48 protein-coding genes and 2 pseudogenes are annotated in these 54,690 nt (G+C 42.6%); 26 read left to right on the top strand and 24 right to left on the bottom strand.

What is annotated here, in order from left to right:
- Positions 1-300: 300 nt before the first annotated feature.
- Both IEY48_RS14145 and bcp read left to right on the top strand, forming a co-directional pair.
- Complete coding sequence (locus tag IEY48_RS14145) at positions 301-837, top strand: glycine cleavage system transcriptional repressor (protein ID WP_188921394.1); 537 nt, start codon at positions 301-303, stop codon at positions 835-837.
- A 77-nt stretch (positions 838-914) separates the two neighbouring features.
- Positions 915-1,382 carry a thioredoxin-dependent thiol peroxidase gene (gene bcp, locus IEY48_RS14140; RefSeq protein ID WP_188921392.1) on the top strand — a complete coding sequence of 156 codons (468 nt, stop codon included), beginning with the start codon at positions 915-917 and terminating at the stop codon, positions 1,380-1,382.
- Positions 1,383-1,467: 85 nt separating this feature from the next.
- On the opposite strand, the gene IEY48_RS14135 is transcribed toward bcp, so the two are convergent.
- The 6 genes from IEY48_RS14135 to IEY48_RS14110 all read right to left on the bottom strand — a co-directional run bounded on the left by IEY48_RS14135 (position 1,468) and on the right by IEY48_RS14110 (position 10,796).
- The gene (locus tag IEY48_RS14135) at positions 1,468-3,648 is read right to left on the bottom strand and encodes a sodium:proton antiporter (protein ID WP_188921390.1); all 2,181 of its coding nucleotides are present in this window, start codon (positions 3,646-3,648) and stop codon (positions 1,468-1,470) included.
- A gap of 432 nt (positions 3,649-4,080) precedes the next feature.
- Positions 4,081-5,250 carry a 2-methylaconitate cis-trans isomerase PrpF gene (gene prpF / locus IEY48_RS14130; protein WP_188921388.1) on the bottom strand — a complete coding sequence of 390 codons (1,170 nt, stop codon included), beginning with the start codon at positions 5,248-5,250 and terminating at the stop codon, positions 4,081-4,083.
- Between the two features lie 75 nt (positions 5,251-5,325).
- Positions 5,326-7,920: a Fe/S-dependent 2-methylisocitrate dehydratase AcnD gene (gene acnD, locus IEY48_RS14125; RefSeq protein ID WP_188921386.1), complete on the bottom strand. Its 2,595-nt coding sequence runs from the start codon at positions 7,918-7,920 to the stop codon at positions 5,326-5,328.
- Between the two features lie 80 nt (positions 7,921-8,000).
- Positions 8,001-9,125 carry a bifunctional 2-methylcitrate synthase/citrate synthase gene (prpC, locus tag IEY48_RS14120; protein ID WP_188921384.1) on the bottom strand — a complete coding sequence of 375 codons (1,125 nt, stop codon included), beginning with the start codon at positions 9,123-9,125 and terminating at the stop codon, positions 8,001-8,003.
- Positions 9,126-9,218: 93 nt separating this feature from the next.
- The gene (gene prpB, locus IEY48_RS14115) at positions 9,219-10,097 is read right to left on the bottom strand and encodes a methylisocitrate lyase (RefSeq protein WP_188921382.1); all 879 of its coding nucleotides are present in this window, start codon (positions 10,095-10,097) and stop codon (positions 9,219-9,221) included.
- A gap of 54 nt (positions 10,098-10,151) precedes the next feature.
- Positions 10,152-10,796, bottom strand: coding sequence for a GntR family transcriptional regulator (locus tag IEY48_RS14110; protein ID WP_188921380.1), 645 nt, complete (start codon positions 10,794-10,796; stop codon positions 10,152-10,154).
- Positions 10,797-11,028: 232 nt separating this feature from the next.
- Between IEY48_RS14110 and IEY48_RS14105 the strand changes: the two genes are divergently transcribed.
- Entirely contained in the window at positions 11,029-11,928 is a 900-nt protein-coding gene (locus IEY48_RS14105) for a LysR family transcriptional regulator (RefSeq protein WP_188921378.1), read from the top strand.
- A gap of 129 nt (positions 11,929-12,057) precedes the next feature.
- Here the strand turns inward: IEY48_RS14105 and IEY48_RS14100 are convergent, their stop codons facing one another.
- The 6 genes from IEY48_RS14100 to IEY48_RS14075 form a co-directional block, all read right to left on the bottom strand.
- Positions 12,058-12,621, bottom strand: a complete 564-nt coding sequence (locus tag IEY48_RS14100) for a LutC/YkgG family protein (protein ID WP_188921377.1) — start codon at positions 12,619-12,621, stop codon at positions 12,058-12,060.
- Between the two features lies 1 nt (position 12,622).
- Positions 12,623-14,011, bottom strand: coding sequence for a lactate utilization protein B (locus IEY48_RS14095; protein ID WP_188921375.1), 1,389 nt, complete (start codon positions 14,009-14,011; stop codon positions 12,623-12,625).
- Between the two features lie 8 nt (positions 14,012-14,019).
- Positions 14,020-14,766, bottom strand: a complete 747-nt coding sequence (locus IEY48_RS14090) for a (Fe-S)-binding protein (RefSeq protein WP_160052393.1) — start codon at positions 14,764-14,766, stop codon at positions 14,020-14,022.
- 646 nt (positions 14,767-15,412) lie between these two features.
- A complete protein-coding gene (locus tag IEY48_RS14085; RefSeq protein ID WP_188921373.1) occupies positions 15,413-16,291 on the bottom strand; it encodes a DUF3307 domain-containing protein in 879 nt (292 codons plus the stop codon).
- Entirely contained in the window at positions 16,284-16,934 is a 651-nt protein-coding gene (locus tag IEY48_RS14080; RefSeq protein ID WP_188921371.1) for a hypothetical protein, read from the bottom strand. The genes IEY48_RS14085 and IEY48_RS14080 overlap by 8 nt, the downstream gene beginning before the upstream one ends.
- A gap of 251 nt (positions 16,935-17,185) precedes the next feature.
- Positions 17,186-18,937 carry a protein adenylyltransferase SelO gene (locus IEY48_RS14075; RefSeq protein ID WP_188921369.1) on the bottom strand — a complete coding sequence of 584 codons (1,752 nt, stop codon included), beginning with the start codon at positions 18,935-18,937 and terminating at the stop codon, positions 17,186-17,188.
- A gap of 2,126 nt (positions 18,938-21,063) precedes the next feature.
- Between IEY48_RS14075 and IEY48_RS14070 the strand changes: the two genes are divergently transcribed.
- From IEY48_RS14070 to IEY48_RS14040, 7 genes are all read left to right on the top strand, one after another.
- Positions 21,064-21,534, top strand: coding sequence for a hypothetical protein (locus tag IEY48_RS14070; RefSeq protein ID WP_188921367.1), 471 nt, complete (start codon positions 21,064-21,066; stop codon positions 21,532-21,534).
- A 287-nt stretch (positions 21,535-21,821) separates the two neighbouring features.
- A complete protein-coding gene (locus IEY48_RS14065; protein ID WP_188921366.1) occupies positions 21,822-23,609 on the top strand; it encodes an NACHT domain-containing protein in 1,788 nt (595 codons plus the stop codon).
- Between the two features lie 541 nt (positions 23,610-24,150).
- Positions 24,151-24,684 (top strand): hypothetical protein, encoded by a 534-nt coding sequence (locus IEY48_RS14060; RefSeq protein ID WP_188921364.1) that lies wholly within the window; start codon positions 24,151-24,153, stop codon positions 24,682-24,684.
- Positions 24,685-24,977: 293 nt separating this feature from the next.
- Positions 24,978-25,247, top strand: coding sequence for a hypothetical protein (locus IEY48_RS14055; protein ID WP_188921362.1), 270 nt, complete (start codon positions 24,978-24,980; stop codon positions 25,245-25,247).
- A gap of 113 nt (positions 25,248-25,360) precedes the next feature.
- Complete coding sequence (locus tag IEY48_RS14050) at positions 25,361-25,801, top strand: hypothetical protein (protein ID WP_188921360.1); 441 nt, start codon at positions 25,361-25,363, stop codon at positions 25,799-25,801.
- 1,241 nt (positions 25,802-27,042) lie between these two features.
- Entirely contained in the window at positions 27,043-28,017 is a 975-nt protein-coding gene (locus tag IEY48_RS14045; protein ID WP_188921358.1) for a DUF1852 domain-containing protein, read from the top strand.
- Positions 28,018-28,073: 56 nt separating this feature from the next.
- A complete protein-coding gene (locus IEY48_RS14040) occupies positions 28,074-29,126 on the top strand; it encodes a methionine synthase (RefSeq protein WP_188921356.1) in 1,053 nt (350 codons plus the stop codon).
- A 137-nt stretch (positions 29,127-29,263) separates the two neighbouring features.
- Here the strand turns inward: IEY48_RS14040 and IEY48_RS14035 are convergent, their stop codons facing one another.
- On the bottom strand, positions 29,264-29,815 hold the full coding sequence (locus IEY48_RS14035) for a response regulator transcription factor (RefSeq protein WP_188921354.1): 552 nt from the start codon (positions 29,813-29,815) through the stop codon (positions 29,264-29,266).
- Between the two features lie 31 nt (positions 29,816-29,846).
- Positions 29,847-31,247, bottom strand: a complete 1,401-nt coding sequence (locus IEY48_RS14030; protein ID WP_188921352.1) for a sensor histidine kinase — start codon at positions 31,245-31,247, stop codon at positions 29,847-29,849.
- A gap of 401 nt (positions 31,248-31,648) precedes the next feature.
- Here IEY48_RS14030 and IEY48_RS14025 point away from each other — a divergent pair, with 401 nt between their 5' ends.
- Both IEY48_RS14025 and IEY48_RS14020 read left to right on the top strand, forming a co-directional pair.
- Positions 31,649-33,055: an alanine/glycine:cation symporter family protein gene (locus IEY48_RS14025; protein ID WP_188921350.1), complete on the top strand. Its 1,407-nt coding sequence runs from the start codon at positions 31,649-31,651 to the stop codon at positions 33,053-33,055.
- A 187-nt stretch (positions 33,056-33,242) separates the two neighbouring features.
- Entirely contained in the window at positions 33,243-33,830 is a 588-nt protein-coding gene (locus IEY48_RS14020; protein WP_188921348.1) for a TetR/AcrR family transcriptional regulator, read from the top strand.
- Positions 33,831-33,877: 47 nt separating this feature from the next.
- Here the strand turns inward: IEY48_RS14020 and IEY48_RS14015 are convergent, their stop codons facing one another.
- The 4 genes from IEY48_RS14015 to IEY48_RS14000 all read right to left on the bottom strand — a co-directional run bounded on the left by IEY48_RS14015 (position 33,878) and on the right by IEY48_RS14000 (position 36,379).
- A complete protein-coding gene (locus IEY48_RS14015; RefSeq protein WP_188921346.1) occupies positions 33,878-34,648 on the bottom strand; it encodes a fumarylacetoacetate hydrolase family protein in 771 nt (256 codons plus the stop codon).
- 135 nt (positions 34,649-34,783) lie between these two features.
- Positions 34,784-35,254, bottom strand: coding sequence for a Dps family protein (locus IEY48_RS14010; RefSeq protein WP_188921344.1), 471 nt, complete (start codon positions 35,252-35,254; stop codon positions 34,784-34,786).
- Positions 35,255-35,431: 177 nt separating this feature from the next.
- Positions 35,432-35,839, bottom strand: coding sequence for a phospholipase A2 family protein (locus IEY48_RS14005; RefSeq protein WP_188921398.1), 408 nt, complete (start codon positions 35,837-35,839; stop codon positions 35,432-35,434).
- Between the two features lie 108 nt (positions 35,840-35,947).
- Positions 35,948-36,379 carry a PACE efflux transporter gene (locus IEY48_RS14000; protein WP_188921342.1) on the bottom strand — a complete coding sequence of 144 codons (432 nt, stop codon included), beginning with the start codon at positions 36,377-36,379 and terminating at the stop codon, positions 35,948-35,950.
- Positions 36,380-36,464: 85 nt separating this feature from the next.
- Here IEY48_RS14000 and IEY48_RS13995 point away from each other — a divergent pair, with 85 nt between their 5' ends.
- Positions 36,465-37,346: a LysR family transcriptional regulator gene (locus tag IEY48_RS13995; protein ID WP_188921340.1), complete on the top strand. Its 882-nt coding sequence runs from the start codon at positions 36,465-36,467 to the stop codon at positions 37,344-37,346.
- 75 nt (positions 37,347-37,421) lie between these two features.
- On the opposite strand, the gene IEY48_RS13990 is transcribed toward IEY48_RS13995, so the two are convergent.
- Positions 37,422-38,315, bottom strand: a complete 894-nt coding sequence (locus IEY48_RS13990) for a nuclear transport factor 2 family protein (RefSeq protein WP_188921338.1) — start codon at positions 38,313-38,315, stop codon at positions 37,422-37,424.
- 96 nt (positions 38,316-38,411) lie between these two features.
- Complete coding sequence (locus IEY48_RS13985) at positions 38,412-39,281, bottom strand: AraC family transcriptional regulator (protein WP_188921336.1); 870 nt, start codon at positions 39,279-39,281, stop codon at positions 38,412-38,414.
- Positions 39,282-39,526: 245 nt separating this feature from the next.
- On the opposite strand from IEY48_RS13985, the gene IEY48_RS13980 reads away from it, so the two are divergent.
- Positions 39,527-40,534, top strand: a complete 1,008-nt coding sequence (locus IEY48_RS13980) for a zinc-binding alcohol dehydrogenase family protein (RefSeq protein WP_188921335.1) — start codon at positions 39,527-39,529, stop codon at positions 40,532-40,534.
- Positions 40,535-40,596: 62 nt separating this feature from the next.
- Complete coding sequence (locus IEY48_RS13975) at positions 40,597-41,220, top strand: putative quinol monooxygenase (protein WP_188921333.1); 624 nt, start codon at positions 40,597-40,599, stop codon at positions 41,218-41,220.
- Here IEY48_RS13975 and IEY48_RS13970 read toward each other — a convergent pair.
- Positions 41,217-42,179 (bottom strand): LysR family transcriptional regulator, encoded by a 963-nt coding sequence (locus IEY48_RS13970; RefSeq protein WP_188921331.1) that lies wholly within the window; start codon positions 42,177-42,179, stop codon positions 41,217-41,219. The two genes, IEY48_RS13975 and IEY48_RS13970, sit on opposite strands and share 4 nt — an antisense overlap.
- A gap of 38 nt (positions 42,180-42,217) precedes the next feature.
- Positions 42,218-43,120 (bottom strand): LysR family transcriptional regulator, encoded by a 903-nt coding sequence (locus IEY48_RS13965; protein ID WP_188921329.1) that lies wholly within the window; start codon positions 43,118-43,120, stop codon positions 42,218-42,220.
- 127 nt (positions 43,121-43,247) lie between these two features.
- Between IEY48_RS13965 and IEY48_RS13960 the strand changes: the two genes are divergently transcribed.
- Together IEY48_RS13960 and IEY48_RS13955 are read left to right on the top strand one after the other, a co-directional pair.
- Entirely contained in the window at positions 43,248-44,030 is a 783-nt protein-coding gene (locus IEY48_RS13960) for a DODA-type extradiol aromatic ring-opening family dioxygenase (protein ID WP_188921327.1), read from the top strand.
- A gap of 365 nt (positions 44,031-44,395) precedes the next feature.
- Positions 44,396-45,613 (top strand): cyclic di-GMP phosphodiesterase, encoded by a 1,218-nt coding sequence (locus IEY48_RS13955; protein ID WP_188921325.1) that lies wholly within the window; start codon positions 44,396-44,398, stop codon positions 45,611-45,613.
- Between the two features lie 21 nt (positions 45,614-45,634).
- Here the strand turns inward: IEY48_RS13955 and IEY48_RS13950 are convergent, their stop codons facing one another.
- Both IEY48_RS13950 and IEY48_RS13945 read right to left on the bottom strand, forming a co-directional pair.
- Positions 45,635-46,759, bottom strand: coding sequence for an acyltransferase family protein (locus IEY48_RS13950; RefSeq protein WP_188921323.1), 1,125 nt, complete (start codon positions 46,757-46,759; stop codon positions 45,635-45,637).
- 119 nt (positions 46,760-46,878) lie between these two features.
- Positions 46,879-47,787 (bottom strand): LysR family transcriptional regulator, encoded by a 909-nt coding sequence (locus tag IEY48_RS13945; protein ID WP_188921321.1) that lies wholly within the window; start codon positions 47,785-47,787, stop codon positions 46,879-46,881.
- A gap of 130 nt (positions 47,788-47,917) precedes the next feature.
- Here IEY48_RS13945 and IEY48_RS13940 point away from each other — a divergent pair, with 130 nt between their 5' ends.
- The 9 genes and pseudogenes from IEY48_RS13940 to IEY48_RS13905 form a co-directional block, all read left to right on the top strand.
- Complete coding sequence (locus tag IEY48_RS13940) at positions 47,918-48,568, top strand: peroxiredoxin-like family protein (protein ID WP_188921319.1); 651 nt, start codon at positions 47,918-47,920, stop codon at positions 48,566-48,568.
- A gap of 124 nt (positions 48,569-48,692) precedes the next feature.
- Entirely contained in the window at positions 48,693-49,844 is a 1,152-nt protein-coding gene (locus IEY48_RS13935) for an MFS transporter (RefSeq protein WP_188921318.1), read from the top strand.
- Positions 49,845-50,188: 344 nt separating this feature from the next.
- Positions 50,189-50,566: an amidohydrolase family protein gene (locus IEY48_RS13930; protein ID WP_188921316.1), complete on the top strand. Its 378-nt coding sequence runs from the start codon at positions 50,189-50,191 to the stop codon at positions 50,564-50,566.
- 276 nt (positions 50,567-50,842) lie between these two features.
- Positions 50,843-51,022: pseudogene (locus IEY48_RS20460) on the top strand (amidohydrolase family protein); the annotation flags it as partial.
- Between the two features lie 52 nt (positions 51,023-51,074).
- The gene (locus tag IEY48_RS20455; protein WP_229786476.1) at positions 51,075-51,266 is read left to right on the top strand and encodes an amidohydrolase family protein; all 192 of its coding nucleotides are present in this window, start codon (positions 51,075-51,077) and stop codon (positions 51,264-51,266) included.
- Between the two features lie 271 nt (positions 51,267-51,537).
- Positions 51,538-52,077 (top strand): annotated as a pseudogene (locus IEY48_RS13920) (amidohydrolase family protein); the annotation flags it as partial.
- Between the two features lie 117 nt (positions 52,078-52,194).
- Positions 52,195-53,232, top strand: coding sequence for an NAD(P)H-hydrate dehydratase (locus IEY48_RS13915; protein ID WP_188921314.1), 1,038 nt, complete (start codon positions 52,195-52,197; stop codon positions 53,230-53,232).
- A gap of 297 nt (positions 53,233-53,529) precedes the next feature.
- On the top strand, positions 53,530-54,327 hold the full coding sequence (locus IEY48_RS13910) for a polyphosphate polymerase domain-containing protein (RefSeq protein ID WP_188921312.1): 798 nt from the start codon (positions 53,530-53,532) through the stop codon (positions 54,325-54,327).
- 198 nt (positions 54,328-54,525) lie between these two features.
- A partial coding sequence (locus IEY48_RS13905) for a transposase family protein (RefSeq protein ID WP_188921310.1) occupies positions 54,526-54,690 on the top strand: 165 nt, incomplete at its 3' end.

The following is a 54,690-nucleotide window of genomic DNA, read 5'->3' as shown; positions in this document are numbered from 1 at the left end:
TTTTTACTGCGTTATCGACTTTTTATGTAGAATAACTACACCTCGAAGTCTCTGCCGCGCAGTTGTAAATGTGAATAATGGTCAACAATTCGCTGCAAAAACAACCTTGAAAGATCAACAGGCCCTGTATAACCTAGCATTTTTCAAGCTGTTCCAGTAAAAAATAATCGTATTAATGTGACCGATATGAGTTAGTATCTTGAGGTGTTTTGCGGTTAAATGTTAGCATTAGCTCCCGCATATAAACGCAGAGCTTAAGTAGGCGTTTTCGCAACAAGATATCGACAGTGAGGAAAATCCATGACCAACTACCTGGTCGTTACGGCAATGGGCGCTGACCGTCCTGGTTTAGTGAGTCGTTTAGCGCGTTTAGCTAGTGAGTGTGAGTGCGATATCGTCGACAGTCGTATGGCGTTATTTGGTAATGAATTTACCTTAATTATGATGATATCTGGCTCATGGACAGCCATCACTAAAATTGAAAGTTTATTACCGAGTTTAAGTGTTGAACTTGAACTCATGACAGTAATGAAGCGCACCTCTAAACACACGCCTAAAAACTTTATTTCGCGAATAGAAGTTATCTTTAACGGTGAAGACCAACGTGGGTCGATGAAAATCATTACCCAATTCTTAGCCGATAAAGGCTTAGATCTCGCCGCTGTTCGCTCGCATGCCGACGATAACGACAATCTCAAAACGCAATCCATTTTGTTGGCAATCAATATTCCAGACAAAGTCGACTTACTCACACTTGAAAATAGTATCCATGAGCTGGCTGAGTCAATGTCTTTAGAGTGCACCATTAAACGAATGCAAGGCATTGCAGCGCCTTAGCAGTCAGGTTCACCTTGAATTGAACCTCACTCGCCATTGCATCGTATTATCTGCAAATGACCTGATAAGGAAAAATCATGAACACCCTAAACGTGGGCGACATCGCTCCTAATTTTAGTTTGCAAAACCAAGCGGGTGAAACCGTATCATTACAACAAGCATTAACCAACGGACCTGTACTGGTGTATTTTTACCCCAAAGCCTCTACCCCAGGCTGTACAGTACAAGCTCAAGGCTTACGTGACATCAAAGCTCAACTTGATAGGTTAAATGTGACCGTGTTTGGCATTAGTCCAGATCCAGTGGCAAAATTGGCCAGGTTTGCTGACAAACAAGCGCTCAACTTCACCTTACTCAGTGATGAAGACCATGCTGTTGCTGATGGCTTTGGCGTATGGGGCCCAAAACAATTCATGGGTAAACACTATGATGGAATACATCGCCTAAGCTTTATCGTGGGCATTGATGGTAAAATTAGCCATGTGCTGAATAAATTTAAAACCAAAAACCATCACGAAGTCGTGCTTACAACGTTAGCTGAATAGTTATCTGTACAAACTTATAATCGTACAATACCCAATAAAAAAGGCTTAGCAATGACTGCTAAGCCTTTTTGTTACTCGTTAACGGTTAAACCGTTTTAGGGTCAGTTGATTGTGCTGGTTTATCTTCCTCTATAGATGACTCAACCTGGGTTGATTCATCAGCACTTTCAGATGTTGCTTGGGCTTGTGCGGCCACTTTTTTCGCTTTTTCTTCTGTGGCCAGTTCTTTGGCTAATTCAGCCGCTTCTTTTTTGACTAGTGCAGCTTGTTCTTCAGCAAGCAGTCGCGCTTTTTCTTGCTCTTCAAACTGTGCTAACTCTTCTTCTTTGCGACGTGCTTTTTCAATTGCACGTTGCTCAGCCTCTTCCGCTTCGCGAATCGCGCGGGCTTCTGCAGCGGCTTTCGCTTCGGCTTCGGCTAATGCTTTTGCTTTACGGTCGGCTTCGTCATCTAATGCGCGCTGAATAACCGCTTGGTCTTGGGCTTCTTGTGGTAACAAGCTTATCAACTCAATCCCAACAGGATAGTCAAATGGCCCTACACCAGACAAGACTTTCACTTTACCCTCTTTAGTTAAATAAACTAAAGGCATCGCCGTTTCGCCATAGCGCTTTTTAAAGTGTTCATAGGTAAAGTTTTCAGTAATGTTGGTGACTTTTAACACTGCGCCTTTAGCCATTAAGCTGGCAATTTTGGCATACGAAATGTTTTCGCCAAACAAACACAAGCGCTTTAAATACGACTCTGACAACTGGTGACGGGCACTGCCGCTGTCGGCGTTGTTTAAACCATACACCTTTTCAACCCCAAGTAAGTCCTGGAAATAGAAGGTTACTAATGGGTTTAACTGGCGGTAAGGCGACATCACTAACACGCGGCCTACACCACTTAAGTCCATGTAGGTTTCAGCATGTTCAGATGCTGGATTACCGAAATACACCGGAATGTTATCCATACGCGCCTGGCGAATGCTGTCCCAGTTATTGTCAGCTAACACCACTTTGATGTTTTTAGAAATTAACACTTTGGCCAGTTCACGTGAAAAGTTAGACGCACCAAAAATTAATAACCCCTGGTTTGAACCTTCTTTTACGCCCAAATATTTTGCCCAACGTCCAGCCGTTAAACTTTGAATAACAACCGTACCAATAATAATTAAAAACACTAATGGTACGATTGAACTGGCGCCTTCTAAGCCGACTTCTTCTAGCTTAATCGCAAATAATGATGAAATCGCTGCAGCCACAATACCGCGTGGTGCAACCCAGCTTAAAAACCATTTTTCTTTTGACGATAAATTAGTCCCAAGGCCCGATATCCAAATGCTTAATGGCCTAGCGACAAACATCACCACTAATAACACAGCAAAACCGCCAAAACCTAGCTCGAGCATGGCGCCAGAATCTAATCGCGCCGCCAGTAAAATAAACAGTGCCGAGATCAGCAGTACGGTAAGGGTTTCTTTAAATTCTAAAATATCGGCAATATCTACGCCGCGCATGTTAGCCAGTAAAATACCCATCACGGTTACTGTCAATAAACCTGACTCATGCTGTACTAAATTAGAACCAACAAACACCCCTAGCATAATGGTTAATACTGCGGTATTGAGTAAGTAATGTGGGAATAAGTTTTTACGGATAGCCAAACCCGTTAAATACCCTGCAATAGCACCTAAACCAAAACCAATGACTAAGGTTAAGCCAAGGGCATGCAATACATGGGTCGTCGGATCGTTCGATACCGCAATATACTCAAACACCAAAACCGCCATTAGGGCACCAATGGGGTCAATCACAATACCTTCCCAACGCAGAATACTGGCAAGGTTAGATTTGGGTTGAACAGTACGTAGCATAGGCACAATTACAGTGGGGCCAGTGACCACCACTAGGGCGCCAAATAATGCGGCAATACTCCAATCAAAGCCCATTAAAAAATGCGCAGCAGGCACAATCACGAGCCAGGTGATTAATGCACCGATACTCACTAGGTTGGTGACCATGCGGCCATGATCTTTAATTTCTTTAAAGTTTAGTGTGAGTGCACCTTCAAAAAGGATGACCGCAACCCCTAAGGAAATTATCGGAAACAGCAAATCACCGAAAATCTCATCGGGATCTAAAATGCCTAGGCCCGGGCCTAACAGTAAACCACACAGTAATAGCGGTAAAATAGCTGGTAATCGTAACTTCCAACCCACCCATTGACACAAAAGCGACAGCACACCGATTAATGCCAGCATGCCTGTGATGTGTTCAACCATATTTGATTCCTTTTTTTAATAACACTGCAATAAGTAGCCACAGTTGCAATGTGCTTCACGATAATACGTGAACTGTTTTCTCTTATCTGGCTTGATGTTTTATTACCTGAGCCAATCAAGGTAAATGTCATATCGTCGACAATCGCTTTTGTCAGCTGCATTGATTATTTTTTATTAAATGTCACCCTTAAAATCCAAAAATGCGTGATGGGCTATAAGAATTTCAGCATATAACATACTAATTTTACTACATGATCAAGTGTTTTTTGACGGTTATCACATTTGTTATAAATCACAAATTCAGCCAATAAGCGTATAATTAAATTATTATATTTTTATGTACATGACACTTTTATTTTGAGTTAACTCAATAAAAAAACCTTGGTAATACCAAGGCTTTTTATTGATTTACATCGCTTTATTTTCTCAAGCTTACTGCGGCACGCGCACCTTACCTTCCATTAATACCCTAGCACTTCGACTCATAATGGCTTTTTTCACCTGCCATTGGCCGTCGATAAGTTGCGCTTCAGCGCCCACACGTAATGTGCCCGACGGATGACCAAAGCGCACAGCACTGCGCTCACCACCGCCTGCAGCTAAATTTACTAAGGTGCCAGGAATAGCGGCTGCTGTGCCAATAGCCACGGCTGCTGTACCCATCATCGCATGATGCAATTTGCCCATCGACAATGCACGTACCACTAAGTCGATGTCGGCAGTGGTTACGGCTTTACCACTTGATGATACATACTCAGTAGCGGGGGCGACAAAAGCCACTTTTGGCGTATGTTGACGCGCGGCGGCTTCATCAATGTGCTTAATGAGTCCCATTTTAACCGCACCATAGGCGCGAATGGTTTCAAACATGGTTAACGCTTTATCATCATTATTAATGTCATCTTGCAGCTCTGTACCAACATAATTGATGTCTGCTGCATTAATAAAAATGGTCGGAATGCCTGCATTAATCATGGTGGCGTTAAAGCTGCCAATACCAGGCACTTCAAGTACATCAACCACGTTACCCGTTGGGAACATTGCGCCTTCACCGTCTGCAGGGTCTAAAAACTCCACTTGCACTTCAGCGGCAGGAAAGGTCACGCCATCCAGTTCAAAGTCGCCGGTTTCTTGCACTTCACCGTCAGTGATCGGCACATGGGCAATAATGGTTTTTTGGATATTGGCTTGCCAAATCCGCACAACTGCGATGCCATTGTGCGGCACACGGTTTGGGTCAATCAAGCCGTTGCTGATGGCGAACGATCCCACTGCAGCGGTTAAATTACCGCAGTTGCCGCTCCAATCAACAAAGGGTTTATCAATGGCAACCTGGCCAAACAGATAATCAACATCGTGATCGGCTTGAGTGCTTTTTGATAAAATTACGGTTTTGCTGGTACTCGAGGTTGCCCCGCCCATGCCATCGGTGTGCTTGGCATAAGGGTCTGGGCTACCAATGACGCGCAATAACAAGGCATCACGTTCAGGGCCAGCAACCTGAGCGGCTGGAGGTAAATCGGTTAAACTGAAAAATACCCCTTTACTGGTGCCACCGCGCATATAAGTGGCGGGTATTCTAATTTGTGGTAAATGAGCCATGACAACATCCTACAATCAAATGAGAAAATCGGCAGCCTGATCACACACTGCCGATATAACGAGATGCTACGTTAACTAGCTAGCCGCTTCGTTGGCTAAAAAGTCTTGAGCAAAGCGTTGCAGTACGCCGCCCGCCTTATAAATTGAGCACTCTTCAGCGGTATCTAAACGGCATTTAACCGGAATCGTCACTTGCTCACCATCAAGACGTGTCATCACAACAGACAACATCGCTCCCGGTTTGGGCGTACCAACCACATCATAGGTTTCTGTGCCGTTAATCTCATAGGTATGACGGTTCTCACCTTTGATAAATTCAAGCGGTAACACGCCCATGCCCACTAAGTTGGTGCGATGGATACGCTCAAAGCCTTCGGCGACAATGACTTCAACACCGGCAAGGCGTACGCCTTTAGCTGCCCAGTCACGTGATGAACCCTGGCCGTAATCAGCACCCGCAATAATAATCAGTGGCTGTTTACGCGCCATGTAGGTTTCAATGGCTTCCCACATGCGGGTAACCTGACCTTCTGGCTCAATACGGGCTAACGAGCCCTGACGTACATTGCCATCTTCCTGCACCATTTCGTTATACAGCTTAGGGTTAGCAAACGTAGCACGCTGCGCCGTTAAATGGTCACCGCGGTGAGTGGCATACGAGTTAAAGTCTTCTTCTGGCAAGCCCATTTTATGCAAATAGGCACCTGCGGCGCTGTCGAGCATAATCGCGTTCGATGGCGATAAATGGTCGGTGGTAATGTTGTCGCCTAATACCGCTAACGGACGCATGCCTTTCATGGTGCGCTCGCCTGCTAATGCGCCTTCCCAATAAGGTGGGCGACGAATATAGGTACTCTGTGGACGCCAGTCGTATTGCGGATTCACGTGGCTGCCATACTCAACTTTAATGTCGAACATCGGCTCGTACACTTTACGGAACTGCTCTGGCTTAACGCTGGTTTTAATGACGGTATCGATTTCTTCATCGGTTGGCCAAATATCTTTTAAGGTAACGGCGTTGCCGTCTTTATCGATACCGAGAATATCTTTTTCAATATCAAAACGAATGGTACCGGCAATGGCATAGGCAATAACTAATGGCGGTGAAGCTAAGAATGCTTGTTTCGCATACGGGTGAATACGGCCGTCAAAGTTACGGTTACCCGACAAAACTGCGGTGGCGTATAAATCACGGTCTATCACTTCTTGTTGAATCACAGGGTCCAGTGCGCCGCTCATGCCGTTACAGGTGGTACAGGCAAAACCAACAATACCAAAACCTAAGTTTTCAAGCTCGGGTAACAACCCTGCTTCTTCTAAATACAATTGCACGGCTTTTGAGCCAGGCGCAAGAGACGATTTAACCCAGGGCTTACGCAATAAACCGCGGGCATTGGCATTACGGGCTAACAAACCGGCGGCAATCATGTTGCGCGGATTACTGGTATTAGTACAACTGGTAATAGCAGCAATAATCACCGCGCCGTCTGGCATTTTACCTGGTTCGTTTTCAACCACGCCACTGATACCGCGAGCAGCAAGCTCAGATGTTGGTACGCGGTTGTGCGGATTTGATGGTCCGGCAATGTTACGCCCAACGGTAGAAAGGTCGAAATGCAACACACGCTCATAGTCAACTTCCGATAAGGTATCAGCCCATAACCCTGCTTGTTTAGCATAAGTCTCAACCAATTTAACTTGTTCGTCATCGCGACCGGTCAGCGTCAAGTAATCGATAGTTTGTTGATCGATATAGAACATCGCAGCTGTGGCGCCGTATTCTGGGGTCATGTTGGTAATGGTTGCACGGTCACCCAGGGTTAAATGCGGAGTCCCTTCGCCAAAAAACTCTAAATATGACGACACTACTTTTTGCGCGCGCAAGTATTCTGTTAACGCGAGTACAATGTCGGTCGCGGTAATACCCGGTTGTGGTTTGCCGGTAATTTCAACGCCCACAATGTCTGGCAAACGCATATACGATGCGCGCCCAAGCATCACGCTTTCGGCTTCTAGCCCACCGACACCAATAGCGATAACCCCTAATGCATCAACATGCGGAGTGTGGCTGTCGGTGCCGACTAAAGTGTCTGGAAATGCCACACCATCAAGGGCATGAACCACTGGCGACATTTTCTCTAGGTTAATTTGATGCATAATGCCGTTACCCGGCTGGATAACATCAACATTTTTAAATGCCGTTTTGGTCCAGTTAATAAAATGGAAACGGTCATCATTACGGCGGTCTTCAATGGCGCGGTTTTTTTCAAACGCGTCTTTTTCAAAACCGGCATGCTCAACCGCTAATGAGTGGTCGACAATTAATTGTGTTGGCACAACTGGGTTTACTTTTGACGGGTCACCGCCTTTTTCAGCAATGGCATCACGAAGGCCAGCTAAGTCAACCAACGCGGTTTGACCTAAAATATCGTGACACACTACACGCGCAGGAAACCACGGAAAATCTAAATCGCGTTTACGTTCAATTAACTGCTTTAGCGAGTCAACGAGCATATCAGGCGAACAACGACGCACTAAGTTCTCGGCAAACACACGTGAACAATAAGGCAGTTTGGCATAAGCGCCAGGCTCAATGGCGTTAACCGCTTCTTGAGTATCAAAATAATCGAGCTTGGTGCCGGGTAAAGATTTACGGTATTGAGTATTCATAACAAGATCCACAGTTAATACAGTTTGGGTGATCGACTATCAAAATCGAAAAAGCCGAACCGTTAGGCTCGGCCAGTGGATTAACGTTGGCTAATTGGCACAACTTTACGAGGCTCGCTACCGACATAATCAGCACTTGGGCGAATAATGCGGTTATTTGAGCGCTGCTCCATCACGTGTGCCGCCCAACCGGTTAAGCGTGAACACACAAAGATTGGGGTGAACAGTTTTGTTGGAATGCCCATAAAGTGATAAGCCGAGGCATGGAAAAAGTCAGCGTTACAAAATAGCTTTTTGGTGTCCCACATAAACTCTTCACAGGCGACTGAGATGTCGTATAAAGAAGTATCACCGTTTTCATGTGCCAGCTTTTCAGACCAAGCTTTAATAATTACATTACGTGGATCAGACACGCTGTAAATAGCATGACCAAAGCCCATGATTTTTTCTTTACGTTCTAACATGCCTGCCATTTGCGCTTTGGCATCGGCCGGTGAACTGAACTTTTGGATCATGTCCATGGCCGCTTCGTTGGCGCCGCCGTGTAATGGGCCACGTAAAGTACCAATCGCGCCAGTCACACATGAATACATATCAGACAAGGTTGATGCACATACTCGAGCAGTAAAGGTTGAGGCGTTAAATTCATGCTCTGCATACAAAATCAACGACACGTCCATGACTTTACGGTGCTGTGCTGACGGGGTTTCACCGCGCAACAGTTTAAGAAAATGTCCACCCAGAGATTCTTCATCTGTGGTGCAATCAATTTCTACACCGTCATGGCTGTAGCGATACCAGTAACACATAATGGCTGGAAAGGCGGCAAGCAAACGATTGGCAGCTTTGTGTTGCTGAGTAAAATCAACTTCTGGTTCAAGGTTACCTAAAAACGAGCAACCAGTACGCATCACATCCATTGGGTGAGCGTCAGCTGGAATAAGCTTTAGTACCGCTTTTAACGCATCGGGTAAGTCACGCAGCGCGGTAAGTTCGGCTTTATATTCGCTTAATTGTGCTTGAGTCGGTAATTCGCCATTAAATAATAAGTAGGCGACTTCTTCAAAGGTGGCGTTATCCGCTAGGTCTGACACATCGTAACCACAATAAGTCAGGCCAGAACCTGATTTACCTACGGTACATAATTTTGTTTCGCCAGCACTTTGACCACGTAATCCTGCACCTGATAATTTCTTGTCTACCATGATATATCTTCCTTCTTATGCTTGCTGTGTGCCCCCATCAAGGACACACATATGTAGGGTTTTGAGTCTTGTTGTTTATCTTTATTTATACGCTTATTTGTTTTTGCCTTCGGCAAATAAACTGTCTAATTTTTGTTCATAGTCGTGGTAACCCAGGTAGTCATAAAGCTCCATGCGTGTTTGCATGCTGTCGACTACTGCTTTTTGATCGCCATCGGTTAATATGGCGCTGTAGACCATTTCAGCCGCTTTGTTCATGGCTCTAAATGCGCTTAATGGGTATAACACCATTGCTGCGCCCCACTCGCCTAACTGCTGTTTATTCCATAATTCGGTTTGGCCAAACTCGGTAATGTTAGCCAAAATAGGCACATCTAATGCCTCTGCAAAAGCGCGGTAGTGCTCTTCTGTTTTAATGGCTTCAGCAAAAATACCGTCTGCACCGGCTGCTACATAGGCTTTAGCACGTTCAATCGCGGCTGCTAGCCCTTCTTGAGCAAATGAGTCAGTACGCGCCATAATGAAAAAGTCTGGATCGGTGCGCGCATCAACCGCCGCTTTAATGCGGTCGACCATTTCTTCTACTGGCACTATTTCTTTATTAGGACGGTGACCACAACGCTTTTGCGCCACTTGATCTTCCATGTGCACTGCGGCTGCACCGGCTTTTTCCATATCGCGTACGGTTTTAGCAATGTTAAACGCCCCGCCCCAACCCGTATCAATATCGACCAATAAAGGTAAGTCACAGGCTGAGGTAATACGTTGTACATCCACCAGCACATCATTAAGTGATGTCATGCCTAAATCTGGTAAACCGTATGATGCATTGGCCACACCGCCGCCTGACAAGTAAATGGCTTGATGACCAATTTGTTTAGCCATCATTGCTGAGTAGGCATTAATGGTGCCCACAATTTGCAATGGTTTGTTATTAACTAAGGCTTGACGAAATTTTTTCCCTGCGCTCATGCTATTCCCCTTTATACAATGTCGTGAGTGACGTTTTACGTCACATGTCAGCGATTACGATAATTTATGTTCGATACTGTTTTTAGAATATAAAATGTGGCGACGCATCAGCATTTCAGCTAATTCAGCGTCACGATTTAAAATGGCCTGAACAATGTGCTTGTGTTCATCATAAGCGGTGGTCACACGCGGCCCCGCCATGCCAAGTTGTACGCGATACATGCGCACTAAATGATAAATGCCATCAAACAGCATAGAAATTAGGTGCTTGTTTTTACTGCCTAAAATAATCCGATAATGAAAGTCCACATCACCGGCTTCTTGATAATATGACTCGCCGCCTTTAACCTCATCAAAATGAGATTGTAATAACGCGCCTAAGTCAGCAATTTCTTCATCGGTCATATTGGTTGCCGCTAACCGCGCGGCCATGCCTTCTAGCGATTCGCGCACTTGATACAGTTCAATTAAGCCTTGCGGCGACAACGCCACCACCCGAGCGCCTACATTGGCTTTACGCTCAACAATGTGGCATGACTCTAAGCGATTAATGGCCTCACGGATCACCGCACGACTGACGGCAAACTTTGTCGACAATTCAGTCTCGCTTAACTTTGAACCGGCTTCAATACGACCTTCGACGATATCGTCGCGTAGTGCTATATAGGTCTTATCTGCAGCGGTTATCGGTTGGTTCATAGTGATACCTTGAACATATAAATAGAATAATTAACACCAAGTTGTCGACAATATAGCAAGTTTAGAACATAAAACAACCATAAAAGCCCACTTATTGTCGACAAAGTGTATTTAATGATGAGATTAACGCTTAACAGGTGTTTGGCTCGCATCTCTAATGAGTAATGCATGCTAAGATGATGACCAATATCCTGCCTAACAGATCAACCTAGCTACACGACAAGGAATGCGTATGACCCAGCCATCAGGCCCACAATTAGAGCTGATTCATTTATTCATTCATGTGGTTAATGCCGGTGGTTTTTCGCCTGCTGCAACTGCATTACAATTACCCGTCGCGACCGTTAGCCGAAAGATCAGCAAATTAGAACGTAATCTGAATACTCAGCTGATCATGCGCAGCACACGCAAATTACGCTTAACAGAAGAAGGCGGCGCGCTGTTTGACCGTTATCATCAACTCGTTGCGCAATTTGACCAGTTATCTGCAAATCATATTAATGAGCAACAGTCGACTTTACGGATCTGTACGCCAATCTCGATTACGTCGATGATCCTGATTGATGCAATAAACGATTTTTCTAAGTTACATCCACATATACAGCTGCATGTGACGCAAAATAACAGCACTATTGATTTGATTGATGAAGGTGTTGATGTGGCCATTGTCGGTGGTGCTCAACCCGACTCCTCCTGGGTGTCGACATCGCTAGGTGTGCTGGATTATGGCTTATACGCCTCTGCCAATTTTGCCGAACAGTTGACCGAGTTACGTCATCCACAGCAATTAATTCAGTTCCCTTTGATTAAAGTGTGGCCACTGTTTAATTGGAGCCTTACACATAAAAATGGTCAAGAATTTTACTATGACGGCCCAGCGAAACTGACCTTAGGCGATATCCATGCCGCGGTTAAAGCCACGGTGGCAGATGGTGGGATTTTGTATGGGCCCGCGTTGTTTGTTAAGCCGCAGCTTGAGCAAGGCGAACTGGTTAGAGTATTACCAGATTGGGCTGGAGAGCATCGCAGGATCAGTATTTTATATCATCAACGCCGCCAACAACCGTTAAAAGTAAAACTGTTTATTGAGTTTATTCAACAGCGTTGTGTCAGTATTTTTGATTTATTTTAACACTCTGGCACAAACAGACATATGGGTGTAAAAGTGGTGCAAAAGTGGTGCAAAGCACTTATTGTGAGTGGCTGATGTTAGTCACCCAACATCAGTCTGCCTTGCACCGATTTATTTACCCGGATAACACTAATACAAATACACCTGCAGGCTGCATGCGCCATGTGCGCCCACGACCAGTGCTTGTTCAATATCAGCCGTTTTAGATGGGCCAGCCACAAACACGCCGAGCGCCCCTTGCGCCAAAGACACCTGGTTAACCGCTTGATGCATATTGGCCACCAGAGCCTTTTCAGGCAGGGCTAAAATCAAATTCTCGCAAATAAAAGGGGTCACCCGGTGCTGCGTTTGGCTCACCCAAATTGCGCCGTTTTCAGCAACACCTAACTCCCCCGCTAAAATGGCATAATCAATATCAGCCAGTTCATGAGCAGTATTTGGCACTTGTCGATTACCACTCACCCCTTCAACTAACGACAACACTTGTAATTTTTGCGCCATTAATTCATCGACTTTGGCTTGTAATGCCGCCAAACCACCGTGTTGATGTAACTCACCTGCTACCGTAACCAGGCTTGCTGCAAAGGTTTCAACTAATGGCTGAGGTGTCACTTCCACCTCAATGTTGGGCATTGGATGAGCGGTTAATGCTGATTGTGATAACGCTGATAAAATACTGTTTTTACTCGACATATTAACGGCTCCGATTTTTAGCATACCAAGTGGCAAAGCTTGACTCTGGTGCAACAGGCAATTCGCGATATTTACCCCAGGCACCACTGAATGGTTTAAGCAAGCTACCGGGTAACACACGCAAAGCCAGTCTTGCCGCAGACATTGATGTATTCATCATGGTGTCACTGGCCATAAAACGGCCCACCAAAGGCATGTAGCCACTTTTGCCATACGGTAAGGTTTTACTTTCGGCTTTAAGACGACGGTGATGGGCAATAATCTTATCTAACGGCACTTTGGTTGGGCACACATAAGTGCAACTGCCACATAAGGTGCAGGCCCACGGGATTGAATGGGTTGAATCCTCTTTTGCCCCCACCGCAATACCAATAGGCCCTGGGATGGTGTAGTTATAACTGTAACCACCAGAGCGGCGATAAACCGGACATGTATTTAAACAACCACCGCAGCGGATACATTTTAATGATTCGGCTAATATCTTATCCTTCATCATTTCTGTGCGACCATTATCAACAATAATCACGTGCATCTCGCCGTCTTGTTGCGGACCACGGTAAAATGATGAATAGGTGGTAATCGGTTGCCCTGTCGCATTACGCGCTAAGGTACGCAGCAATACTCCTGCGGCATCCATATTTGGCACCACTTTGTCGATACCCATTGAATGCAGTTGCAATTTAGGCAAGTTGGCACCCATATCGGCATTGCCTTCGTTAGTGCACACCACAACCGCGCCTTGGTCTGCAATGGCCATATTCACGCCTGTCATCGCCGCATCGGCCGTTAAAAACTTCTCTCTTAAATGAGCTCGTGCAGCCCGGGTTAAATACAATGGGTCTGACTCACCCTTTTTAGTGCCCAATTGTTGATGAAACAAATCGCCCACTTCTTGTTTTTTCATGTGAATGGCAGGCACCACAATGTGCGATGGCGGCATGTTAGCTAACTGGATAATCCGTTCACCCAAATCGGTATCCACCACTTCAATACCGTGTTGTTCTAAAAACGGGTTCATGTGGCATTCTTCGGTGAGCATCGACTTAGATTTAACTAAACGCTTAACCTGATGTGTTGCCAAAATATTCAATACAATTTGGTTATGCTCTTGGCCATCTTTGGCCCAATGCACCACAATGCCATTGGCTTGGCATTGTTGTTCAAACTGCTGCAGGTAATCTGTTAGGTGAGTTAAGGTATGCAGCTTAAGCTCTGAGCCAAGTTGTCTTAATTGTTCCCATTCAGGAATACTCGCCGCTGCACGGTCACGCTTTTCACGCAATAGCCATAAGGCTTTTGAGTGCCAATCGACGCGGGTTTCATCACGGCAAAATATATCCGCTTTATGTGCATGCACCTTTGAGCCAGATGCAGAATATAATTCAGTCATGGTATCTCCTACAGGGCATCGTTAATGATTTGAGCAATATGGCGGGTTTCAATAGGCAGTAATTGGCGGCGGATCATGCCGTCTAAATGCAGTAAACATGAGGGATCAAAACCCACAGCATATTGGGCCCCGGTTGCGGCGTGAGCCTGAGCTTTATCTTTACCCATTTTGGCCGACACGGCGCCCTCATCAACCGCAAATGTTCCGCCAAAGCCGCAACATTCATCAATACGTGCCGGATAAACAATCTCGAGCCCTGCAATCTTGCCTAATACAGCCTCGACTTTATTAAAGCGTTGTTTACCCATTTCTTCTGTTGGCGTGGCTAAGTTGAGCATACGGATGCCGTGACAGCTCATTTGCAGACTGATTTTTTTGGTTATTGGTCGTGCAAAATGGTCAATTGGCGCAACATCATGCAGAAACTCGGTTAACTCATAGAGTTTATTAATTACCTCTTGAGCCTCTTTACTGCTGTCAAACTCATGAAAGTTTTCTTTGGCTGCCACAAGGCAACTCGCAGCAGGACACACAATGGCGTCACACTCGACACCTTTAAAGGCATTAAGCAATTTAAGCGTGGTTTTTTTGGCTTCATCAAAACAACCAGAATTGGTCATTGGCTGGCCACAACAGGTTTGCCCTTGCGGAAAAATGACCTGGTGCCCCAGTTTTTCTAACAAGTTCAAAGTGGCTATCGCAACATCAGGCATCATCTGATTGACTAAGCACGGAATAAATAGAGCTATTTTCATAAGGTAGTATGTTCCCCAAACGCGTTATTACTCATTAACGAGGCAAACAGTTTTCACTCAAGTTAATGGCTAACGACTTATCATCGAACCAACAATGTATGCTTATACCCTTATAAAATGTAGTGCTTATTTAGCAAATATCGCGACAGACTTTTTCATTTTTATGGTGAATAGATCGACAATAATGACATTATCGTGCAATTTTCGACCTCTACTTTATGCGGTCCTGCGACACAATGTCGCAGATAGTGCTTTTATGATTGTGACTTTTACATAGTTTTTGCAAAATTGATCTAATGATGACGTCAGTGACTTCCCCCTTTTACAATATTGCTAAATGGACTTATTCACACTGATGTTAATCTAGCGGGTACAACGCTTTGGCATTGTTTGCTTGTATTTATGGCTGAATTTAATTTTGATTAAAAATGACTTGATTGAAATGACATTAAGCTTAATTAAATATAATCAACTGTCTACACAATGCTTGGTGACTATACTCAGCGTCTATCTGTTATGGGAATGGGGATAAACGCTGATTATAGGTATCGCTTTTAATCTGCATAAGATTATCGGGCCTCTATAGATTTAGAGGCTTTTTTTTGCGGTTTTTTCTGCTGTGGTAGTAACACCGTGATCAGGTTATTTATTTCAGTTTTATCCCTAAACCCAATGAAACTACTGCCCCGATCAGAGTGGTGATCACCACCGACAATAACGAACCAATCAATACATACTCTGTCATGCTGCGGTTAGCTGATTGATTTAATTCACCAAACCTGAATATCGACTTGGCGGCTAATACAAAGCCCACTGCGGCATAGCTGCCCACCAGCGTAAACGTCAGTATTAATAATCGTTCTAGGTAACCAATCAACTCGCCACCGGCAACCAGACCACTGACATTTGTCGCCTCAGCGTTAACAGGGCTAGCGGTTGTCACTTTAGCAACCGCAGCAACCGGATCAGCTGCAGCATCGTTAGCTTCCATGGTGTCGACATTTACTGAAGTATTTACATTTACACCAGTATCTTCCACTGAGTTAACGATAGGATATTTACTCAATACAGCACCTATCACAATTGAGGTTGGCTTTAGGATAAGCAAGTAAGCAAACATCACTAACACCCCATCTGAAAAGTGCTTATGCGTTAACACGGCCTCAATCGATGCACCATTTGCCACATGAAACGCAATCGCTACCAGTACCAACACATGCAAAGCCTGATCAATCACAAAGTAGGCTAACTTATCACCCTTGGGTGTGGTCACTTTCCATAAATCGATAACAAAATGCGTCACGGCAACAATCACAACTAAGCAAACCGTTGAACGCCAATCTATGCCCAGGGTTAATGCTGGCAGTATTAAACCTACTCCATGTAAAAGTGAGTGATAGTAAAGCTCAGGTGAACGGTAAGTGTGTGCTTTTTTAGCCTCAACCCAGCGATCGGGTTGAAGATAAAAGTCACAAATGATGTGAATAAATAAAAATGGAATGAGCACGCCGAAAAAATCAAACATACTTGAGCCCCGCAACTTTCTCCATAAACCGATGGTTTAGCTCGTTGATCAATGGCCAACCTGACGCTTTAAGTGACTTACTGGCAGTGGCCGTCGCCACATCAAGCTGTTCTGCTAATTCACTGATCGACAATCCTTGATTGGTGCGAAGCATGGGCAACATGACTTCGCATTGGCGCGCGGTTAACTCGGTCAGTTGTTTATCAAGGTATTTAAACAGTAAATCAAAGTACTCAGTGAGCGTGATCCTATCAGAGCTGAACAATAACTGGTCATTTTTAAGGCTACTGAGCCCTCGGCCAGAAAGCACAAATGCAGGCCCCATCGACTCAGACACCGACTCACGTAAATCGGCATTGGCGGCAATGGCAAAACTAATCCGACTATCAAAGGCTTTACCCAGCGCTTTAATGCCAATGCGGTAGATAATGGTATATCTCAAGGCATTTTCAATATCATGCACCACAGACTGAAACTCATCTCCGCGCTCAATACTGTGCGCATTGGCGCTATGCCCTTCGCTGATCCATGTCTGTATTATTTTAATGCGTTCAAGTAGTTGCTCAAATTGGGCTGATGTAAGCTTGGTTGAGTCAACAACATCGCCAACAATCACCGCTATCGGTTTATAAGTAGACTCCACACAAGGCTCCTTTGTTTGCAGACTGATACCAATTTAGCCACTTTCGGCTAATAATGCAAATTTAGCCTTTTTTGGCTAATAGCGATTAAGAGCACAAGCCTTACCGATAGATTTAGCCGTTAATGGCTAAATATTAACATTTAGCCATTTTAAGCTAATGGCAATCACACTACAGAGCTTCAATTAGCTTGAGAAGAACCCAAAAGTGCATTGAGTATCACAGCTGTTAAATCCGACAAGTTAACTCAGCGTTATGACGAGCAGCTCAAGTGCGACAAGCCACCGATAGCAAAATATTCAGATGCCTTAAGGCGATAAAAGGTGTCCTCTACTTCTTGAGATTGCTCGGCATAAGGATCGGTCATCACAGCCTGCAGCTCACGCAGCAAGGTATAATCACCCTGGCTCGCTTGTTGGTAAGCTGGCACCAATAACCATTCACGCAAACTGTACTTAGGGTTAACCTGTTTCATCTGCTTGGCGATATCGTCACGGCTACGAGTCAATACGCTAATGTCATCACTATTAGCCTCACTGGTTAGCAGCGAATGCCATTGAGCTAACCATGCAACCCAGCGTTGCTCTAACCCCTGCGGCCCTTGCGACCCTTGCGATACATCTCGGTAAAAGCTTTTTGTCAGTGGCCCAATATCATCAGGCAACGATGAAAGTTCACGGAAAAACATTGTGTAATCAACAGAGGTTTGCTGCATCAGGGTGCTAAGCTCAGTAAATAGCGCCGCGTTAAAGCGGTTAAGCCCCAATTTAGTCGCCCACATCTGCTCCATTTTTGTTTGCATCTCGGTAGAAAAATCATTAACCAATTGCTGAAGCCCATCTATACCATCAGCTTCATTTGCCAGTAATGGACTTAATGCGGTGCAAAACATCAAGTAGTTACGCTCAGCGGCTGCGTCTTGATTTAAAAACGCAAAGTGCTGGCCGCCGCCGGTCCACGGTTGATATTGAGGGTTAAACACATCGCAAAAACCAAATGGGCCGTAATCCAGAGTAAAGCCACCGGCAGCGCAGTTATCGCTGTTAAAGTTACCCTGGCAGTAACCCACACGCACCCAGTTAGCCACCAATGACGTTAAACGGCTACGGAACTCACTTGCGAGCTTGAGCACTTTATCGCGCAAGGAGAGGTTAGGGTCGATAACATCGGCGTATTCACGATCAATTAAGTGCAGCACCAGCTGTTCAAGCTCTGCCATCGCTTGCGGGTGTTCATGTTTGCGGGCGCGGCGGCCAAAAAGCTCAAGCTGCCCTACCCGAATAAATGACGGTGCCACACGTGTTGAAATCGCCACGGCTTCGGTGATCATTCGATCGGGGTCTTGCTCACGCGAGCCTTCGGAGTACCAAGGGCGCTGCACTGTTTCGGTTTTCGAAACATATAAACTCAGCGAGCGAGACGTAGGTACACCCAGCGCATGCATGTGCTCCTGGGCTAAAAACTCACGTACACTTGAGCGCAATACCGCGCGGCCATCTGCACCGCGGCAATATGGCGTACGTCCGCCCCCTTTAAGTTGCATCTCCCAACGCTTGCCATTGATAACGGCTTCAAGCACAGACACCGCCCGGCCGTCACCGTACCCGTTACCGGTTTGGAACGGACATTGTTGAATGTACTCAGTGCCATAAATCGATAGCGCATAGCCACATGCCCAACCAAGCTTGCTCATTGGCTCAGGGACATTAGACAGATCACCAGAGAACAAACGCATAAAATCATCCGACTGCGCCATGCTGTCAGCAAAACCTAATTCTTTAAAAAAAGTACTGCTGTGGGCGACATATTCAGGGTTTTCAATCGGTGTCGGATTAACGGGAACATAATGGCCCGAAAATACTTGCCTAGGCCTATGATCAGCACCATGAGATGTGGCATCAGGATCACGTTTAAGCGTGTTCATCAACGAATAATTGGCCCATTTAGCAAGGTCTTTCACTGTCTCGACAGTAGCGTTTTTTTGCGGGGACAGTTGATTAGTCATAGGGATACCTGGTTAATTGAGTAGAAGGTTTGTTCACAACTTGATGGCTCATCGTATCGACGATGAGTCGATTTGTTCAAATTTTGCAATGGAACTTTTCAGCATATATATCGAAGGCCTGCGTTGTGATATTTGCAAGAGCCTGAGAGAAACCAAACCTATGGTAACGACAGCTTGTACTAATGAAAAGCAGACTTTGCTGCATCTGCAAAATTGAGATCATGTCATATGATGATCCATCATATCTGCTATAGCCTGCGGCCACTAACGTCGTGGCGCTTCACCCACACCAAATTAAGATCGCAAGGTTCCACCCTGCACGGGCCAAAAGGCCTGTTGCAACCCGCTCGTCGTCCCGGCAATGCTTTTAAGCCGGGATCCAGGTGTTTGTTTTGTACTTTTATACTCATGGCCTGCGGCCACTAACGTCGTGGCGCTTCGCCCACACCAGATGAAGATCGCAAGGTTCCACCCTGCACGGGCCAAAAGGCCTGTTGCAACCCGCTCGTCGTCCCGGCAATGCTTTTGAGCCGGGATCCAGGTGTTTGTTTTGTACTTTTATACTCATGGCCTGCGGCCACTAACGTCGTGGCGCTTCGCCCACACCAGACCAAGAGGAAACCAACGGCTGTTCCCTCTTTATTTTTTATAAAAGAATTGGCCCAGCCGTCACCTCAAAATTATCTGAAAAACAATAATTTCGCGACGTGGTCTGATCCAGCTTTTAACTTTATTTTTAGTCTGCTTCGGCCTTATTCGAAAATGCTAACGCTTCAGATGGGGCGTCCCTTCCCCTCTAAAGCTAGCTCGCCGTCTATGGCCAGCTCACGTATTCACTTGTAAAAAGTCTTCAACGGCCTCAAGTTCAAAGTTGAATTTGGACTGTTGCAAGCAATATTCGTAACTCATTGTTGCCGCAAAGTTTGTTTCAAATATGAACCAGTGGCAACATGTTCTTCAACGGCCTCAAGTTCAAAGTTGAATTTGAACTGTTGCAATAAATATTCATAACCCCCTGTTTCCGAATAGTTTTTTAAAATATGAACCTGTGGCAACATTTTCTTCAACGGCCTCAAGTTCTGAGTTGAATTTAGGCATTTCAAGCTGAGGCATCTAACTCATTTTTGGATAGAAGCTTGCTAGCTACTTTCTCGTCGTCCCGGCAATGCTTTTTAGCCGGGATCCAGGTGCTTTGTACTTTTATACTCATGGCCTGCGGCCACTAACGTCGTGGCGCTTCGCCCACACCAGACCAAGAGGAAACCAACGGCTGTTCCCTCTTGGAACTCCCAGCCGCCACATCAAAATTATCTGAAAAGCGATAATTTCGCGACGTGGTTGAATCCAGCTTTTGACCGCGTTTCGGTGTTCTTCAGCCTTATTCGAAAATGCTAACGCTTCAGATGGGGCGTCCCTTCCCCTCTAAAGCTAGCTCGCCATCTATGGCTAGCTCACGTCATTTTCTTCAACGGCCTCAATTTAGGAGTTGAATTTAGGAATTTTTAAAGAAATGAAAATTCATTTATAAAAACACAAAAAACGCCTATAAGCTATTGTTTATTAATTGATTTTCTTTTATTCAACTGAATTCTACTCGGGCCAAAAGGCCTGTTGTAACCCGCTCGTCGTCCCGGCAATGCTTTTTAGCCGGGATCCAGGTGTTAGCTTTTGTTATTAGGTCGTTTTGTATTCATGGCCTGCAACCACTCACTTCGTGGCGCTTCGCCCAGCGACAAACTGCACATCTTAACTGACTTAAAAATATCAGGTAAGTATCCTGTGTGAGCCATAATCCCAACCTTTATGTTGTGTGTAATGTAAATAAAAGCTGTTGTAATGGCTTTTAGTGTTTTTTTAAGTTGAATCGACTAAAAAGCAAACTAAAGCAGTACGATGAATAATTTGTTTATTTTGTAATCAACTGAAATAAAAGAATTTTTATTTCTTGTAGAATCTTGGACCCACTTTCAATGCGCCAGCCCACTTTTATTTGTCAGTAGAGTTAAATAAAACTGCTTTACAACAATAAGTTAGCAAATGTAGGATGTTATTAATCAATAACTTGAACGGCCGACTTTAAATTTACTTTGCCGTTCAAAAAGCAGTTATGTTTTTCCGAGGCAGTTATGCGTAGAAGCGATATAAAAGAAGAGTTAAAAAACCTAACCTTTGACTTTTTCTATTGGTTTTCAAGGTTTGAGTTTGCGCTAAAAGAAAATCAGCTATTAAAGCGCACTGAGGTTGGCAAGAATGCAGAACCTGGCTGGGATTCTTTTGTTGAAAGGTATTCTGATGAGTTCGTCCATACAGATGAATCGAGTACTTTATTAGAGTTAAATCCATTACGACAGAAGGTGGCAGAGCATTCTCGATTAGAATGGAAACAAGTTGGACTAGAAGATTGCAACTCAGAATTATGCAAAGTTGTAAGGTTATTGAAAACTGTTAGAAATAACCTATTTCATGGTGGCAAGCATGGGGCTGAAGGCTGGGATGAACCAGCAAGATCTGAAAAACTATTGATTGTTGGGAAGCAAATATTAGATCAATTAGCAAAACTTGCTGATTTTGAAGCTGACTATACTCAGCACTATTAAAAATATAATCGGGTAGCCAGATCTATCTAACCTCCAGCCCCACACCAGAAGGTTAGCGGCTTCCTCCGGACCAAACCTCGCGATTAAGCACTTGCCATTCGCTAGTAGTTAACGTTTAATAACAGTATGTTATTTGAACGGTGATCTTCCTACAGAGGACTTTCACCTCATTAGTTCATGCCCATGCAGGGCGTACACAAGTCGTTCAACACGGAAGCGTAAACGGCTGCCATCGTTTTTGCAGAAAAACAAAAGCGCAAAAACATATCAACCTACATGGAGCCGTTATGATTGACGATATAATAAAAAAAGCAACTGGTGGTCTCGATGGTATTGTTGATGACTTATTAAAGTCAGCCAAAGGAAAAGTTCAAGAAAAAATATCTGAAGCATTCGCTATTGGTAAGCTGAAGTCCTTTAAAGATAATGTTGAACGAATAGGACAAGTCAAAACCATATTAAATCCCGATTCAATCGTAAGTTTAAATAATATATTTTTTGATGAAGCTGTACTTTTGGACAGTGAAAAAATTGAATCCTTTAGTCAATTTGGTACTAAACAAGTCCTAGTCGAAGGAGGTCCAGGGCAAGGGAAATCTTTATACCTTAGAAAACTTTGCATCATAGAAGGCGCTGGAAGTAATTTTATACCTATTTTTATCGAATTTAGAAATTTGGGATATAAGAAAAAGCTCAAAGAAGAGTTAATGGAAGCAATCGAAGATCTGGGAGTTAAACTTGATAATTCTCTATTTGACTTTTTGGCTAAGTCCGAAAAAATAGTCCTATTCTTAGATGGTTTTGATGAGGTTCCAAATAACGAAAGAACCCGAATCGCAAGAGAGCTAGAAACAATAGTAAGAACTTATCCTGATTTACGGATTGTAGTGTCATCAAGACCAGATTCTGGTATGGGATCTTCATTTTATTTTTCTAAACGAAAAATAAGCCCTATGTCACTTGATACACAAAAGAAATTTGTAAACTACTTATATAAGTCTGATAAGGAAGCAGAAAGTATTAATACAATCCTTTCAAACAGTGACTTTATCTCTGAAGTTACTACTACAGCTTTATTACTTACCTTATTTACTATTACTTATAATGCAAGACAGTTTAAACCAGACAGCCTTTCTGAATTTTACAGCTTAATTTTCCCAACGATGCTTTATAGACACGATAGAATGAAAATGGGTTTTGAGAGAGAAAGAAAGGCTGGCTTAACCGATTATCAAATGCAACGATTATTTAACTCCTTAAGTTTTTTATCTTTGAACGATAATAACACTCGATTTCCTAGCTATTTATTTCAAGATTATTTACATAATTCGGCAAAATTGGATGGACTCCCAGAAAATCTGGAAGATCGTTTAATTGACGATATAACAAGTATTACTGCACTAATCGTTCGAGATGGTTTTAATGAATTCTCTTTCACTCATAAAAGTATTCAAGAGTATTTTGCTTCAGTATTTATTTCAATGCTTAGTGAAGATCGTAAAATAGGTTTTTACAAACTAGTTATCAATGACTTTAATGAATTTAGAAAATGGCAAAACACTCTATCATTTCTTGAAACTATTGATGAAAGAAATTACACAAAATATTTTCTTATCCCGTATAAGAAAAATGCACTTTGTTTAGATGATAATTCAAGTATTAATATAAATTACCCTTCGTTAATAAAACTAATAGGTAGTGATTCAAAAGTGCGAATAGATGAGTCTGGTAAGCTAAAAAACTTTTATTGGGGAGATACATTGTCTTCTGTTTTATACGTTCGATACTCAGAGTTTGCAAAAGACGCTATAAACTCATATTTACAAGGTAAAGCGTTGATGCTCGCTGAGTTTCTATCTTATTGTGATGAATCTGATTATGTCAACTTTCAAGACTTGGATGGCGACTATGTAATAGTTATTGATAAGTTTTTTAAAGAAAATAAAATACAAAAAGAAGTGACCATGTATCTCTCCCAAAAGTTTGAAAATAGTTCATTTAAAGACGAAGTTTTAAATTTAGAGGCAAATTTGGAAATATCAGACAAAGTAACCGATGCTATTTTACCCTTTTAAAATATTTGCCTAATCTAGTAGCCGGAAGTATCTAACCTCCAACCCACACACCACCCTGAATGCGGCTCCGCACACGGCTGAATGGCCAATGATGCTCCAGGCATCAACATGGCATTCTCTCCGTCCATGGCGGTCAAATTCAGGAGGTAGAGCAACGCAGAAGCATGTTGACGAGGGCGGTTCATTTACTCTCTTTAAAGAAATGACTTAACTTGTGATACCCAAAACACTTCGTGGGGTAAGCCCTCCCACAAGCAACAGCTGCTTAAAAATGGTGGCATGTTTTTGTTGTTTGCTTTGTAATTCATTGAAATATATGGATTTTTATTTATTATGGAATCTCGAATCCCCTTTTAATGCCATCCTCGCTTTTATTTGCCAGAGGAGTTAAATAAAACTGCTTTACAACAATAAGTTAGCAAATGTAGGATGTTATTAATCAATAACTTGAACGGCCGACTTTAAATTTACTTTGCCGTTCAATGAGCTGTTATGCTTTTCCGCAGAACATTAGGATTTTTTAGAAAAGGACTTGAAATACATGAAGCTTATCCAGTTTACAGCGCTTATCTTGGTCGTTGGCATTATCGTAGCAATAATGTCTTACCAGAAAGTTATCTCAAAAATATTGCTACCACAGTATATTGACTGGGCGTATGAAACTGATAAACAAGGTTTGGAGTCAGGGTCACCTTTAAATCCACAAGAATTGTCTTTAGCAAAAAACATAGGAATTCAAAACCCAGAGAAAGTAAGGATTGTGTATGTGGATGAAGTTCCTTTCCCGTACGAAAATTTTGCCCTGAAAACATTAGGTGAAGCACTCGGATTCATTGGTGAAGGTATCATCAACAACGCCCAAGTGTTCGGTTACTCAATTTATGTTCGTAATGGTTATGAATTGAATAGGCCAAAGCTTGCTCATGAATTAGTACATGTACTTCAAATTGAACGAACCAGTCTTGACCACATCATAACTAAGCACTTCTCTGATTTAGCAGAATATGGGTACGACAAAGCGCCTTTAGAGGTCGAAGCGTTTAAAGCGAATAAAGAATATGCGAGTGATTGGTAACCATGCGCTTTAGTAAAAAACTAATCCAGTAGCCGGAGGTATCTAGCCTCCAGTCCCACACCAGAAGGCTAACGGCTTCCTCCTGACCAAACCCGCGATTAAGCCCTTGCCATTCGCTAGTAGTTAACGTTTAATAACAGTATGTTATTCTCTAATTGATAAGAGTAACGGTGACCTTCCTACAGAGGACTTTCACCTCATTAGTTCGTGCCCATGCAGGGCGTACACAAGTAAAGGCATTGGACGCAAAAAACCGCGCCCATGCTTTAAGCGTTATATGCTCAAGGAAGATTATGCGAATCGTTGATTGTTACTCAGAAACATCAGATATTAGTCCTGATATTGCGGTAATCGAAACTGAAGATTCAGGTTTTACTCTTTTAATGTCACGTTCAGGTGATCCATTTGATCACATGAAAGTGTACTTCGATGACGAAGAGATACTCGAAGGTCATCGCGCTAAAGAAATTCTTGAATTAGTTTCTTCGGCAAAAAATGAGCTTGATGAAGAGGCTTCAGCAATATTTACTGGTATTAGAAATGCGATCGAAAAGAGCATATAACACGTTGCTCAAGTTCGTTCGTAAACTCACTGGGTCAATTAACAGTTGGCTTCGCGCAAGTATAGCCAACAGTCAATAGCCCCTTAGCAAAGCGTTATAAGCCATAGGAAGGTATGGAGTTTTTAATTAAGCCTCATGATGGAATTGGGCCCATCAAACTTGGGATGTCTAGGGAGCAAGTTAAAGAACTATTTGTTGTTTTTTTTACTTTGTCCGATGGGGCTAGCGATTTCTATTTTGATAGTTGCTTTCAAATTGAATTTGAAAACGACTTAGTAGATTTTATCGGTGTATCTCAAAACGAACATTACCGACTTATGTTTGGTGGCATCGACGCATTTGATGTTGAAGGCATAACTTTGTTTAATGCAGTTTCCGCTAATGAATCGGAGATTCACGCGTTTAATAAGTCGGAGTATATTTTCCCTGACCAAATAGTTACTCTCTGGGACATGGACGAACAATACGATTATCTTGGCAATCACAAACGTAAAGTTTGGGCACAGGTTGGTATTGGAACTAAATCCTACCTTAAAGTGGTAAATGGCTTATAAACGGCTAGCCGGAGGTATCTAGCCTCCATACCACCCTGCATGCGGCTCCGCACACGACTAAATGACCAATGATGTTCCAGGCATCAACATCGACATGGCATTCCCTCCGGGTAGATCAACGCTGGTGCATGTTGTCGAGAGCGGTTCATTTACTCTCTTTATAGAAGTTACCTAACTCACTTTTGGGTTAGCTATTTATTACAAAAATGAACTGCGATCCATCCATCTTTTAGTGAATATAATCCTGCTTTCTTAACTGTTTATTCGAGCTTGGCATTAATCAGTATTTTTCTGTGTCCCAGGTCCTTTGCTTGTGATACCCAAAACACTTTGTGGAGTATCACAAGCGCTACGACGTTAGTAGCCGCAGGACATAAGTAAAGTAAAACAAACACCTGGATCCCGGCTAAAAAGCATTGCCGGGACGACGAGCGGGTTGCAACAGGCCTTTTGGCCCGAGTAGAATTTAGTTGAATAAGGGGGAAGTAATTAATAAACAATGATTTATGGGCGTTTTTTTGTTTTTGAAAATGAATTTTTATTTCTTTAAAAATGCCTAAATTCAACTCCTAACTTGAGGCCGTTGAAGACTTTTTACAAGTGAATACGTGAGCTGGCCATGGCATTTCACGCACATCCATGTGCTTCAAGGCATTCAGGCATCCTGCCTATCAGAGCCAGCTAGCTTTAGAGGGGAAGGGACGCCCCATCTGAAGCGTTAGCATTTTCGAATAAGTCCGAAGCAGACTACAAACACGGCCCAAAGCTGGATTAAATTTCCGTCGCAACTTTTTCGCTCATCAGAAAATGTTGCCGGAACGCTGAGGGTTTGCAAAGGGGTACAAGCGCTTTACCCCTTTGCTCTGGTGTGGGCGAAGCGCCACGACGTTAGTGGCCGCAGGCCATAAAGAACAAAACACCTGGATCCCGGCTCAAAAACATTGCAGGGAGGACGAGAAAGTAGCTAACAACCAATGTTTTCAGGCGACCGCCTATGCTAATCACATTGTTTACTGATGATGAATTGCGCTCATGTTGCAGGTGAAATAAACCCGTTTTTGTTGATGTGCCAAACCACGTATAAATGACTCATCGCTTAGCAAGCTTATTTAGAGTTGATATTAAGCTGTTACTTAAGCCGTCAGTTTGAAAAAGTGCTGAGCTCTACTGACTTAATAATCAGCGCAATGAGTAACGCATTAATTCGGGTTTGAGAGCAGAAAAATGGGAACCACAACATCATGAATAAACAATTTACCTTTACCGTTAATCGCATTTGTCTTGATGAAAACTATCATCCCTCAGACACAACGCGGATCACCACTAACTTTGCCAATTTAGCCCGTGGAAGCTATCGTCAGGCTAACTTACGTAAAGCATTAACGATGATAGACAATAGTTTTAATGCCTTAGCGCATTGGGATAACCCTAAAGGCGATCGCTATACTGTCGAACTTGAAATCATTTCGGTCAATATCGATATAGCAGGCAGTGGCCAAGCCTTCCCGTCGATTGAAATTTTGAAAACCACCATTGTGGATAGCAAAACCAACAAACGCATTGACGGTATTGTTGGCAATAATTTTTCATCTTATTTACGCGATTACGACTTTAGCGTCTTACTGCCAGAACATAACAAAGACCAAGCGAAATTTAGTATTCCAACTGACTTTGGCGAACTGCATGGCAAGCTATTTAAGTCTTTTGTGAATTCAGATGTTTACAAACAGCACTTTACTAAGCCACCGGTTATCTGCCTCAGCGTGTCGGATAACAAAACCTATCAGCGTACAGAGAATCAACATCCGGTATTAGGGGTTGAATACCTGCCCAATGAGTCGTCGTTAACTGAGCAATATTTCCAAAAAATGGGCTTACAGGTACGCTACTTTATGCCGCCCAATACTGTGGCGCCGTTAGCGTTTTATTTTGTGGGCGATTTACTCAATGACTACAGCCACTTTGAGCTGATAAGCACCATAAGCACCATGGGCACCTTTCAAAAAATCTACCGCCCTGAGATTTATAATGCCAATGCCGTGGCAGGCAAATGCTATCAACCGAACTTAAATAACCTCGATCATTCACTCACTCAGATTGTTTACGATCGCGCCGAACGTAGCCAACTGGCTAGTGAGCAAGGCAAATTTGCAGCGGAGCACTTTATTAAGCCCTACCAAGCAGTGCTTGAGCAATGGACTGCTCATTATGCGTAATCGCTAGGCTTAATAACCCAGGTTAAACGTTAACCCCAATTGATGGCATTAATACTATGAAAACATCGCTTAAAAATACGCTATTACCGACTTCAACGGCTGGCAGTTTGCCTAAACCTTTATGGCTGGCCGAACCTGAAACACTGTGGTCCCCCTGGAAATTACAAGGTGGCGAGTTAGTTGTTGGCAAACAAGATGCGCTGCGATTGTCATTACACGACCAACAGCAAGCAGGCATCAATATTGTTAGCGATGGCGAGCAAACACGGCAACACTTTGTCACTACCTTTATTGAACACCTCAACGGCGTTGATTTTCAAAAACGTAAAACCGTTAAAATTCGTGATCGCTATGATGCTAGCGTCCCTACCGTTGTAGGGCCTGTGAGTCGGCAAAAGTCAGTCTTTGTTGAAGACGCCAAGTTTTTACGCCAACAAACCACACAACCGATTAAATGGGCGCTACCTGGCCCCATGACCATGATAGATACACTTTTTGATGACCATTACAAAAGTCGCGAAAAACTCGCCTGGGAATTTGCCAAAATACTCAATCAAGAAGCCAGAGAGTTAGAGGCGGCGGGCGTGGATATTATCCAATTTGATGAGCCAGCATTTAACGTGTTTTTTGATGAGGTGAATGATTGGGGCATCGCATGTTTAGAACGAGCCATAGAAGGCCTAAAATGCGAAACAGCAGTACATATATGTTATGGCTATGGCATAAAAGCCAATACCGACTGGAAAAAATCCTTAGGATCAGAGTGGCGTCAATATGAACAAGCGTTTCCTAAGCTGCAACAATCGAGTATCGATATCATCTCACTCGAATGCCACAACTCTCATGTGCCAATAGAACTGCTTGAACTCATTCGCGGTAAAAAAGTCATGGTTGGCGCGATTGACGTGGCAAGCAATACCATAGAAACGCCAGAGGAAGTGGCAGACACGTTACGCAAAGCCCTGCAATTTGTTGATGCCGACAAGCTCTACCCTTGCACCAACTGCGGCATGGCGCCGTTAACGCATCAAGTAGCCACAGACAAACTTAAAGCTTTAACTGCCGGAGCTGAAATTGTCAGAAACGAGCTTTTAGCTAAAACACGTTAGCGATACGGTTAACATTTTCGTTAGCCTGTAATCAGATAAGGAATACGCTTATCGTATTGAGAGTCATAGTATGGGCAGATATCGACACGTTAATGATTGCAGGCAATATCTCCCTTGACCTTTTACAACCATCAACACTATCGATTATCCGCCGTGGGCTTTTTTAATAACTTGCGCTGCAAAGTACGGCGATGCATGCCGAGTTGGCGGGCGGTTTCTGATACGTTGCCATTATTATTGGCGAGCACTTGTTGAATGTGCTCCCACTCTAGGCGTTTGGGGTTGAGAGGTTGCTCGGTGATGGCTTCAAATTCATCGGGTTCTGCACTAAAAGTGGTGCTGGATGAATGCAGCGCATTGAGCAGGGTTTGAGTGTCGACAGGTTTGGCAAGGTAGTTATCTGCGCCTAAACGTATCGCCTCTACCGCAGTGGCAATGCTGGCAAAGCCGGTAAGCAGTACCATATACACATGCGGCAATTGCAGCCTTAACGGTTTGATTAACGACAAACCATTACTTTGTGCCAACTTCATGTCGAGTACAATGTGCGTTGGCATAAATTGCCTGGCCATTAGTAAGCTGTCGCTGGCATTGTCACAGGTTTTACATTCAAAACCATGGCGTGCTAAACGCCGAGATAAAATCGCGGCTAACGCGGTATCATCTTCAATTATGAGTAATTTATTCATCTACGTCTCAATGTACCCTTAACGATAACCGTTAAACCTCTGTGTGATCCGCTTTGGCTGCTAATGGTAAAGTCACGATGGCTTCAGTGCCACCCTCTGGATGCGCTTTAAGGTATAACTTACCACCTAAACGCTCAAAACTGGTGTGGCTTAATAATACCGCAATCCCTAAGCCTTTAGGGCTGCTAACCATATTACTGCCTAATGTGGATAATAAATGTGTCGCAATACCCACGCCATAGTCGCGAATAATAATGCTGATCTCTTGAGGCATTATCTGAGTAGATGGCGAACGAGATGACGATTGCGATACGCTGATATTAATGTCGACCTTAGCACCTTGTTGATTGTCTTCACTAGCCTGAGCGCCATTTTGAATGAGCGCCAATAACGCCGGCAGTAAACTCATGTCGGTATGCAAAATGGTGGTTTCTGCTTCAGGGGAAATATGCAGGCTTAATTGTGTTTCGGGCATTAATAAACTGACCTGCTCTGACAACAAGGCCACCAGCTTAGCAACAGATTGTTGCAACAATTTTTGCTCACGAATGGACTCAGTCGCTAAGCGTAAGTCGCTTAAGGTCACTTCACAGCGGTTGAGTGCTTGCTGCATATCTGCCAGTAATTCAGTTTGCTCGGCATCATGGGCTGTGTCTGATATTTCATCCACTAATAAGCGTAACGTTGCCAATGGCGTGGCGAGTTGGTGCGCCATTTGCGCTGATGCGGTACCTAAGGCAAGGATCTTTTCTTGCCTTAATTGCGCTTCACGTAAATAGCGTAACTCAACATTTTTTTGCCGAATACGTTTAGCAATAAAGCCCACGGTAATGGTTAACACTAACGCTGAAATAACAAAATTGAACCACATGCCTAAATAATGCGAGCCCATGTCCATGCTCATATTCATGCTGTGACTCATATTGGGATTGGCAGGCATGCCCATTGCCATTTGGCTCATATCATGGCCCGCATGCATATCCGCTGCTGTGTTAGTTGTATCATCAACGCTGTGATCAGGAATATTGATAATCATCAAACTATAAACCGCAGTCGACAACGCCGTTAACGACCAGGGCGCCCAACGAGGTAAGGTAATTGCAGAAATGGCTATCGGCAGCAGTAGTAATGATACAAACGCATTGGTGGCACCGCCGGTGAAATACAACCAGGTGGCCCAAAATAAGGTGTCCAGCAGTAAGGTTAAAAACAATAAACCATGATTGTCGATACTCAGGCGATGAAATCGATAACTAAATCCCACATAACACGCTTCGATAATCAATACATAACTTAAGGTTGTTGGCGGTGTGGTTAAGCCAAATAAATCAGCCGCAAACACAATAAGGCCTATTTTTAGACCCCAGTTAACCAATCGTAACAGTGCTAATTGTTGTTGATTTGCATTAAAAGGCAGTTTCAGATTTGCCATATTTATTATCCTAACTTATTGACGCAACCCTATAATCTCACAGCAAACAATAATCAACCTAACGACACTTATCAATTGCGTAAATATTACCCGAAAAAATCAATCGATATTGTCGCCGCCCCACAAGCCTACCGTGAAATAAATCGCTAGGTGACTTTTTTATCGCTATATTGTTACGCCACTTCAAATCCAAAGCCTTTAGTGTTATTAATGTATTTTAATTGCATAATAATTCTATTAAGCTGTTTAGCTCAATTCTATTTCAGTCTATTTATTAAGCGGTTACCGATTAAAAAATACTTATTCACTTTTAAGATAATGGACTGACGATATTAACGTCAGGCTGCTTAATACGGCTAATAAAAACCTCAAAAATTGAGATAAACCAAGGGATTTGTTCAATGATTAATGAAATTGTGTCATTCGCTAATAATGTTTTATGGGGCGAATACCAAGTACTGATCTACATATTAGTATTTGCAGGTGTATGGTTTTCATTGAGGTTACGCTTTATTCAACTGCGCCACTTTGCTTACATGTTTAAAGTGATGAAAGGCAGTACCCAGGGCGATAAATCAGGGATCAGTTCTTATCAAGCTTTGTGTACTGGGTTATCAGCCCGGGTAGGTACCGGTAACTTAGCTGGCGTTGCCATGGCGATATCTCTTGGCGGCAGTGGCGCCGTGTTTTGGATGTGGGTGATAGCACTGCTCGGTATGGCTACCGGGTTTGCTGAAAGTATTTTAGGTCAGCTGTATAAAGTCAGAGACGATCATAAAGAATACCGCGGCGGCCCCGCCTACTACATTCGCGCGGGGCTAAATAAGCCTTGGCTTGCCGTGTTGTTCGCGCTGTGTTTATTTTTAGGTTATGGCATTAGTTTTAGTGCCATGCAAGCTAACACCATCACCGATGCCCTTAATCACACCTTTGAGATCTCCAGCGTGTACTCAGGTGCTGTTATCACCTTTATTGCCGGCATTATTGTGATGGGCGGCCTGCGCAGTATCGCCCGCTTTGCGGAATTAATTGTGCCGTTTATGGGACTCGCCTTTATTTTGGCTGCCGTAACGGTCACCTTAATCAATATTCAGCAAGTGCCTGCAGTATTAATGGATATCTTTAACTCGGCCTTTGGCTTAACCGAAGCCGGCGCTGGCGCATTAGGCGCGGCAATAAAAAATGGTATTCAGCGTGGTTTATATTCTAACGAAGCCGGTGCCGGTAGTGTTCCGCATGCTGCGGCAGGTGCAACGCCTGTGCCTAACCATCCGGTTGCGCAAGGTTACGTGCAAATGCTTGGGGTGTTTATTGACACTATGGTGTTGTGTAGCTGTACCGCCATTGTGATTTTACTGGCGCAAGGTAATATCGGCAGCGAAATGGAGGGCATTCGTATTACTCAAAATGCCATGACTCATCACATGGGCATGAGCGGCGATATGTTTGTGGCCATTATTATCACCCTATTCTCTTTTACCTCTGTGGTAGCCAATTACGCCTATGCCGAGAGTAACTTACACCTGTTTAAACTGGATAATATTTATGGCCGTACCAGTTACACCCTGCTGTATTTAGGTATGGTGTATTGGGGTGCAAACGCCAGTTTAAAAGAAGTGTGGAACATGGCCGACATGGCACTGGGTTTAATGACGGTGGTGAATATCAGTGCATTGATGCTGTTAACTCCAACCATTGTTAATTTAACCCGCGACTATCAAGTCAAACTTAAAGCCACCAATAAACCTGAATTCAAACTGGCTGATGTGAAAATTCAAGGTAAAACTGAAGACGGTGTATGGTCGTAATCCTATATAGCCAACTCTCCCTTGTTAATAACGCAAAGTAGAGCAAAAGCACTACTTTGCGTTTTTTAGCGTTATGTAGAGTCAAATAGACATGGGCTATAACCATTTGTGATTAAAAATTAATGTAATACACTGGCCTTACCTCTATGCGATATCGTAAAATGAAGTGATAACAAAAGAGGGGCTCATGGCTAATATTTCAAAATTTGATCGCGACGATGTACTTGAAAAAGCAAAAAATCTATTTTGGCAAAAAGGTTTTTTAGCAACTTCTACGCGTGAAATTCAAACTACCATGGACATGCGACCTGGTAGTATTTATGCCGCATTCGGTAGCAAAGCCGATTTGTTTCATCAAACATTAATTAATTATGCTCAAACATCAGCACGTGTTCTTAATGAGCAATTAGCCCAACATGACCACGCCTGGGATGGGTTAAAGCAGTATCTTCGCGGCTTAATTGTGCCGTGTAGTGCACAAGTACCCAGTGAATTATGTATGGTGATGCGCACGCTTGCAGAGCTTGATGAATCGCATCAAGAAACGCTCGATATCGCAAAAGATTTACTCACCCAAGTTGAAAACCGTTTTGCGAATATTGTTGAGCAAGCGCAACAGCAAGGTGATTTGTCTGCAGAGTTTGATAAACAAAAAATAGCTAAAAAACTCCAGGTTCACATTATTGGCTTACGTTCGTATTTAAAAGCCACTGGCGATACCGACACGGTTAACCAACAGCTTGAAGAGTTTTTTACTCAATTAGAAGCACAATAAAAAAGCGCCTCAGGCGCTTTTTTTTCATCTATAACCACACCTACAGCCTAAAATGCATCAACAAAGCTGACGCTAAATTGACCAATGTCTTTATATTCAATACTGACTTCTGTCGCCATCGGCACTTTGACCACTCCGCAATAGGAACCGGTAATAATCGCCTGCCCTGCACTGAGTTTTATGCCCTTTTGTGCTAAGTAGTTAATCATCCAATACACAGGTAATTGCGGCAGTTCACACGGATGCTTACCGTTAAAAGACTGCTGTTGATTATTTGCAGTTACCACAACATCAACATGGCTTGCTTGATAAGCGACCGACTTAGGAATTTGTGGGCCAATATACACACCCTGGTTACTTAAACCGTCAGCCAATTTTTGCAAATAGCTTGGTTGACTGTCGCGGCTAAAACGATTTTGAATTAACTCTAATGCCATATGTGTCGCGCTAATAGCACTGTCAATTTCTTGATGACTATAGTGTCGATAAGGCTCAATATCCTCACCTAAGATAAAGGCAATTTCTGGCTCTATTAATGCTAAAGCCTGTTCACTTTTGAATGTTGGGATAATGCCACACTGCTGACCACGCTCAGCGGCTTGTAAAATCGGTGCCACAATAAGTTGATCGTTTGCTTGTGGCACAAGGCATTTCCAGCCGGCAATATGACCATTTAACTCAATCATTTTCTGTTGAACAGTGATGGCCTGGTCAATATTTTGTGCAGTAAAAGCGTCAAAATGGGCGTTAGGATTTGCGTGATTTCGTTGCGCAAATAAGTGTTTAGCGAGTTCAGTAAGGTGTGTGTTGTCGGTCACGGCTGCATCATCATAAAATAAAAATCATACATTAACGGGTTTGATTGGCTTTTTCTAGCGCCAAATAAAAACCGTTGGCGGTAAGCCAACGGTTCTAAAATCATTTTAATATTATTAATCTGAATTGAGGTTAAGTTACTTGCGGGTTGCGCGTAACATCCATGCGGTTTTTTCATGTATACGCATACGGTCAGACACTAACGCTGACGTTGACTCATCATCAGCGGCCTGGGCTAACTTAAGCACTTCACGCGAGGTCTTTACCACTTGCTCATGGCCTTTTGTCAGTAAATCAACCATATCAGCTGAAGACGGTACACCTTCAACCTCTTTAATTGAACTCAAACGAGCAAATTCTTTATAAGTACCAGGCGCGGCAACATCAAGGGTCCGAATACGCTCTGCAATATCATCCACTGCGGTGGCAAGCTCAGTGTAATGCTCTTCAAACATAAGATGTAATTCGCGGAAATGAATTCCAGTGACATTCCAGTGGAAGTTGTGAGTTTGCAAATAAAGTGTATATGAATCGGCCAACAAACTTTTTAGGCCTTCTGCGATTTTAAGGCGGTCATCCTTTTTGATACCAATATCAATGTCTGTCATGTTAACTCCTTATTTTGATGAATTAATCAACAAGACAATACAACGCATACTGCAAGCGAAATAGTGATCTCTGTCGCCTTTGGCGCAATATTGTCTAAATCTGCTTATTTATACTTCACTGTGTCGATAATAGATCATCTAAAAATCAAAAAAACTGTTAAATTTACAATTTTTAATCTATTTTTGTGAGATTGTGTGGATTAATGTGTTTGTCGATAATAACTCGACTTGTTTGAGTTCATCGGCAGTTAATGCGCCATAATCTCTTGGATAAGGCCAGCCATAGCCCCACCTAAATTGAGTAGGCAAGTACGGTGTACCACCAACCCTCACCCCAGCTAACATCAATAAGGCAATTTGTGGCTGGCCAACTTTAGCAACACATACTCGCAACGCTTTATCTGAAGCCAGTCGCTCATCAAACGTTCCGCCTTTCCAATAATCAAAGTCATGTTTTTGACAGCAACCAAGCCATAATTCACCCTGTTCAAAGGTGCCATCAGGAAATACACTGCAACCGTCGCTGGTAAACGGCGCTAAAGTATCAGCGCGCGCAAAGTGAATTGGGCACATCAAGACGAGCATAGAAAGTAACAATACACTTAGACGATAATGCATTACGCTTGGCACCTTGCAAGATTAAAAACCCAGTTATGATGCCATAATGGAATCGACATTGCATCGACTCCTATTTCAGTTAATGCTTAAGCTTTTACCAAACCAGCGCTGGTAAGGTTGATAAATATCGTAGGCCCAATTAAACACACCGGTATAAACAAAGAAAAACAATAACACGCCACCTTCCAGCATCAAGGTATCGATAAGGTTTAAACTTAAATACCAGGATACTAATGGCAGGGTTACCACTAACAAGCCGCCTTCAAAACCCGTAGCATGAACGATACGCATTGATAATGTACGATTAATTCGGTCGCTACCCAACAGCTTGTCGAACCAAATGTTGTAGACGTAGTTCCACATCACCGCAAGAAGTGACAAACCAATACTGACCACCAACATATCTGTAGTGCTTTTATCCATTAATACTGCACTCACAGGGACAATGATGGCTGCCGCCAATATCTCAAAAGACACGGCGTGAAATATTCTCTCTTTTGTTTGCATACTAAGCTCAATTATTGGTGACGTTTAGCTAATTATCATCCAATATAAGGATACTTAATAGTTAGATACTATCTGGAAAAGCGATATGTATAGCATTGATCAACTTGAGGCGTTTGTTGCAACAGCTAAAACGGGTTCTTTTTCATCAGCGGCGCGTTCACTTAATAAAGCGCAATCTGTGGTGAGCCAACATGTTATAAACCTTGAAATAGACTGCAATGCAGCGCTATTTGACCGCAGCGGCCGTTATCCTCAATTAACACAGGCAGGAGAAAAGCTTTTATCTCATGCGCAAGTGTTATTAGCGCAACATCAACGGTTACGTTCTTGCGCCCAACATCTCGATAAACCGTTTATTTCTGAGCTCACCATTGGTTTAGATGAAGGCATTCCCTTTCAAAAACTCTCCAGTATGGTTAATCAACTAGAAATCGACTTTCCCAATACTGCACTGGAGTTTTTTACCGCATCGAGCATTGATATTGTCGACTTGATTGACACAGATAGAGCCGTGACAGGAATTATTTTTAGTGAGTTGTCACTGCCTTCTCACATTGATTATGAATCCATTGGTTCGATCAAGTTTGATATTTATGTTGCGAGCGCTCACCCGCTAGCTCAACAACAAGTCAATAATCTGGCCAACCTTAAGTTGCATAGGCAATTGCTAATGCGCTCGCGTAATAACAAATCGAGTGACTTTCAACTCGCCTTAAGCCCAGACATTTGGTACGCAGACAACTATTATGTGCTGCTTGAACTGACATTACAGGGCAATGGTTGGTGTTTACTGCCCAACCATATTGCCAATGAATATGTTAACAATGGTCAACTGGTATTATTGCCCAGCGAGTTTAATGATATGGGCTGGCATGCCAATGTCGATGTGATCCAGCATCACCGATACAGCCTTGAGCCAATGTTTAAGCAATTTAGGCATTCGTTAAGGCAATTGCTGACGCCATAAAAAGTGTGCATAAAAAACACAGGCCGCGATAAGCGGCCTGTGTTTTATCAAATGTAGTACATAACTCATTGGCGGTTAAAAACCAAATTTACCGTTACTGTTTTTCCAGTCAGTTTGAGCAGGAATGGTTTCAACGGTGTCCCAATGTTCCACAATCATGTTATTTTCAACACGGAACAAATCATAAAATGCCACATGTTGTTGCATAAATGTGCCTTCGCTAATCGACAACACAAAGTTACCTTCGCCAAGCACTTTATGATTGGTTTTTACCACCATTGGCATGTCCATTTTAACGAGCTCACCTAAGGCTTTGCCTAGGCCACTTAAGCCGTCGCCAATATTCGGGTTATGCTGAATATAATCGGTATCTTCACTACCAATAAATTGGCCTATTTTGGCCATATCACCTTTAATCAAAATGGTGTTTACAAAATCCGCCACTAAGGATTTATTTTGCTCTGTTTTGTCTAAATCCGTCACTGCTGTTGCACCGTCAAACTGGCTATGACCACTTGGATTTGCAGCGGCGATGGCTTGTAGATTGTCCCAATGCTCCACAATTTTACCGTCTTCAAAGCGGAAAATATCAAAGCCGGCTTTTGGGCCAAAAAAGTTATATTCGGTGTGCGTAACCCCATAGTTACCGTCTTGGAATGCACGCTTAACCTGGGCTTTTGCGCTGCCTTTAGGTAACTGCTGCATTACCGCACCAAAACCGGCTAAGCCATCTGCAACCCCTAAGTTGTGTTGAATGTATTTGTTAGGGTTGATATAGCCAATCGGCGCTGGGTCGCCGGTTTCAATGCTGCTGACTAACTCAACCACTTGTTGCTTGTAATTTGTTTGTGTTGGCTCTGTGGTGGTAGCACAAGCACTCGTTAATACAACACTGCCGAGCAATACGCTGCTAACAAGTGCGCTTGTGACTGATTTGTTTGTTAATTTGTTGCTTGATACGTTATTCATGATTAAGTCCTCTGGTTTCAATGAGGACAGTTTATAAGGCTCGCCAGTTTGTCAGTAGAGTGTAAATGAGCCTTAAAATGGTCAAAGTCGAACCTTTTAAGACAAATGGTGTTTCATAAATTGGCTTGGAGTCAGTTCGGTTTGATTTTTAAAGTATTTAATAAAGTTACTGCTGTCTTCAAAGCCAAAATCATTGGCTAATTGTTGAGTCGTGGTTTTGCTCACCACAAGGCGACGCTTTATTTCAACAATGGTGTAGGCATCTATCATCTGTTTGGCAGTTAAGCCTGTTGCCAGCTTGCAGATTTGATTGAGGGTTTTATAGGTTGTATGGATTTTGCCTGCATACCAATTTGCATCGCGCACCTGTTGTACATGCTGCTGCATTAAACTGAAAAAACGTGCTAGCTTGCTGCTCTGCTCAACAGATAAATTGTCGTGGCTTAATGCAGGACGTAAACGGTGCAATAACAAGGCTAGCGCTGAAAATAAATACATGACAATAAGCGGTTCTGAGGCCGGCGTGTTTATTTCAGTTTGAATTTGATCAATTAAAATATGACTGCGCGCATGATGAGTGCTGTCGAGCTGCAATATAGGGTTATGTTGCTGATTTAAATGTGTAGGCGTGTAGTTAGGTAAGCGCATATTGGCATGCACTTTATCTAAGAAAGCCTGGGTAAACAGTATTACCTTTCCTTGAGGTTGCCCCGAAAAGTCAAAGCTATGCACTTGTTCGCGCTGCACAAAAATCAATGATCCCGGCCCAAAGCGATAATGGTTAAAATCGACCATATGTTCGCCCTCACCTTGCTCAATATAAATCAGCATAAAAAATGACACGCGATGTGGTGCTTGAGGATCATGCTCTATCATAGAGCGAGTATACAAATTAGACAGTTCAATGATCTCAAGTTCTGCCTGATTAGTTTTATCGTGATTAAAACCAATATTAGGAATGGTCATACAACACTCAACATTTCAATTAAACGACGCTTAGTTGGCTTATTTTACGCTTTATCCATTCTCGAAAACATCCCCCAAAAACTGGCAATAAACATAAAACGGCATTTATTATGGACATTTAAATCCATAATCATTGGTTCTATTGACTCTGTTTGCCCTCCGCTATATTTGGATAATGGTGCCATCAACGGCGATAAGCACGACCTGTTGCCTTTATTATTTTTTCATCAGTAAGAGAATCCATTATGAAAGCCATTGCATATCAACAAAACTTACCGGTTAACGATCCATTGTCGCTACAAGATATTCAATTAGACACTCCTGTAGCAACAGGCCACGACATTTTAGTTGAGGTGAAAGCAATATCCGTTAACCCTGCCGACTTTAAAATTCGCCAAGGTATGCCGGCTCCAGAAGGTGAATGGAAAATATTAGGTTTTGACGCGACAGGTATTGTTAAGTCTGTTGGTGACAATGTGAGTTTATTCAAGCCTGGTGACAAAGTGTGGTATGCCGGCGATATTAGCCGTGCAGGCAGCAATGCAGAATATCAGTTAGTGGATGAGCGCATTGTGGGCCATATGCCGAAAACATTGTCTTTTGATGAAGCCGCAGCATTGCCGTTAACTGCCATTACCGCATGGGAGTTATTGTTTGACCGCCTTAACGTGGATAAAGACAATGCCAACAAAAATATTCTAGTGATTGGTGCTGCCGGTGGCGTTGGATCTATTATGGTTCAGCTACTTAAAAAGCTGACCAAGCTGAACATTATTGCCACGGCATCACGCCCAGAAACCGTGTCATGGCTCGAAGATTTAGGCGCTGACCATATTATTAACCATCGCCATAAGCTCAGTGAACAATTAACCGAGCAACAACTGCCACTAGTGGATTATGTGGTGAGTTTAAATAACACTTCTGAGCACATTGAAGAAATTGAAAAAGTGCTTAAGCCTCAAGGTCAATTTGCGTTAATTGATGACCCAGAAACCTTAAACGTAGTGCCATTTAAAATGAAGAGCATTTCAATACACTGGGAGCTGATGTTCACTCGTTCACTGTTTAAAACCGATGACATGCAAGCGCAATATCAACTGCTAAATGATGTTGCGACATTAATTGATAACGGCCAAATCAAGACCACAGTTGGCGAACATTATGGTGTGATTAATGCCGAAAATTTACGTCGTGCCCACCAACGTCTAGAGACCCAACAAGCTAAAGGTAAAATTGTTTTAGCGGGATTTTAAATGACTAACGGGCACTGCCCGTTAACTTTATCGGCAATTATTATATGACTAGGCAGCAAAATATGTTAACTCAACTCATTAAATTTACGGTTAAACCTGAACATCAGCAAAACATGACCAATGTGTTATTGGCCAGCATCGAAGGCACTCGTCAAGAACCCGGTAATATCAATATCGATATTTTTACCGACAAGGCAGACCCAAATGTGTTTTTTGCTTATGAACGCTGGCAAGACGCTGCAGCAATGGAATGTCATCGCCAACAGCCTTATACCCAACATTTGTTAAGTATATTGGGCGACGTATTGGCACAGCCACCACAGATTCATAATTTGCACGATACACAGCCTGCACCGGTTACCGTTAAGCCGGCAAATCCTGAAGACGATATATTTTCAATCTTTTTTATATTTCCGGTTAACGCGGAGTTTCGTCAACCAATATTGGCGCAATTTGAAAACCATATTGAGCATACTCGCCAAGAAGCTGGCTGCTTATTGTTTGATTTGTACACCACCGAAGAAGAGGCCAACACCCTCGTGGTTTACGAGCATTGGCGTAAAGAGTCAGACGTATGGGATATACACTTCAACCAACCTTATGCCAAAACCACCGGAGCATTATTGGCACAAGCCGTTGAAGGCGACTTAAAACAGTATATGCATTTTGTAAAAGCGTTGGCTTAAGGTTTATTTGAGCCGTTATAAAGTTGCTTATAGTTAGGTATGTGCGATAACCAAAATGGCGGTGTGCCAATATACTCTTGCACCGCTTTAATAAATTCGCTAACCAATAATGTTTGTTTGCGATGAGGATACACGGCGTAAATGCCGGTATCCATCGTCGACAAACTATAGTCAGTTAACAACGGCACTAAATTAAATTCCGCAATCGGCTTTTCTAAGTTAAACAAATCAATCACGGTATAGCCCAAACCATCTGCCACCGCGGCAATCATCGAACTGACATCACTGACCTTTAAATTGCCTTGCATCTTATAATTTTTAAACTGCTCGCCATGAGGATGCGTACTTAATCGCATCACATCTATGGACGATTCACCATTACTATAAATCACCGCTGGCAGGGTTATCAGTTGCTCTGGCGTGGTAGGCATACCATAACGCTCGATAAAATCTTTGGAGGCCACTATTGCAAAGTGAGTTTTGGCGATCTTTTTTGCAATTAAATTTGACTCCGCTAAGCGCCCCATTCTAAAAGCCACATCAAAATGGTCGGAAATAATATCGGCTTTACGGTCATCTAAAGACAACGTCACTTTGACGTGAGGATAACGTTTCATAAACTGACTAATCACTGGCTGCAAATAATGTTGACCAAAAAAGATGGACGAGGTTATCCGAATAATCCCTTTAGGTTCAGACTGGTAAGAGTCGGCAATGTTTTGAATATCGTCTAAGGTGTTCAGTAAAATATGTGCTTGGGTGAGAATATCTTCTCCCGCTGAGGTTAACGCAAACGAACGTGTAGAGCGATTAAGCAGCTGCACACCGAGTGTCGACTCGAGCTTTTTAATTTGTTTCGACAATGACGAATTATCCATGTCGTGCAGCAACGCCGCCTTGGCAAACGATCCCTGTTGTACAACATCAACAAATAACCCAAGCTGATTAGTCAAAGACATAATAAATTCCTAAAAAATAAAAGCTGTTAACCTCGATTTTACACTTGGTCCCAAGATGGCGGCGTTGAGTAATATTGGCTAACAAACTCAATAAAACAGGCCACTTTAGGCGCTAAATATTGCCGATTTGCATACACCATATACAAACCGACAGGCTTAGGTTCATAACCTTGTAAAATACGCACTAACTTACCCTCGGCGAGAGCCTTACCCGCAATAAACGTTGGTTGAATGACAATACCGCCGCCTAATATTGCAGTATTCACCAGCAACTCACCATTATTGGCAATTAAGTTATCATTAAAATCAATAGTATGACGCATGTTATCAAACCCAGAAAACAGCATTGCATCATCAGAATATACATACTTCAAATAGTGATGATGCTGTAATTCAGCCGGCGTTTTAGGTAACCCGCGTGCAGCAAGATAATCTGGTGAAGCCATAATCGCGATATTGATTGGCGCTACTTTTTTACAAATGTATGACGAGTCAGCCAGTTGTCCAATACGCATCGCCACATCCACCCCCTCATCAACAATATCAACTTTGATGTCTGTTAAGGTGATTTTCAATTTGATTTGCGGATAACGCTGCTGAAACCCCATCAATAGTTGAGGTAAATGCAAGGTACCAAACGACATAGGTGCACTAATGGTTAAGGTCCCCGAGACAACTTGAGCATGCTCGGTTAAACGACTCTCCATTTCATCAATATCAGCAATCACTTGCAGGCAGCGTTGATAATAGTCACTGCCCGCTTGAGTCAAGCTTAAGCGGCGCGTGGTGCGATGCAATAATCGGGTTTGTAAGCTTTTCTCTAAAGCCGAAATGTATTTACTTACCAATTGTGGCGAAACGGCTAATTTATCGGCCGCTTTAGTAAATGCCCCTTCTTGCACTACGGTCAAAAAGGCCCGCATGGTGTCGAGTTTATCCATTGATTAACAACATACTGTTGATTGTTTATCTCTTTTTAGCATATTTATCTTTATATAGGTTAACAATATAGTGATTCGCACAGGTGTAAAGTCGCCCTTTCGGCACAACCAATATGAGGCTCATGATATGACACAGCAAAAACCACTTTTTATATCGCACGGCTCGCCGATGATGGCAGTAGAAAAAAGCCAAACGTCACGGTTTTTACAACAATTAGGCCTAGCGATTCCAACACCGAGTGCCATTGTGGTGTTTTCTGCCCATTTTGATGTTAAACACGATGTGATCATTACTGCTGGGCAGCAGCCTGAGACTATTCACGATTTTTATCATTTTCCAGATGAGCTTTACCAAATCCGTTACCCTGCACCCGGGGCACCAAAACTTGCCCAACGTATTGCCACACTGTTTGCCGACGCCAATATCAATGCCAAGTTAGACAGCCAACAAGGCTGGGATCATGGTGTGTGGATCCCACTCAGGTTAATGTACCCACAGGCCGATATTCCCATCGTACAGATTTCAATTAACACGGGACTTGGAGCTACACAAAACTATCGATATGGCCAATTATTAGCCTCACTAAAGCATGACAATATTCTTATTATAGGTTCGGGCGGGATAAGCCATAATTTAGCCGAGGTATTTAAGCGCACTAAAACCGTTAATGGGGTCGACATGATGAACCAGTTTAGGCATTGGGTTGAAGACAAGCTGGTAAATAATGATATTGAGTCTTTACTGAACTACCAACAACTTGCTCCGCATGCCAAGTTTAACCACCCAACTCAGGAGCATTTTTTACCGTTAATGTCGGTACTTGGTGCAAGTGGCAATACTCGAGCTAACAAAATACACCAAGACGTTGAGTATGGATTATTAGCGCTTAATGCCTATTCATTTTCTTAAGCGATTAGAATATATCAACTCGATATTTTCCTCAAAATTGAGAATGCATCAATAACATTAAATAACTGTATTAATGATACAAATTGACTTTACTGAACAAAAATACTACAAATAAATTACAATTTTACAATGCTGATGGATATCGTGCGTAAATCAGCATAAACTCAAAATATATGTTGCTAAATACCATTGATTCACATCACTCAATAATACTTTTTTGAGTTTTACCTAAAAGCTCACGTAACCTCGTATAATTTCGCTTATATTACTTTATCAAATGAGTTATCTTGTAACATAGCGTACACATATAGAGACAAAGTCGTTGATATATTTGATGTTGATTAATAGCCTCAAGGAACCGATCTATGCTGATTGAACATGACATTACTGACGTACGAGTTGGGATGTATGTGGTCGAAATCACCGAGCCTAAAGATACATTTACACTGACCAAGCCAGGCGTGCTTAAAAGTGAACGTGTTATTGAGGCATTAAAACGTAAATCGGTTACTAAATTATTAATTGATACGAGTAAAGCTGAAATCATTGACGAACAAACTCAGCCAGAAGTCAGCCGTCCAACGGTTAAGCCACCTCAACAAGTACCACCCGCACGCCCAATAACCAAACCTAATTTCTTTAATCAAGAAATCGTTAGAGCGCGCCAGGTGTTTAACGAATCAAAAGATATTCAAAAAAAGCTGTTTCATAATGCGCAGCATGGTTTGCCATTAGACATGGACCCGGTACAAAAAATTACCACAGAATCTACCGACCTGATTTTTAACAACCCTAATGCTCTGTCGTGCGTGATTAACATCCGCAATAAAGACGAATATTTATTGGAGCATTCGGTATCAGTGTCAGTATTGATGACCATGTTTGCGGTGTATAAAAAAATCGACAAGGACATTGTTAATCAATTAGCGGTTGGCGCATTTTTGCATGATGTGGGTAAAATCATGATCCCTGACCGGATCTTAAATAAACCCGATCGACTGACTGAAGATGAGTTTCATATTATGAAAACTCATGCCAGTTACTCTATTGAGATCATGAAAAGCACCCCGGGTATCAGTCCATTAAGTCTTGAAGTCGCCAGTTTACATCATGAAAAACTCAACGGTGAAGGCTATCCTTTTGGCGTCCCTGCTGAGAAAATTACCATATATGGCAGAATGATCAGTATTTGCGATATTTTCGATGCGCTGACATCACACCGTTGCTATAAAGAAGGTTATGCTCAGGTTAAAGCCTTTAGCATATTGCGGGCGCTGGCAGACAAAAATGAACTCGACAAAGATTTAGTCGACGAATTTATTCGCTGTATGGGGGTTTACCCTGTCGGCTCTGTGGTGCAGTTAGAATCGAATAGACTGGCCATTGTACAAGGTCATAATCCTAAAGATCCTATCCGCCCATTAGTGAAACCGTTTTATCATTTAAAGCCGGATCACTTTGAAGTTAGCCAAAAGATTGACCTGGCGACTGTCACCGACGATTTAATTGTCAAATGCGTTCGAGCTGACGATTACAATCTCAATATGGAACAAATAATCGAGTTTCTGGCCCACGAGGGTTAGGATTTTATTGAGTAAAAAGACTCAACGACTGACCTTTTTTAGGCCAAATAAATAGCGCATCAGGTTAAAAGGTTTTATGACCCAATAACACAGCGCTGCACAAATAATAAAGGCGCTAACAAGTAAACTGAGCGATTTAACCATTATTCCCGCTTGCCACTGCACGATATAAAACGCCAACATCACAATGACGGTTTGATGCAAAATATAAAATGGGTAAATGAGCTCATTGGTTTGCTGTAGCCAGGTTGGTGTTCTGTTAATGTACGCACTGGCAAACCCTACCATGGTTAATAACCCCGACCACGACACCATGGTGCACACCCACCACCAAATTTGCCACCGAGCCGTTAATGACAAATACGGGCTTAAGTCTGGCGAATAGTAATATGCATAAAAGAGTAACGAGCTAATGAGTAGACTGATTAAATAGGTGCGACGATGCAAAGCCAATGTTTGCCAAATCTGCCCGCTGTATATAAAACTCATGCCTGCTAAAAAGAAAAACAGATAAAACAAACTCAATGACAGGTTTTCAATATAATGGCTGTCATCAGGAATCTGGTATTTTGCCCCCCCTCTCACTATGACTAACACCAGCCCTAACGACAGTAACCCATATGGCGACTGACTCAGACGTTCAAGCCACTTAAGCCACACAGTCCCCGTTGCGCCATCTAAAAAGCGTTTAAACGGTATAGCCAGTAACATAAAAATCAACAGAAACTCGATAAACCATAAATGATTGTTATCAAACGACCACATAAGTTGGCCATAAGCCGATAACAATGAGTCATAATCGGCGATATTTTCGACATAGTTTTGCGGCGGTACAATCAATATCATCCCCACCAGTAATGGTATAAATAACCGATGAAATTTACTGATCATAAACGACTTTGCCGACATTTTTTGCAGTAACAATAAACTACCAGCCCCTGCAATAAAAAATAACGTTTGCAGTCTAAGCTGTTCAAAGTAAACCATAATATCGTCAAGCACTTTGCTGGACTCATTATTCATAACATGCCAGCCATCACCATTGAATGGCATAAAGACATGATGCCAAAAAACAGCAAAAATTAATATCACCCGTAACCAATCAAGCTCAGAATAACGTCTACTTTGGGGTAAAGCCTTGTCCATAATCAATGCCTTCCTCTGGCTTATTCGTGTAATTATTGCCGTGATAGTATGCCGATAACTATCGGCATAAGGCTATTTTAGGGCATAAGTAGCTTACAGCAACATCACCACAGTTTTTATTAGGCCATACTTTTTGCAATGCTTGGTTGATTAGCAATGACTAGCGCCACAAAGGCATCGACCGTGGCGCTGTGATTAGTTGACTTGACATGCAACTGCGTCGCAATGGATTTATGCGCATCAGTAAGTGTTAAAAAGTGGCAGCCTTGACTGTATAATTTACTAATACAATACGGCGCAATGGCGACGCCTATGCCTGCGGCCACCTCGGTTAATAAGGTTTGCATATGCCGAGGCTGACTCACGATATTGGCTGAAAACCCTGCTTGTTTACACATCATGATAGTGTCATCAAACAAGCCGACTGCTTCATCTCGATGGAATATGATTAATTTTTGTTGCTGTAACTGGCTCAATGCGATTTGAGTGTATTGTGCTAAAGGGTGGTGTGCTCCCACAACGGCCACAAGCTTGTCGATATAGATATCTTTACTGCTAAATTCATCTTGAATACCTGTGGGTAATGGCCGAGAAAAACCCACATCAATACTATTTTGCTTAAATGCTTCTATTTGTTCTGTCGCGGTCATCTCAAATAAGCTGACATGCACATCTGGGTATAACTGCGAGTAACTGCGAATTAGGTCGGCCATAAAACTTAAGCAGGCAGAACTTAAATAGGCAATTTTTAACTCGCCCACTTGTCCTTGCTCTGCTCGCTTTACTTGGCTTTTTGCTTTTTCTGCCAAAGCTATAATCTGTTTGGCATCATGCAGTAATTGCTCACCTGCTGTCGTGATCATCACTTCACGTGAGTTACGAATAAACAATAAAACGCCAAGCTCATCTTCCAGCATCGCAATATGCCGACTAATGGCGGGTTGCACGGTATTTAGCTCGCGCGCCGCGCCAGAAAAGCTTTGATGTGCTGCCACACTGATAAAACTATTAAGCAATTTAATATCCACACCACACCCCTATGCGTTTTTGCTATAGATTCCATCAAATAATAACATTTTTGTTATGGCTTGTTTGTGTTTATTCTACAACCAATAAGATTACAGGCTGTAATATAGCCTTAAGCGATAGGAAAACACGATGCAAAGCTTACAACAGCAAACAGAAGCAAAAGTCGCAGAAGGAAGACAAAAGAACCCTGCCTTTATGCAAAAGGTTGACGAGATAATAGCCCAGTCAAAATCGTTTCAACAAGGTAACGACGCCTTAACACTTGGGCAAAACGCACCTACGTTTTCACTTCCCAATGCAAATGGCCAAGCCGTTTCACTGGCCAATTTATTGCAAAAAGGCCCGGTTGTGGTGACATTTTACCGAGGCAATTGGTGCCCTTATTGCAATTTACAACTGCGCGCATTGCAAGCACGTTTAAGTGATATTAACGCCCTAGGTGCACAGCTTGTTGCAATTAGTCCTCAAATTCCAGACGGGTCAATGACCCAAGATGAAATCAGCAATATGGATTTTGAAGTGTTGTCAGATCAAGACGCAAAAATCGCGGCGCAATTTGGCGTAGCGTGGCAAGTCCCGGCGTTTCTGAGTGAGCATATGCGCGTGGATCGTAACCTCGATTTAGACGCTATTAACAATGGCAACGGCGCAATATTACCTATCCCGGCAACATTTGTGATTGACCGTGCGGGCAAGATTGCTTGGCGTTTTGTTGATGTAGATTACCGTACCCGCTCAGAGCCAGACGACATTATCGACGCACTAAAAGCATTAACTTAACGTCCTGTCTTAATCAAACGACCTGGCACAAGACACACATTCGCAAGGTCGTTTCTATCTAACCATTGATTGAATGGACCATTGATTGAATTGTCCATTGTTGACTATTTCACAGGTAATACCCATGACTCATTTATCTAAATTGGGCAGTTATACGCTATTGTGTATCGCTAGCCTCACCATTATGGTTGGTGCCCTTGTTGCGCCCGGGTTAATCAGTATATCCAATGCCTTGGGCATCAATGAATATGCGGTATGGTTGGTGACATTTCCGGCATTAGGCGCGGTAATATTTGCCCCACTCGCAGGTAAATCAATTGATAAATTTGGCGCTTATCGCTCACTTATCATCGGTTTGATACTGTATGGCGCCTTAGGATTTGCCGTATATTGGCTACAAGGCCCCTGGTTTGTCTTGTCTAACCGTATTTTATTAGGCGGCATTACGGCCGTGGTGATGGCAAGCAGTACGGTATTGATTTCGCAGTGGTATGTGGGTAATGAACGCCTGAGCATGATTGCCAAACAAGGCATGGCGATTGAACTTGGCGGAGTATTATTTTTATTTATGGGCGGCAAACTTGCCAGCTTATATTGGGCTTATCCGTTAAGTTTATACTTAGTTGCTTGGTTATTTTTGCTGATGCTGTTGCTGTTTGTGCCACGTAAATCCCCCTCTCTCAGCGATGAAACACAAGGTAATGCTCCGCAGGCTCAACAAGGCTTGTCACTTAAGCAAGTGTATCTATTTGCCACATTGGCAATGGTGGTGTTTTTTACCGCCATTGTTCAATTGCCAAATAGCATGGCACAACAAGGCTTTAACGAGGCAATAGTGGGCAATGTATTAGCGTTTATCTCATTGGTTGCCGTTGTTGCAGCGCATTTTATACCAAAAGTGGTCAAATACATGAGTACAACGTATTTACTCGCGGTTGCATTTGCAGCTTACGCCCTAGCTCATATTGTTTTTGCCAACACCAATGGCTTGCCATTGTTAATGGTTGGTTCAGTGTTTGCGGGAGTAGGCTTTGGTTTTAGCATTCCTTTACTTAACCATATGACAGTAGAGAAAAGTGCGGCCAATGTTAGAGGTAAAAATTTATCTTATTTTACCATGGCCGTGTTTGGCGGGCAGTTTATTACCTCTTTTGTTGAGTTTATTCCTGGTGGAGTCGCAGCGAGTTTTTATACCAGCATGATATTAGCCGCCCTAGTCGCGATAGTATTGGTAATTAAACAACGCGGTTCTCACCTCGATTCGCAAACGGCTTAACGATCAAAATAATCCTATGTCATCGTCATTAGCATGGCGATGACATTAACCGGTTAAGGTGTTTATATGTGCCAATTAACCAGTAATAAACGATGTTGATGACATACCAAGGTTTTATACTATTGAATCACTTTGGTGCACAGCATCCCTCATTTGGTGAGAAACAACGACATACAAACCACGTTTAGCCTTATAAAATCATTAAAACTGCCTGATATCAGCTTGGCACAGTTCTGGCTTTAGTCTGGATGCTTTTAATGGTTTTCGGTTGGAATACTCTGTTGACAAGGGCTTGAATACTCAAGTCAAAAACCATTTATATCTGTCAATTAAATGGAGTATTTATGTCTAAAAACACCGCCTCTGCGGCGCATGTGAGTGCTGCACTTTTATCATCATCATCATCTGCTATGGCTGATACCACCGTCATTCGCTCAAGCTTTCTTCATTTCCTACAAGACCCTACTCAAGTAAACAATATTTTTGATGCTTACCAATACCTTGAAGATGGCTTATTAGTGATTGAAAATGGTCACATTAAAACATTAACAGCGTTTGACGCTCAAACAGCGCAGCAATACTCATCGATTATCGACAAACGAGGTAAATTAATTATTCCGGGGTTTATCGACACTCACACCCATTACGCTCAAACTCAAATGATTGCCGCATACGGCGAACAGCTATTAACCTGGTTGAATACCAATACCCAAACAACCTGAAGATACTCGATTTCAGCAAGAATTTACACGCGTTTAGGCAAGGCATTGATTGCGGGGAATGGTTGTTCCCTTTCCAAAATCAATAACGAAGCATAAACGCGTGTAAAACTTGCCCTTTGGGAGTTTCACCGTGTTCCCACTACGTTGTTGCGCTAATTTATAAGGTACCTACATTACCGCATTAACGCGCCTAGTATTGAAAACACGGTGAAGCTCTGAAACACGTATCTTCAAGTTGATTGGGTATATTTTCCCACTGAAGAGCAATTTAGTGACATTGACCATGCGCGTAAAATTTCGCAGTTTTTTATCCACCAATTACTCAAAAATGGCACCACCTCAGCATTAGTGTTTGGTACGGTTCATCCGCAGTCTGTTGATGCGTTATTTGAAACGGCATTAGCAAAAAACATGCGCCTTATTGCTGGTAAAGTCATGATGGATCGCAATGCTCCAGCGGAGTTACTCGACACGCCAGAGTCAAGCTACCAGGACTCAAAGAACCTCATTGAAAATTGGCACAATAAAGGCCGTTTGCAATACGCCTGCACAATTACAACTTGCGGGTCAATTAAAAGCCCAATACCCAGATGTGTATGTGCATACTCATTTATCTGAAAACAAAGACGAAATAGCCTGGGTAAAATCATTATTTCCTGAACGTGAAGGCTACTTTGATGTGCATACCCAAACAACCTGAAGATGCTCGATTTCAGCAAGAATTTACACGCGTTTAGACAAGGCATTGATTGCTGGTAATGGTTATTCCCTTTCCAAAATCAACTAAATTAACAAAAGCCGCAGCATAAACGCGTGTAAAACTTGCCCTTTGGGAGTTTCACCGTGCTTCCACTACGTTGTTACGTTAATTTATAAGGTACCTACATTACCGCATTAACGCGCCTAGTATTGAAAACACGATGAAGCTCTGAAACACGTATCTTCAAGTTGATTGGGTATATGACCATTATGGCTTAACTGGTAAAAAATCCATTTTTGCCCATGCCATTCATTTAACCGACAAAGAATGGGACAGCTTTCAACAAACTGATTCAGTGATTGCTTTTTGCCCGACCTCTAACTTGTTTTTAGGCAGTGGCTTATTTGATTTAACCACCGCAGACAGTAAAAAGGTACGTGTTGGTTTAGGTACCGATGTGGGTGCTGGCACCAGTTTTTCACCGCTGCAAACCTTAAACGAAGCTTACAAAGTCATGCAGTTACAAGGTAAAAAACTGTCGCCATTTAAAGGTTTGTACATGGCCACCTTAGGCGGAGCAAGATCACTAAGCATCGACGACAAAGTGGGTAACTTTATCCCCGGTAAAGAAGCCGATTTTGTGGTGTTAGACTGGGCCGCAACCGATTTACAACAGCTGCGTTTTAGCTACTCAAGTGGCATTGAAGACAAACTGTTTGCGCTTATCATGCTGGGTGATGACCGTAACATCTTTGAAACGTATGTTGCGGGTAAGTCGGTGTATCAACGCGATACACTTAACCCTAGATAAAGCTTAATATGCATAAATGACAACAGCTTACCTTGTTGTCATTTTATGCGTTAGCGCACAAAAAATGACCACGCTTATGTTAAGGTTAATGTCAGATATTCATTTTAGGGCGCAAATATGCAAACTCTCACTAAAGAATACATCACCTCACTGTTACCTGAGCGCCCTGATAATAGCCATAAAGCAACCTTTGGCCATGTACTGAATATTGCAGGCTCAATGCATTATCGCGGCGCAGCGTATTTATCGAGTTTATCTGCACTGAGAACTGGCGCAGGTTATGTGACACTGGCCAGTAGTCCTGGTGTTTGTCAAAGCGTAAGCGCATTAACGCCCAACATAGTCATGCGGCCATTACCGACTCGGCCCGTTATTTACGCCGAATTTAGTCCGCAAATGACTGATTCTGTGTCTATCGAATTACAATCAATCGACACTGAATCTATTGATGAAAAAGCGGTACTGCAGTTACACGATTTACTAGAGAAAACCTCAGTAATCACCGTTGGCAGTGGCCTGAGTATTGGTCAAAGTAAAGATGAGTTTAACGCCTCAACTGCACCAGCCAGCGGCATGGCAGTTGCCGAGGGTAATCATGGGTTTTTCTTCGCCTTACTTGACGCTCTACAAACTCGCAGCCAAAGCATGGTATTTGACGCTGATGCGCTCAATTTTATCAGCCATTTTTTACATCATTCACAACGTAACCCACAAACACCGTTTAAATTACCTGAAAACAGTATTATTACCCCACACCCTAAAGAGCTGGCACGCTTACTTAATATTGACGTAGAGGAAATCCAATCCGATCGCGTGCACTACGCAACACTGGCAGCAAAGCAATTACACACCATTGTACTGTTAAAAGGTTACAACACCGTAATAAGCGACGGTGAATACGCGTTTATAAATCCCACCGGTAATAATGCTCTCGCGAAAGCAGGCAGCGGCGATGTGTTAACGGGCATTATTGGCGGGTTTTGTGCTCAAGGCCTTAGCCCATTAAATGCAGCTTGTCTTGGGGTATATTTGCATGGTTTAAGTGGTGATTTAGCCGCACAAGCTTTAAGCGAATATTCGGTGCTTGCCAGTGACTTACTTGAATATATCCCACAAGCCATTAAGCAAATTGCAGCTATTACGCCCGTAAATTAATAACTATTTAGCCCCTGCCATTAATAAGCCGTGAGTGATGATGAGTCACTCACGGCTTTAACTATGTAACAACAGATAATAACAGTAAAATACCTAATCAATTGAATGGCGCCATACATCTTCAGCTTTTCTCCACACTTACATCATATTTTCTGCACAATATCTTTGTACACTTAACATTGATTTAATATTGGTCACATTTAAACGTGGATTATTAAAACTTAATCACTTTTTTAATTTAAATCAACGATAAAAATTAAAAAACAAACACAATACCGATAATAATAAGTGTCTTAAATGAATATAATATCACCCCACATTGAGCAGTTACTATCAACATTTGACAGTCATAATTTAGATGACTTACAACATGCTAACTTGCAAAATAGAGTGGATTCTAAATTCATTTTACCGTTAGCATTTTTGCCTCATTTACTCGAAGCCGCTCGTCATCATTACAGCGTTTTAGAGATCAATGGCAAGCGTACATCAAATTATTTTAATCAATATTTTGATACCCAAGAGATGAGTTTTTATAAAGACCATCACAATGGTAAATTAAACCGCTTTAAAGTGCGTAAACGCACTTACCTCGATACAAAAACACAATACCTCGAAGTCAAATTTAAAAATAATCACAAACGCACCATAAAAAGTCGTATTCGTTGTAATGAAAATGTGCATTTAGATGACAATAACCACTCTTTTATTCAGCAGCATTTAGGCTATGACCTCACTCAGCTGTCGGTTTCACAACAAGGGGGCTATCAACGTATTGCACTTGCAAATGAAGCTTTACCTGAGCGCCTCACGATTGATTTTAACCTTTGGTATCAATCATCGGCAGGAGAAGAACGTATCGATTTAAACGGTTTTTTTATTGTGGAATTAAAACAACAAAAACATTCAAAAAGATCTCCTTTTTATCAATTATTACCGCAACATTATTTTACGCCAACGCCGTTCAGTAAATATTGTATTGGCTGTGTACTATTGCGACAGCAAGCGATTAAATACAATCGCTTTAAACCTATACTCATGAAGCTTTCCTCATTAAATCAATCTAACCAACATACTGCATTATGGAATCATTAATATGACCGAAATTACCCCAGACTTTATTGTGTTATTTTTAGTAAATTTTATATCAATAGTCATGTTGTGTTACGGCTGTTATTTCCGTACTCATAAAAATGCAGGGCGAGATCGTGAACGTTTTTCGAACAATTCGACGCACTATTTGACGTTAACATCTCGCTATGATCTTATACTCCCTTTTTTCGGGAGCACACCATGCATATTGACCACTTCAAAGAGAATTTCCAAACAATTACAGACCAGCGTCAAGGGGCTAAAGTGACCTATTGCCTTTTTGAGGTACTGTTTGGTTCGCTATGTGCCGTTATCGCAGGCGCTAAAGGCTGGTTTGATATTCGTGAATACATTCTTGGGCATCAT

It is taken from the genome of Shewanella saliphila, assembly GCF_014648295.1.
In the GTDB taxonomy this organism is placed as follows: Bacteria; Pseudomonadota; Gammaproteobacteria; order Enterobacterales; family Shewanellaceae; genus Shewanella; species Shewanella saliphila.
This window is presented reverse-complemented; position numbering and strand designations above follow the sequence as displayed.

What these genes read in the sequence shown, in the direction of transcription:
- prpF (WP_188921388.1), bottom strand. Translation starts at nt 5,250, where the DNA reads ATGGCTCATTTACCACAAATTAGAATACCCGCCACTTATATGCGCGGT.
- IEY48_RS13915 (WP_188921314.1), top strand. Translation starts at nt 52,195, where the DNA reads ATGCAAACTCTCACTAAAGAATACATCACCTCACTGTTACCTGAGCGC.
- IEY48_RS14075 (WP_188921369.1), bottom strand. Translation starts at nt 18,937, where the DNA reads ATGACTAATCAACTGTCCCCGCAAAAAAACGCTACTGTCGAGACAGTG.
- IEY48_RS14095 (WP_188921375.1), bottom strand. Translation starts at nt 14,011, where the DNA reads ATGACTGAATTATATTCTGCATCTGGCTCAAAGGTGCATGCACATAAA.
- IEY48_RS14025 (WP_188921350.1), top strand. Translation starts at nt 31,649, where the DNA reads ATGATTAATGAAATTGTGTCATTCGCTAATAATGTTTTATGGGGCGAA.
- IEY48_RS14040 (WP_188921356.1), top strand. Translation starts at nt 28,074, where the DNA reads ATGAAAACATCGCTTAAAAATACGCTATTACCGACTTCAACGGCTGGC.
- IEY48_RS13980 (WP_188921335.1), top strand. Translation starts at nt 39,527, where the DNA reads ATGAAAGCCATTGCATATCAACAAAACTTACCGGTTAACGATCCATTG.
- IEY48_RS13930 (WP_188921316.1), top strand. Translation starts at nt 50,189, where the DNA reads ATGTCTAAAAACACCGCCTCTGCGGCGCATGTGAGTGCTGCACTTTTA.
- IEY48_RS14045 (WP_188921358.1), top strand. Translation starts at nt 27,043, where the DNA reads ATGAATAAACAATTTACCTTTACCGTTAATCGCATTTGTCTTGATGAA.
- IEY48_RS14100 (WP_188921377.1), bottom strand. Translation starts at nt 12,621, where the DNA reads ATGTCGAGTAAAAACAGTATTTTATCAGCGTTATCACAATCAGCATTA.
- IEY48_RS13990 (WP_188921338.1), bottom strand. Translation starts at nt 38,315, where the DNA reads ATGAATAACGTATCAAGCAACAAATTAACAAACAAATCAGTCACAAGC.
- IEY48_RS14065 (WP_188921366.1), top strand. Translation starts at nt 21,822, where the DNA reads ATGATTGACGATATAATAAAAAAAGCAACTGGTGGTCTCGATGGTATT.
- IEY48_RS14020 (WP_188921348.1), top strand. Translation starts at nt 33,243, where the DNA reads ATGGCTAATATTTCAAAATTTGATCGCGACGATGTACTTGAAAAAGCA.
- IEY48_RS13960 (WP_188921327.1), top strand. Translation starts at nt 43,248, where the DNA reads ATGACACAGCAAAAACCACTTTTTATATCGCACGGCTCGCCGATGATG.
- IEY48_RS14135 (WP_188921390.1), bottom strand. Translation starts at nt 3,648, where the DNA reads ATGGTTGAACACATCACAGGCATGCTGGCATTAATCGGTGTGCTGTCG.
- acnD (WP_188921386.1), bottom strand. Translation starts at nt 7,920, where the DNA reads ATGAATACTCAATACCGTAAATCTTTACCCGGCACCAAGCTCGATTAT.
- IEY48_RS14055 (WP_188921362.1), top strand. Translation starts at nt 24,978, where the DNA reads ATGCGAATCGTTGATTGTTACTCAGAAACATCAGATATTAGTCCTGAT.
- IEY48_RS14070 (WP_188921367.1), top strand. Translation starts at nt 21,064, where the DNA reads ATGCGTAGAAGCGATATAAAAGAAGAGTTAAAAAACCTAACCTTTGAC.
- IEY48_RS13910 (WP_188921312.1), top strand. Translation starts at nt 53,530, where the DNA reads ATGAATATAATATCACCCCACATTGAGCAGTTACTATCAACATTTGAC.
- IEY48_RS14085 (WP_188921373.1), bottom strand. Translation starts at nt 16,291, where the DNA reads ATGTTTGATTTTTTCGGCGTGCTCATTCCATTTTTATTTATTCACATC.
- prpC (WP_188921384.1), bottom strand. Translation starts at nt 9,125, where the DNA reads ATGGTAGACAAGAAATTATCAGGTGCAGGATTACGTGGTCAAAGTGCT.
- IEY48_RS14005 (WP_188921398.1), bottom strand. Translation starts at nt 35,839, where the DNA reads ATGCTCGTCTTGATGTGCCCAATTCACTTTGCGCGCGCTGATACTTTA.
- IEY48_RS13975 (WP_188921333.1), top strand. Translation starts at nt 40,597, where the DNA reads ATGTTAACTCAACTCATTAAATTTACGGTTAAACCTGAACATCAGCAA.
- IEY48_RS14035 (WP_188921354.1), bottom strand. Translation starts at nt 29,815, where the DNA reads ATGAATAAATTACTCATAATTGAAGATGATACCGCGTTAGCCGCGATT.
- bcp (WP_188921392.1), top strand. Translation starts at nt 915, where the DNA reads ATGAACACCCTAAACGTGGGCGACATCGCTCCTAATTTTAGTTTGCAA.
- IEY48_RS14010 (WP_188921344.1), bottom strand. Translation starts at nt 35,254, where the DNA reads ATGACAGACATTGATATTGGTATCAAAAAGGATGACCGCCTTAAAATC.
- IEY48_RS14030 (WP_188921352.1), bottom strand. Translation starts at nt 31,247, where the DNA reads ATGGCAAATCTGAAACTGCCTTTTAATGCAAATCAACAACAATTAGCA.
- IEY48_RS14050 (WP_188921360.1), top strand. Translation starts at nt 25,361, where the DNA reads ATGGAGTTTTTAATTAAGCCTCATGATGGAATTGGGCCCATCAAACTT.
- IEY48_RS13935 (WP_188921318.1), top strand. Translation starts at nt 48,693, where the DNA reads ATGACTCATTTATCTAAATTGGGCAGTTATACGCTATTGTGTATCGCT.
- IEY48_RS13955 (WP_188921325.1), top strand. Translation starts at nt 44,396, where the DNA reads ATGCTGATTGAACATGACATTACTGACGTACGAGTTGGGATGTATGTG.
- IEY48_RS13985 (WP_188921336.1), bottom strand. Translation starts at nt 39,281, where the DNA reads ATGACCATTCCTAATATTGGTTTTAATCACGATAAAACTAATCAGGCA.
- IEY48_RS13970 (WP_188921331.1), bottom strand. Translation starts at nt 42,179, where the DNA reads ATGTCTTTGACTAATCAGCTTGGGTTATTTGTTGATGTTGTACAACAG.
- prpB (WP_188921382.1), bottom strand. Translation starts at nt 10,097, where the DNA reads ATGAGCGCAGGGAAAAAATTTCGTCAAGCCTTAGTTAATAACAAACCA.
- IEY48_RS14110 (WP_188921380.1), bottom strand. Translation starts at nt 10,796, where the DNA reads ATGAACCAACCGATAACCGCTGCAGATAAGACCTATATAGCACTACGC.
- IEY48_RS13995 (WP_188921340.1), top strand. Translation starts at nt 36,465, where the DNA reads ATGTATAGCATTGATCAACTTGAGGCGTTTGTTGCAACAGCTAAAACG.
- IEY48_RS14145 (WP_188921394.1), top strand. Translation starts at nt 301, where the DNA reads ATGACCAACTACCTGGTCGTTACGGCAATGGGCGCTGACCGTCCTGGT.
- IEY48_RS14060 (WP_188921364.1), top strand. Translation starts at nt 24,151, where the DNA reads ATGAAGCTTATCCAGTTTACAGCGCTTATCTTGGTCGTTGGCATTATC.
- IEY48_RS14105 (WP_188921378.1), top strand. Translation starts at nt 11,029, where the DNA reads ATGACCCAGCCATCAGGCCCACAATTAGAGCTGATTCATTTATTCATT.
- IEY48_RS14090 (WP_160052393.1), bottom strand. Translation starts at nt 14,766, where the DNA reads ATGAAAATAGCTCTATTTATTCCGTGCTTAGTCAATCAGATGATGCCT.
- IEY48_RS13965 (WP_188921329.1), bottom strand. Translation starts at nt 43,120, where the DNA reads ATGGATAAACTCGACACCATGCGGGCCTTTTTGACCGTAGTGCAAGAA.
- IEY48_RS13940 (WP_188921319.1), top strand. Translation starts at nt 47,918, where the DNA reads ATGCAAAGCTTACAACAGCAAACAGAAGCAAAAGTCGCAGAAGGAAGA.
- IEY48_RS13950 (WP_188921323.1), bottom strand. Translation starts at nt 46,759, where the DNA reads ATGGACAAGGCTTTACCCCAAAGTAGACGTTATTCTGAGCTTGATTGG.
- IEY48_RS14000 (WP_188921342.1), bottom strand. Translation starts at nt 36,379, where the DNA reads ATGCAAACAAAAGAGAGAATATTTCACGCCGTGTCTTTTGAGATATTG.